The 56,995-nt window shown below is 65.9% G+C and carries 51 protein-coding genes (2 of these 51 running past the window's edge); 14 read left to right on the top strand and 37 right to left on the bottom strand.

The genetic code is table 11. The features are described from left to right. Both VCS63_RS20295 and VCS63_RS20290 read right to left on the bottom strand, forming a co-directional pair. Window positions 1-244, bottom strand: partial view of an NAD(P)/FAD-dependent oxidoreductase gene (locus VCS63_RS20295; RefSeq protein ID WP_323880862.1) — the 5' portion only. It extends 944 nt beyond the left edge of the window; 244 of the gene's 1,188 nt are visible here — the first part of the coding sequence; the start codon lies at window positions 242-244; its stop codon lies off the left edge, out of view. Window positions 245-307: 63 nt separating this feature from the next. Beyond that, window positions 308-1,075 carry an AraC family transcriptional regulator gene (locus tag VCS63_RS20290; RefSeq protein ID WP_042794329.1) on the bottom strand — a complete coding sequence of 256 codons (768 nt, stop codon included), beginning with the start codon at window positions 1,073-1,075 and terminating at the stop codon, window positions 308-310. A 129-nt stretch (window positions 1,076-1,204) separates the two neighbouring features. On the opposite strand from VCS63_RS20290, the gene VCS63_RS20285 reads away from it, so the two are divergent. Then, the gene (locus VCS63_RS20285) at window positions 1,205-2,017 is read left to right on the top strand and encodes a sulfite exporter TauE/SafE family protein (protein WP_323880860.1); all 813 of its coding nucleotides are present in this window, start codon (window positions 1,205-1,207) and stop codon (window positions 2,015-2,017) included. Between the two features lie 210 nt (window positions 2,018-2,227). Further along, window positions 2,228-2,635 carry a DUF4168 domain-containing protein gene (locus tag VCS63_RS20280; protein WP_063641227.1) on the top strand — a complete coding sequence of 136 codons (408 nt, stop codon included), beginning with the start codon at window positions 2,228-2,230 and terminating at the stop codon, window positions 2,633-2,635. A 57-nt stretch (window positions 2,636-2,692) separates the two neighbouring features. Here VCS63_RS20280 and VCS63_RS20275 read toward each other — a convergent pair whose 3' ends face one another. Then, window positions 2,693-3,151 (bottom strand): helix-turn-helix domain-containing protein, encoded by a 459-nt coding sequence (locus VCS63_RS20275; protein ID WP_063960487.1) that lies wholly within the window; start codon window positions 3,149-3,151, stop codon window positions 2,693-2,695. Window positions 3,152-3,242: 91 nt separating this feature from the next. Here VCS63_RS20275 and VCS63_RS20270 point away from each other — a divergent pair, with 91 nt between their 5' ends. Together VCS63_RS20270 and VCS63_RS20265 are read left to right on the top strand one after the other, a co-directional pair. Continuing rightward, a complete protein-coding gene (locus VCS63_RS20270; protein WP_042794332.1) occupies window positions 3,243-3,737 on the top strand; it encodes a DUF2938 domain-containing protein in 495 nt (164 codons plus the stop codon). A gap of 94 nt (window positions 3,738-3,831) precedes the next feature. Beyond that, window positions 3,832-4,533, top strand: a complete 702-nt coding sequence (locus VCS63_RS20265; RefSeq protein WP_063641225.1) for a glutathione S-transferase family protein — start codon at window positions 3,832-3,834, stop codon at window positions 4,531-4,533. A 32-nt stretch (window positions 4,534-4,565) separates the two neighbouring features. Here the strand turns inward: VCS63_RS20265 and VCS63_RS20260 are convergent, their stop codons facing one another. The 6 genes from VCS63_RS20260 to VCS63_RS20235 all read right to left on the bottom strand — a co-directional run bounded on the left by VCS63_RS20260 (window position 4,566) and on the right by VCS63_RS20235 (window position 10,516). Then, window positions 4,566-5,327 (bottom strand): ABC transporter permease, encoded by a 762-nt coding sequence (locus VCS63_RS20260; RefSeq protein ID WP_042794334.1) that lies wholly within the window; start codon window positions 5,325-5,327, stop codon window positions 4,566-4,568. Further along, on the bottom strand, window positions 5,324-6,247 hold the full coding sequence (locus tag VCS63_RS20255) for an ABC transporter ATP-binding protein (protein ID WP_042794335.1): 924 nt from the start codon (window positions 6,245-6,247) through the stop codon (window positions 5,324-5,326). Before VCS63_RS20255 ends, VCS63_RS20260 begins: the two co-directional genes overlap by 4 nt. A gap of 103 nt (window positions 6,248-6,350) precedes the next feature. Continuing rightward, window positions 6,351-7,280 (bottom strand): dihydrodipicolinate synthase family protein, encoded by a 930-nt coding sequence (locus VCS63_RS20250; RefSeq protein ID WP_323880857.1) that lies wholly within the window; start codon window positions 7,278-7,280, stop codon window positions 6,351-6,353. A 2-nt stretch (window positions 7,281-7,282) separates the two neighbouring features. After that, window positions 7,283-8,455, bottom strand: a complete 1,173-nt coding sequence (locus VCS63_RS20245; protein WP_323880855.1) for an L-rhamnonate dehydratase — start codon at window positions 8,453-8,455, stop codon at window positions 7,283-7,285. Between the two features lie 44 nt (window positions 8,456-8,499). After that, window positions 8,500-9,534: a 4-hydroxythreonine-4-phosphate dehydrogenase PdxA gene (locus VCS63_RS20240; protein WP_323880854.1), complete on the bottom strand. Its 1,035-nt coding sequence runs from the start codon at window positions 9,532-9,534 to the stop codon at window positions 8,500-8,502. Between the two features lie 7 nt (window positions 9,535-9,541). Then, window positions 9,542-10,516, bottom strand: coding sequence for a Bug family tripartite tricarboxylate transporter substrate binding protein (locus VCS63_RS20235; protein ID WP_042794339.1), 975 nt, complete (start codon window positions 10,514-10,516; stop codon window positions 9,542-9,544). Between the two features lie 128 nt (window positions 10,517-10,644). On the opposite strand from VCS63_RS20235, the gene VCS63_RS20230 reads away from it, so the two are divergent. Together VCS63_RS20230 and VCS63_RS20225 are read left to right on the top strand one after the other, a co-directional pair. Then, complete coding sequence (locus VCS63_RS20230) at window positions 10,645-11,577, top strand: LysR family transcriptional regulator (RefSeq protein WP_042794340.1); 933 nt, start codon at window positions 10,645-10,647, stop codon at window positions 11,575-11,577. Window positions 11,578-11,686: 109 nt separating this feature from the next. Then, window positions 11,687-12,028: a zinc ribbon domain-containing protein YjdM gene (locus VCS63_RS20225; protein WP_042794341.1), complete on the top strand. Its 342-nt coding sequence runs from the start codon at window positions 11,687-11,689 to the stop codon at window positions 12,026-12,028. Between the two features lie 40 nt (window positions 12,029-12,068). Here VCS63_RS20225 and VCS63_RS20220 read toward each other — a convergent pair whose 3' ends face one another. The 10 genes from VCS63_RS20220 to VCS63_RS20175 all read right to left on the bottom strand — a co-directional run bounded on the left by VCS63_RS20220 (window position 12,069) and on the right by VCS63_RS20175 (window position 20,148). Beyond that, window positions 12,069-12,305 (bottom strand): hypothetical protein, encoded by a 237-nt coding sequence (locus VCS63_RS20220; protein WP_042794342.1) that lies wholly within the window; start codon window positions 12,303-12,305, stop codon window positions 12,069-12,071. 16 nt (window positions 12,306-12,321) lie between these two features. Further along, on the bottom strand, window positions 12,322-12,531 hold the full coding sequence (locus VCS63_RS20215) for a FixH family protein (RefSeq protein ID WP_042794343.1): 210 nt from the start codon (window positions 12,529-12,531) through the stop codon (window positions 12,322-12,324). 20 nt (window positions 12,532-12,551) lie between these two features. Further along, window positions 12,552-14,042, bottom strand: a complete 1,491-nt coding sequence (ccoG, locus tag VCS63_RS20210; protein WP_063641221.1) for a cytochrome c oxidase accessory protein CcoG — start codon at window positions 14,040-14,042, stop codon at window positions 12,552-12,554. Between the two features lie 87 nt (window positions 14,043-14,129). Continuing rightward, window positions 14,130-15,095: a cytochrome-c oxidase, cbb3-type subunit III gene (ccoP, locus tag VCS63_RS20205; RefSeq protein WP_063641220.1), complete on the bottom strand. Its 966-nt coding sequence runs from the start codon at window positions 15,093-15,095 to the stop codon at window positions 14,130-14,132. Then, a complete protein-coding gene (locus VCS63_RS20200; protein ID WP_042794345.1) occupies window positions 15,092-15,268 on the bottom strand; it encodes a cbb3-type cytochrome oxidase subunit 3 in 177 nt (58 codons plus the stop codon). The genes ccoP and VCS63_RS20200 overlap by 4 nt, the downstream gene beginning before the upstream one ends. Window positions 15,269-15,270: 2 nt before the next feature. Next, on the bottom strand, window positions 15,271-15,990 hold the full coding sequence (gene ccoO / locus VCS63_RS20195; protein ID WP_042797201.1) for a cytochrome-c oxidase, cbb3-type subunit II: 720 nt from the start codon (window positions 15,988-15,990) through the stop codon (window positions 15,271-15,273). Window positions 15,991-16,000: 10 nt separating this feature from the next. Then, window positions 16,001-17,488 carry a cytochrome-c oxidase, cbb3-type subunit I gene (ccoN, locus tag VCS63_RS20190; RefSeq protein ID WP_042794346.1) on the bottom strand — a complete coding sequence of 496 codons (1,488 nt, stop codon included), beginning with the start codon at window positions 17,486-17,488 and terminating at the stop codon, window positions 16,001-16,003. 149 nt (window positions 17,489-17,637) lie between these two features. Further along, entirely contained in the window at window positions 17,638-17,799 is a 162-nt protein-coding gene (gene ccoS / locus VCS63_RS20185) for a cbb3-type cytochrome oxidase assembly protein CcoS (RefSeq protein WP_042794347.1), read from the bottom strand. Beyond that, window positions 17,796-18,770, bottom strand: coding sequence for a hypothetical protein (locus tag VCS63_RS20180; protein ID WP_063641299.1), 975 nt, complete (start codon window positions 18,768-18,770; stop codon window positions 17,796-17,798). Before VCS63_RS20180 ends, ccoS begins: the two co-directional genes overlap by 4 nt. A gap of 109 nt (window positions 18,771-18,879) precedes the next feature. Next, window positions 18,880-20,148, bottom strand: coding sequence for an adenosylmethionine--8-amino-7-oxononanoate transaminase (locus tag VCS63_RS20175; protein WP_323880850.1), 1,269 nt, complete (start codon window positions 20,146-20,148; stop codon window positions 18,880-18,882). A gap of 144 nt (window positions 20,149-20,292) precedes the next feature. On the opposite strand from VCS63_RS20175, the gene VCS63_RS20170 reads away from it, so the two are divergent. From VCS63_RS20170 to VCS63_RS20150, 5 genes are all read left to right on the top strand, one after another. Continuing rightward, the gene (locus tag VCS63_RS20170) at window positions 20,293-21,483 is read left to right on the top strand and encodes an aminotransferase class I/II-fold pyridoxal phosphate-dependent enzyme (RefSeq protein ID WP_063641217.1); all 1,191 of its coding nucleotides are present in this window, start codon (window positions 20,293-20,295) and stop codon (window positions 21,481-21,483) included. Between the two features lie 14 nt (window positions 21,484-21,497). Next, window positions 21,498-22,163, top strand: a complete 666-nt coding sequence (locus VCS63_RS20165) for an alpha/beta hydrolase (RefSeq protein WP_323880848.1) — start codon at window positions 21,498-21,500, stop codon at window positions 22,161-22,163. Further along, on the top strand, window positions 22,160-23,596 hold the full coding sequence (gene bioD, locus VCS63_RS20160) for a dethiobiotin synthase (protein ID WP_042794351.1): 1,437 nt from the start codon (window positions 22,160-22,162) through the stop codon (window positions 23,594-23,596). The genes VCS63_RS20165 and bioD overlap by 4 nt, the downstream gene beginning before the upstream one ends. 390 nt (window positions 23,597-23,986) lie before the next feature. Continuing rightward, a complete protein-coding gene (locus VCS63_RS20155; protein WP_323880846.1) occupies window positions 23,987-28,165 on the top strand; it encodes a hypothetical protein in 4,179 nt (1,392 codons plus the stop codon). 9 nt (window positions 28,166-28,174) lie between these two features. Then, on the top strand, window positions 28,175-32,818 hold the full coding sequence (locus tag VCS63_RS20150) for a hypothetical protein (protein ID WP_323880844.1): 4,644 nt from the start codon (window positions 28,175-28,177) through the stop codon (window positions 32,816-32,818). Between the two features lie 31 nt (window positions 32,819-32,849). Here VCS63_RS20150 and VCS63_RS20145 read toward each other — a convergent pair whose 3' ends face one another. From VCS63_RS20145 to VCS63_RS20135, 3 genes are read right to left on the bottom strand one after another with little or no spacing between them, the layout of a single operon-like run. Beyond that, window positions 32,850-34,049, bottom strand: coding sequence for a CoA transferase (locus VCS63_RS20145; RefSeq protein WP_323880842.1), 1,200 nt, complete (start codon window positions 34,047-34,049; stop codon window positions 32,850-32,852). Beyond that, complete coding sequence (locus VCS63_RS20140) at window positions 34,046-34,909, bottom strand: CoA ester lyase (protein WP_323880840.1); 864 nt, start codon at window positions 34,907-34,909, stop codon at window positions 34,046-34,048. The genes VCS63_RS20145 and VCS63_RS20140 overlap by 4 nt, the downstream gene beginning before the upstream one ends. Before the next feature lie 31 nt (window positions 34,910-34,940). Continuing rightward, window positions 34,941-35,909 carry a tripartite tricarboxylate transporter substrate binding protein gene (locus VCS63_RS20135; protein ID WP_063641211.1) on the bottom strand — a complete coding sequence of 323 codons (969 nt, stop codon included), beginning with the start codon at window positions 35,907-35,909 and terminating at the stop codon, window positions 34,941-34,943. Window positions 35,910-36,053: 144 nt separating this feature from the next. Here VCS63_RS20135 and VCS63_RS20130 point away from each other — a divergent pair, with 144 nt between their 5' ends. After that, window positions 36,054-36,911, top strand: a complete 858-nt coding sequence (locus VCS63_RS20130) for a LysR family transcriptional regulator (protein ID WP_063641210.1) — start codon at window positions 36,054-36,056, stop codon at window positions 36,909-36,911. A 93-nt stretch (window positions 36,912-37,004) separates the two neighbouring features. Here the strand turns inward: VCS63_RS20130 and aceA are convergent, their stop codons facing one another. Continuing rightward, entirely contained in the window at window positions 37,005-38,324 is a 1,320-nt protein-coding gene (gene aceA, locus VCS63_RS20125) for an isocitrate lyase (RefSeq protein ID WP_042794353.1), read from the bottom strand. 324 nt (window positions 38,325-38,648) lie between these two features. On the opposite strand from aceA, the gene queF reads away from it, so the two are divergent. Continuing rightward, entirely contained in the window at window positions 38,649-39,473 is an 825-nt protein-coding gene (queF, locus tag VCS63_RS20120) for an NADPH-dependent 7-cyano-7-deazaguanine reductase QueF (RefSeq protein ID WP_063641209.1), read from the top strand. A 9-nt stretch (window positions 39,474-39,482) separates the two neighbouring features. Here the strand turns inward: queF and VCS63_RS20115 are convergent, their stop codons facing one another. From VCS63_RS20115 to VCS63_RS20055, 13 genes are all read right to left on the bottom strand, one after another. After that, window positions 39,483-40,484, bottom strand: a complete 1,002-nt coding sequence (locus VCS63_RS20115) for a cytochrome-c peroxidase (protein ID WP_323880838.1) — start codon at window positions 40,482-40,484, stop codon at window positions 39,483-39,485. Window positions 40,485-40,593: 109 nt separating this feature from the next. Next, window positions 40,594-41,898, bottom strand: coding sequence for an MFS transporter (locus tag VCS63_RS20110; RefSeq protein ID WP_323880836.1), 1,305 nt, complete (start codon window positions 41,896-41,898; stop codon window positions 40,594-40,596). A 230-nt stretch (window positions 41,899-42,128) separates the two neighbouring features. Continuing rightward, window positions 42,129-42,701 (bottom strand): CDP-diacylglycerol--glycerol-3-phosphate 3-phosphatidyltransferase, encoded by a 573-nt coding sequence (gene pgsA, locus VCS63_RS20105; RefSeq protein ID WP_323880834.1) that lies wholly within the window; start codon window positions 42,699-42,701, stop codon window positions 42,129-42,131. A gap of 177 nt (window positions 42,702-42,878) precedes the next feature. Next, window positions 42,879-44,705, bottom strand: a complete 1,827-nt coding sequence (gene uvrC, locus VCS63_RS20100) for an excinuclease ABC subunit UvrC (protein ID WP_323880832.1) — start codon at window positions 44,703-44,705, stop codon at window positions 42,879-42,881. Beyond that, window positions 44,668-45,726: a beta-N-acetylhexosaminidase gene (gene nagZ / locus VCS63_RS20095; protein ID WP_063641206.1), complete on the bottom strand. Its 1,059-nt coding sequence runs from the start codon at window positions 45,724-45,726 to the stop codon at window positions 44,668-44,670. The genes uvrC and nagZ overlap by 38 nt, the downstream gene beginning before the upstream one ends. 60 nt (window positions 45,727-45,786) lie before the next feature. Continuing rightward, window positions 45,787-46,218 (bottom strand): holo-ACP synthase, encoded by a 432-nt coding sequence (acpS, locus tag VCS63_RS20090; RefSeq protein WP_042794358.1) that lies wholly within the window; start codon window positions 46,216-46,218, stop codon window positions 45,787-45,789. 48 nt (window positions 46,219-46,266) lie between these two features. Beyond that, complete coding sequence (gene pdxJ / locus VCS63_RS20085; protein ID WP_042794359.1) at window positions 46,267-47,007, bottom strand: pyridoxine 5'-phosphate synthase; 741 nt, start codon at window positions 47,005-47,007, stop codon at window positions 46,267-46,269. Beyond that, window positions 47,004-48,491 (bottom strand): efflux transporter outer membrane subunit, encoded by a 1,488-nt coding sequence (locus VCS63_RS20080; protein ID WP_042794360.1) that lies wholly within the window; start codon window positions 48,489-48,491, stop codon window positions 47,004-47,006. Before VCS63_RS20080 ends, pdxJ begins: the two co-directional genes overlap by 4 nt. Further along, the gene (locus VCS63_RS20075) at window positions 48,488-51,721 is read right to left on the bottom strand and encodes a multidrug efflux RND transporter permease subunit (RefSeq protein WP_063959744.1); all 3,234 of its coding nucleotides are present in this window, start codon (window positions 51,719-51,721) and stop codon (window positions 48,488-48,490) included. The genes VCS63_RS20080 and VCS63_RS20075 overlap by 4 nt, the downstream gene beginning before the upstream one ends. A gap of 62 nt (window positions 51,722-51,783) precedes the next feature. Then, window positions 51,784-53,049, bottom strand: a complete 1,266-nt coding sequence (locus VCS63_RS20070; protein ID WP_042794361.1) for an efflux RND transporter periplasmic adaptor subunit — start codon at window positions 53,047-53,049, stop codon at window positions 51,784-51,786. Window positions 53,050-53,249: 200 nt separating this feature from the next. After that, window positions 53,250-53,615 (bottom strand): helix-turn-helix domain-containing protein, encoded by a 366-nt coding sequence (locus VCS63_RS20065; protein WP_175199385.1) that lies wholly within the window; start codon window positions 53,613-53,615, stop codon window positions 53,250-53,252. Window positions 53,616-53,810: 195 nt separating this feature from the next. After that, entirely contained in the window at window positions 53,811-55,004 is a 1,194-nt protein-coding gene (locus VCS63_RS20060; RefSeq protein ID WP_063641203.1) for a patatin-like phospholipase family protein, read from the bottom strand. Window positions 55,005-55,037: 33 nt separating this feature from the next. Next, entirely contained in the window at window positions 55,038-55,631 is a 594-nt protein-coding gene (locus VCS63_RS20055; protein WP_063641202.1) for a DUF4136 domain-containing protein, read from the bottom strand. 166 nt (window positions 55,632-55,797) lie between these two features. On the opposite strand from VCS63_RS20055, the gene VCS63_RS20050 reads away from it, so the two are divergent. Next, window positions 55,798-56,592: a TOBE domain-containing protein gene (locus VCS63_RS20050; protein ID WP_104653654.1), complete on the top strand. Its 795-nt coding sequence runs from the start codon at window positions 55,798-55,800 to the stop codon at window positions 56,590-56,592. A 16-nt stretch (window positions 56,593-56,608) separates the two neighbouring features. Here the strand turns inward: VCS63_RS20050 and VCS63_RS20045 are convergent, their stop codons facing one another. Then, on the bottom strand, window positions 56,609-56,995 hold the 3' portion of the coding sequence (locus VCS63_RS20045) for an ATP-binding cassette domain-containing protein (protein ID WP_323880829.1). The gene runs 300 nt beyond the window's last position; 387 of the gene's 687 nt are visible here — the last part of the coding sequence; its start codon lies beyond the right edge, outside the window — the gene reads right to left on this strand; its stop codon occupies window positions 56,609-56,611.

Genomic DNA, 56,995 nt, shown 5'->3' with positions numbered 1-56,995 from the left:
ACAGGCCCAGCAGGCGGTCGATCGGCGCGCCCACATTCAACGCCGCGACGTCGACTCCCAGCGACTTGAGCGCGCGCACGCCGGGCGGCTGCAACAGCAGGCCAGCGCCGAGCGTGGTGAATTCCGGGTGCTTTTCGAAGACGCGCACCTGATGGCCGGCTTGCGCCAGCGCCAGCGCGGCGGCCAGGCCTGCGCTGCCGGCGCCGGCGATGCCTATGGATAGCGGCGGTTGCGTAGTAGTCATGGAATGGCGTAACCCGGCTGCCCGGAGGGGCTGCCGCGGGAGCCGGCATAGTACCAAGCGCCCTTAAGCCTCGCGCAGATACTCCGTGGGCGGGCGCCCCAGCACCCGCCGGAACATCGTGGAGAACGCCGCCGGGCTCAGGTAGCCGAAATCCAGCGCGATGGAAGTCACCGAGTCACCAGAGGCCAGGCGTGACAGGGCCAGCACCACGCAGGCTCGCTGGCGCCATTCCGAGAACGCCATGCCGGTCTGCTGGCGGAAATGGCGGCTGAACGTGCGCGGACTCATGTGCAGCCGCTCTGCCCAGGCTTGCGGCGCGGCGCGTGCATCCGGCGCCGCAATGAAGGCCTTGCATAAGGGCGCCAGGCGCTTGTCGCGGGGCAGCGGGATGTGCAGGGGCAGTACTGGCGCGCGCTCGACCTCGTGCAGCAACAGGGCGGCCAGCGCGCCGTCGCGCCCCGCCGGATCGTAGGCGGCGGGCATGTCCACGGCGTCGAGCAACAGCTGCCGCAAGAGCGGCGACACCTCGATCACCTCGCAGGCTTGCCGGTCCGCGCGCGCCGCGCCCGGCTCGATGTAGGCGCTGCGCGTGCTGACGCCCAGCATGCGGACCTGGTGCGCCACGCCTGCCGGAATCCACACCGCCCGCTGCGGCGGCACCACCCAGTTGCCGTCTCGCGTGACCACGTGCATGACGCCGGTCGCCCCATACAGCAATTGCGCGCGACGGTGCGCATGGGCGGGCAGCAGCCGGCCGGGAGGATAGTCGTTGCCGATGGCGACGACGGCGCGGTCCAGGTGATCGTAGTGGTCGATATGAGTATTGCGCATCGCGGGCTGCTACCGTGGCAACGTGCCGATTGGCCGAAATTCAAACATTATTGTCCCATCCTCGAAAGCGGGCCACACCCGGCGGCCGTATCGTGGCTGCTTTCCCTCTTTCCTTATGAGGATGCAGGCATGCTTTATCTGGTTCTGGCCCTGTTCGGCTGTTTGAGCGGCGTGACCACGGTGCTGTTCGGCTTCGGCGGCGGCTTCGTGGTAGTGCCCGTGCTGTATGCGGTGCTGACGGCCGCGCATGGCGCGCAGGATGCCATCGGCTCGGCGGCCATGCATATCGCGGTGGCCACATCCACCTGCGTCATGATCGTGAATTCGGTGGCGGCAACGCGTAAGCACCAGCGCGCCGGCAACATTCTGCGCGCCTATGTCTGGCCCCTGGCCGGCTTTATCGCCGCAGGCGCGGCGCTGGGCGCGCTCGCCGCCACTCGCGCAAGCGGCGACCTGATGCGCTACGCATTCATTGCCTATCTGGCCGTGACCATCCTGGATTGCCTGCTGCGCCAAGGCTTCATGGCGCAGCAGGACGAACGCCCCCGCCCGCTGGACCGCGGCGTCCTCGTGGGGGGAGGCGTGATCATTGGTGCGGTCGCGACCTTTCTCGGCGTAGGCGGCAGCGTCATGACCGTCCCCCTGCTGCGGCGCCGCGGCCTGCCCATGGCCAAGGCCGCGGCAATGGCCAATCCGCTGACCCTGCCCGTGGCGCTGGTGGGCACGCTGGCCTACATGGCAGCGGCGGCCAGCCTGCCCTCCCCGCTGGCGCCGTGGATCGTGGGCTATGTAGACCTGCTGGCGTTCGCGGCGCTTGCGCTGGGATCGCTGGCGGGCATCCGGCTGGCCGCGCCGCTGATCCCGCGAATTCCGGATCGCCTGCACGCTCGCGTCTACGTGCTGCTGCTTGCGCTGGTGATGCTGAGCATGCTGGCCGTCTAGAACCCGTCCCGCAAAAAATTAAAGAAACATCGCGGCCAGCAGCGACTACGAAATCGCGCAAAACGTTTCCGCCGCGCCCCCGGGCGCGCCCTCCCAGGGCGCGCCCGCATCCCGTGGCCTGCCGACACAGGAAAACACATCGCGAAACTTGCCCCCGCGCCTCCCGGCTCGGCATCATGGTCCGACATTCAACCGGAACAAGGAGGTTTCATGCAGCGTTCCACTTACGCATTCCTGTCCGCCGCCCTGCTGGCGACGGCGCTGTCCGGTGCCCCCGCCCTTGCGCAACAGGCCAGTCAGGGCCAGCCGCAGGCTCAGCAACGTATGGCGCCCCCGCCCGCGATCCAGCCGACCGATCAGCAATTGCAGCGCTTTGCCTCGGCATCGCAGAAGATTTCCGGCGTTGTCGACGAATACCGCCCCAAGGTCGACGCCGCCAAGACCGACGAGGCCAAGCAAAAGGTCGTGGAAGAAGCCGACGCCAAGATGGTGAAGCTGGTGCAGGCCGACGGCTTGAGCGTCGAGGAATTCAACGGCATCGGCCAGGCCGTGCAGCAGGACCCCCAGCTCAAGCAGCGCCTGATGAGCATGAGCAAGGGTGCGCCCGCCGGTAAGTAAAGCTCTCCGAGAGCCAGTGTCTGCCCCGTGGATGCGCCGGTGTCCGCGGGCCAGCCGCTAACCTTGGCGCCATCCCTCCTGTTCAGGACGGATGGCGTTTTTTTGTTTCGACCCGGCCGCCCTGCTCTGTTTCACCCTGCCTGCGGCCGCCTTCAGCAGCCGCTGGAAAGTCGGGCATTGTGCGTGGTTTGCCGCGGGGCACTCCGCGGCGTGGCGCAAGCCCTGGCTCATCGCCCGCAAGCGCTTGACGGTCGCGTCTATGCTGTCGGCCTTGGCCAACAACAGTTTTCGGTCGACCCGCAATGCTCCCTCCGGCGAGAGCATGGCCTGGATCTCGTCCAGCGACAGACCGCCGGCCTGCCCCAGCGCGATCAGGGCCAATTGATCTAGCACCCCGGGCGCAAATCGCCGGCGCTCGCCGGCGGCGCTGACCGCCTTGATCAAGCCTTTGCTTTCATAGAAACGCAGCGTCGAGGCCGGCAAGCCCGTGCGCCGCGCGACTTCCGAAATATCCATGCCGCGTCTCCTTCTTGACCCGTTGACTTAAAGTTGACTTGAACTTCTATCATGCCTGCGAACGATGGACTCATCAATCAAAGGACAGGAAATGGTATCGATGGAAGCAACGGCAAGAATCATCCTGATCGGGGCCGGGGCGACCGCCGTGATGGACCTGTGGGGCCTGGTCCAGAAAGGCTTGGGCATACCCACGCTGAACTACGGGCTGGTCGGGAGATGGGCTGGGCACCTGCGCCGGGGCAAGTTCGCGCATGCCAATATCGGCCGGGCCGAGCCGATCGCAGGCGAGGTGCCGCTGGGCTGGGCGATCCACTACACGGTGGGCATAGTGTTCGCCGCGCTGCTGGCCTGCGTCCAGGGCGAGGCATGGTTACGCAACCCGACGTGGCTGCCTGCCCTGGCCGTGGGCGTGGCGACCGTTGTCATCCCATTTTTCGTGATGCAGCCCGCGATGGGCCTGGGCCTGGCGGCGGCGCGCGCACCCTCGCCCCGGAAGGCCCGCGCGCGCAGCCTGGCGACACACGCGGTGTTCGGATGCGGCCTCTATCTGTCTGCGGTCTTGCTCCAGCAAGTGTGGGAATGATCGCCAAGTAAGGCAACCGTCAGCCGCCAGGCCTGCGCAAGCGGTTATCCTGTTTCCGGATTTCCTTACCGACACGCAGAAGGAGCGCAGTATCTTGACCACGGATCTCACTCTCTATGACCTGGCGGGCGCCGATGCATCGCTGCGTTTCAGCCCGCACTGCTGGAAGACCCATATGGCGCTGGCGCACAAAGGCCTGACGGCCACGACCGTGCCCTGGCGCTTCACGGAAAAAGAAGCGATAGATTTTTCCGGCCAGAAGCTCGTGCCTGTGCTGGTGCACGGCACCCATGTCGTCAGCGATTCCTGGCAGATCGCGTGCTACCTCGAAGACCACTTCCCCGAGCGGCCCTCGCTGTTCGGTGGCGCCACCGGCCGCGCGCTGAGCCTGTTCGCGAATTCATGGGCCGACACCACCCTGGTGCCGACGCTGGCGCGGCTGCTGCTGCCCAGCATCCATGGCCTGATCCATGAAAAAGACCGGGACTATTTCCGCGCCACGCGGGAAAAGCGCTTTGGCAAGCTGGAGGATCTGCCCGCAGGCTACGACGAACAGGTCGCAGCACTGCGCGCCGCATTGCTGCCGTTGCGGCAGATGCTGGGCAAACAGCCCTATCTGGCGGGCGAGCAGCCGGCCTATGCCGACTATGCAGTGTTCGGCATGTTCATGTGGGCGCGCTGCACCAGCACGTTGGAACTGCTGGCCGAGGACGATCCCGTCCATGCCTGGCGCGAACGGCTGCTGGACGCGCATGATGGCATGGCCCGCAGCGCGCCGACGGCCGCGCAACCCTGAAGCGCGGCCGCGCCTGCCGACACCGGCGGCGCTCAGGTCTTCAGCCGGTAGCCAGTCTTGAAGATCCAGCGCACGCCGATCAGGCAGGCCAGCAAGAACACCAGCGTCATGCCCACGCTGACGCCGACGCTGACGTCCGCCACGCCATAAAAGGCCCAGCGGAACCCGCTGACCAGATACACCACCGGATTGAACAAGGTGGCGGTCTGCCAGAACGGCGGCAGCATCTTGATGGAATAGAAGGTGCCGCCCAGGAAGGTCAGCGGGGTAATGATCATCAGCGGGATGATCTGCAGCTTCTCGAAGCCGTCGGCCCAGATGCCGATAATGAAGCCGAACAGGCTGAAGGTCACGGCGGTGAGCACCAGAAAGCCCAGCATCCAGAATGGATGCGCCACCTCGAACGACACGAAGAGGCGCGCCGTGGCCAGCATGATGAGTCCCAGGATGATGGACTTGCTGGCAGCGGCTCCGACATAGCCCATGACGATCTCCACATAGGAGATGGGCGCCGAGTGGATTTCATAGATGGTGCCCGAGAACCGCGGCATGTAGATGCCGAAGGACGCGTTAGCGATGCTCTGCGTCAACAGCGACAGCATGATCATGCCCGGCACGATGAATGCCCCGTAGCTCACGCCGTCGATTTCGACCATGTGCGAGCCGATGGCCGAACCGAACACCACGAAGTACAGCGAGGTGGAGATCACCGGCGACAGCACGCTCTGCATGAGCGTGCGCCATGCGCGGGCCATTTCAAACAGGTAGATAGCGCGGATGGCGTAGAAGTTCATGATTGACCGTGCACCAGGCTGACAAAGATATCCTCGAGCGAGCTTTCCGACGAATTCAGGTCCGTGAACTCGATCTCCAGCCTGGAAAGCTCATGCAGCAGCCGGGAGATTTCCCCGCCGCCCTGGTTATCGTACGTATAGACCAGCTTGTGGCCGTTGTCGGACAGTTCCAGCTGAAAGGCATCCAGCGCCGTGGGGATGCCCGGCAGCGGCGCCTTCAGCGTCAGCGTCAGCTGGCGCTTGCCCAGCTTGGCCATCAGCGCGTGCTTTTCCTCGACCAGGATGATCTCGCCCTTGCGGATGACGCCGACGCGGTCGGCCATTTCCTGGGCTTCCTCGATGTAGTGCGTGGTGAGGATGATGGTGACGCCGCTTTCACGCAGGCGCCGCACCATTTCCCACATGCCGCGCCGAAGCTCCACGTCCACCCCCGCGGTGGGTTCGTCCAGGAACAAGATGGCGGGTTCGTGCGACAAGGCCTTGGCGATCATGACGCGGCGCTTCATGCCGCCCGACAGCGCCATGATGCGGCTGTCCTTCTTGTCCCAGAGCGACAGGTCGCGCAGCACCTTCTCGATATAGGCGTGGTCTGTCGGCTTGCCGAACAGGCCGCGGCTGAAGTTGACGGTGTTCCAGACGCTTTCAAACGCGTCGGTGGAGATCTCTTGCGGCACCAGGCCGATCTTGGAGCGCGCCGCGCGAAAATCCGAAACGATGTCGTGGCCGTCGGCCAGCACGCGGCCGGCGGTGGGATTGACGATGCCGCAGATAATACTGATCAGCGTCGTCTTGCCCGCGCCGTTCGGACCGAGCAGCGCGAAGATCTCGCCCCGCTGGATGTCCAGGTTCACGCTCTTGAGCGCCTGGAACCCCGATGCGTACCGTTTGGATAGATCCTGGACTGAAATGACCGGCTGCACACGCGCCCCCGACTAGATGGATAGCCAGGGATTTTAACCGTCACGCCTGACAGGCTTGTTCGGCGTGACGGAACAGTGTGTTTGACCGCTGAGCAAGTTCTGCTCAGCGTCCCCAGCGCAGAACCAGCGGATCGAGCCGGCGGGCGGTCTCAAGCAGCCCCTGGCGGACCTCCTCCCGCATGGCGGGCAGCGGGTGCCGGGGCGCCTCGCAAGCGATCACGCCACCGGCTTTCATCAAGGCCTTGGCGCTGAGAATGCCACCCTGCCGGTTTTCGTAGTTGATCAGGGGCAGCCAGCGCTCGTACAGGCGGCAGGCCTCGTCGCGCTTGCCTGCGCGGTGGGCCTCGATGATGGGACGCAGGCCGTCGGCGAAGCCGCCGCCCGTCATCGAACCCGTGGCGCCGGCATCCAGGTCTGGCAGCAGGGTGATGGCTTCCTCGCCGTCCCAAGGCCCTTCCACCGCAGCGCCGCCCAAGGCGATCAGGTCACGCAGCTTGGACGCCGCGCCCGCGGTCTCGATCTTGAAGTACGCCACGTGTTCGATCTCGCGCGCCATCCGCGCCAAAGCCGCGGCCGACAATGGCGTGCCCGCCACTGGGGCGTCCTGGATCATGATGGGGATGTCCACCGCGTCGGACACGCGTTGGAAGAAGCCCGCCACCTGTTCTTCCGATACCCGAATCGTCGCGCCATGGTAAGGCGGCATGATCATCAGCATCGCGGCGCCCTGCTCCTGCGCCCGGCGGCTGCGCGCGGCGCAGACCTGGGTACTGAAATGCGTGGTGGTCACAATGACGGGCACGCGGCCGGCCACGTGTTCCAGGATGGTACGCGTCAGGATTTCGCGCTCGTCGTCCGACAGCACGAACTGCTCGGAGAAGTTGGCCAGGATGCAAAGGCCGTCCACGCCGGAGTCGATCATGAAGTCCACCGCCCGCTTCTGGCTGGGGAGGTCCAGTTCGCCCGATTCGGTGAAGGTGGTGGGAACGACAGGGAAGATGCCGCGGTAGCGCGGATTTTCGTAGGTTGCCATGTCTATTCGATGATGTTGAAGTTCTTGAGGTATTCCGTCTTGAGCGTCAGGCCCAGCCCGGGCTTGTCGTCCTCGAGGTCGATGAACCCCTCCTTGGCCACCGGCTCGCCGTCGAAGATGTAATAGAACAGCTCATTGCCGACTTCCACGTCGAACATCGGGAAGTATTCGCTCATGGGCGAGGCCAACGTGCTCATCGTCAGGTGGTAATTGTGCATCTGGCCTGCGTGCGGAACGACCGGCACACTGTAGGCCTCGCACAATGCGTTGATTTTGTGCGCCGCCGTGATGCCGCCCACGCGGTTGGTGTCGTACTGCACCACCGACACTGCCTTGCGGTCCAGCAGCTGCTTGAAGCCGTACAGCGAAAACTCGTGCTCGCCGCCGGAAATCGGGATCGAGGTCAGCTGGTTCAGCTCCGCATAGCCGTCGATATCGTCGGCGATGACGGGCTCCTCCAGCCACCGGGGTTCGAATTTCTCCAGCTTGGGCAGGATGCGTTTGGCGTATTCCAGGTTCCAACCCATGTAGCACTCGAGCATCAGATCGGTGTCGTAGCCGATCACTTCGCGCACCGCCTCCACCGACTTCAGGTTTTCCGACACGCCCTTTTGCAAGTGCGCCGGACCATAGCCAAAACGCATCTTGAAAGCCGTAAAGCCCTGGTCCAGATAGGTCTGCGCCTCTTCCTGCATGGCTTTCAGGTCGGTGCGATAAAGCTTGGAGTAGTAGACCGGGATTTTTTCCTTGGTGCGCCCGCCCAGGAGCTTGAAAACAGGCTTGTTCACGGACTTGCCCAGGATGTCCCAGATGGCCAGGTCCACGGCCGAAATCGCGGCCATGGTCACGCCTTTGCGGCCCCAGGCATGGGTAGCGCGGTACATGCGCTGCCACAGGTATTCGTAGTCCCAGGGATCCTGCTCGATCACGAGCGGAGCCAGGTACTGGTCGATGATGGCCTTGGCCACGCGCGGCGCCAGCGCCACGTTGCCCAGGCCCACGATACCGTCGTCCGTTTCCACCTCGACCACGGTCCAGCCGTGGAAGCGGAAGGTGCTCATGGTTTCCTGCCTGGAATACAGCAGGTCCATGGCATTGGAGCAGAAGTTGCCCTGCGGCGGCACGGTCTTGCCGGTCCATTCGTAGACGCGGGCGCGGACGGATTTGATCTTCATGTGGGTTTCCTGCTTGGAATCGAGGTAGGGAATGAAACGTCGCGTCAGCCGGCAGACGAACGCGATGCACGGTGCGAGAGGCCCATCCGGCAGGCTATGAGGAAGGCCTGCCAGGTCGCATCCAGGTTGGCCCGGCCCTGGCCGGCGATGTCGTAGGCGGTGCCGTGCGCGGGCGTAGTGATCGGGATGGGCAGGCCTCCCTGTACCGTCACGCCGCGCGAGAAGCCCAGAAGCTTGATCGCGATCTGGCCCTGGTCGTGATACATGGTGACGATGGCCTGGAATTCGCCGGCCTGCGCCTTGAGGAAGATCGTGTCCGCGGGGAATGGCCCTTGCACCGGCAGGCCCTCTTCGTTCAACTGCCGCACGGCCGGCGCGATGATGTCCACTTCTTCCCGGCCGCAAGTGCCACCGTCGCCGCCATGCGGGTTGAAAGCGGCCACTGCCACGCGCGGCTCGGCCACGCCGTTGGCCTGCAGCGAACGATAGATCAGGCGCGTGGCGTCCTTGATGCCGTCGACACTGAGCGCCGCCGCCGCATCCTTGAGCGGAATGTGCGAGGACACGCGCGAGGTCCACAAGTCCCCCAGCGTGTTGAACTCGCAGAAATAGCCGGTCACGCCCAGGTACTGCGCGAAGTGATGCAGCTCGTCGTCGTGCCCCAGGCCGCCCAGCTTCATCGCGTATTTGTTCAGGGGCGCGAAGCAGATGGCGTCGACGTGACCGTCACGCGCCGCGTCCATGCAGGCGTTGAGCACCCGCAGCACCGACGCCCCGCCCGCGGCCTCGGCCTGGCCCACGCGCACCTGGCCGGGTTCGATGGTTTCCATCCCCAGCCAGGCGGGCGCGCTGGTGTCCGGCCGGTCGCGCACCGCCTCGAAGCTGTCCACGGCTTGCGTGGCAACCTGCACGCCTGCCACCCGCTGGCCCTCGCGCCACAGCCACTCGTCGCCAACCAAAACGATGTTCGCGAGTTGCGTGGCTTGTGGCCTGGCCAGGAGGCGGGCGATCAGTTCGGCGCCGATGCCGGCGGGGTCGCCCAGCGTCAGGGCAATGACGGGTTTCTGCTGCGTGCTCATGTCTGGGTCATTCCACGGAGATGTTGTTCTTCTTGATGATGCCGGCGTAGCGCTGGTTCTCGGACTTGTGGAACTGCGCGAATTGCTCCTGGCTCATCGGGTTGATGTCGGCGCCGATCGCCTGCAGGCGGGCCTGCGTGTCGGGCAGCGCCAGAATGCCGTTGACGGCGTCATGGATGCGCTTCTGATTGGCGGCAGGCGCGGCGCCGGGCATGTAGATGCCATACCAGGCGCTCATTTCCACGCCGGGCACGCCGGCTTCGGCCATGGTGGGCACATCAGGCAACTGCGCATTGCGCTTGGCGCTCAGCACGGCCAGCGCGCGTACCTTGCCACTTTTGATATGAGGAATTACCGAAGACGCGGTTTCGAACGCGATCTGCACCTGTCCGCCCATCAGGTCCACCAGCGCCGGGCCACTGCCGCGGTAGGGAATGTGGATCATCTGCACGCCAGTGGCGTCCTTGAACAGTTCCGCAGCAATGTGCTGGGTACTGCCCGAGCCGCTGCTGGCGAAGTTGTAGGTGCCCGGCTTGCTCTTGAGCAAGGCGATCAGCTCCTGCACCGACTTGGCTGGCACATCGTTATTCACCACCAGGATGTTGGGCACCGCGCCCACGAACACGACCGGGACCAGATCGCGGTCGTTGTCATAACCCAGCTTCAACAGGTGCGGCGCGATGGCGTGGGCAGTGGATACCCCCATCACCATGGTGTGGCCGTCCGACGACTTGGCCGCCAGGTCCGCCGCCAGCGTATTGGATGCGCCCGGCTTGTTCTCGACCACCACGGTCTGCTTGAGTAGCGGGCCCAGCTTGTCGGCCACGGCACGCGCCATGGCATCGGTGCCGCCGCCCGGCGCGGACCCTACCAGCAGGCGCAGGGGCTTGTTGGGCCAGTCGGCGCCTTGCGCCTGGACGGGCGCCAGGGCAGACAGGCACAGGGCGCCGGCCGCGATCGCGGCCAATAGCCGAGTCTTCATGGTTGTCTCCTTGGTTGGTGTCTTCTTGCCCTATGGATGGGCAATCTCTTGTGGATGCATCTTAGAAAGAAGCTTAGTTTCCGTAAAATGAAACTTTTGCACCAACCGTTCACCTGAGGCGATCAATCATGGAACGCGCCATACACGTCCCTGCGCTGCTGGCCCGACTGCGGATGCGGCAGATCGTCCTGCTGCTGGCGATCGAAGAGCGCGGCACGCTGCGCGCCGCCGCCAACCAGCTCAATATGACCCAGTCCGCGGCCAGCAAGATGCTGCACGAACTGGAACTGGCCATCGGCCAGCCGCTATTCGGACGGGTGGGCCGAGGACTGGCGCTGACCGCGGCGGGCGAATGCGTGATGGGGTACTTCCGCGGCATGCGCGGCACGGTCTCGTCGCTGGCGCGCGAGCTGGATGAGTTGCGCCTGGGCAGCGCGGGCAAGCTGTTCATTGGCAGCATCATGGCGGCTTCGCCCGGCCATCTGACCGACGCCCTGCTGCGCCTGAAGCAAACCTATCCGCTGCTGGCGGTGGAGATTTCCACCGGCACCAGCGACCTGCTGATCGGCCGCATGAACGAAGGCAAGCTGGACGTGGTGATAGGCCGCATGCTGACCCTGTCGGACAGCCAGTACGTCTTTCGTCCGATCGGCGACGAGGCGTTGTCGGTGATCGCGGCAGTGGACCATCCGCTGGCCGGACGCAAACGCGTGAACTTCGACGCCATGCTGGCCTATCCGTGGGTCCTGCAACCGCACGGCAGTCCGATGCGCGACGTTATCGAGCAGGAGTTCCATGCGAACAATGCCAGCACGCCCAAAGGGCTGATCGAATCGGCATCCATCCTGACCACCACCAACCTGGCGATGAAATCAACGATGCTGGGCGTGATTCCCGAATCGGTGGCGAGCCGGTACGCGGCGCATGGCCTGCTGGCGATCCTGCCCTACCAGATTCGGCAGCGCCTGACGGCCTTTGGCAGCATCGTGCCCCGCGACCGGCCGCTGAGCGCGGCGGCGCGCCATTTCGTGGGATTACTGCATGGCGACGTCGCAGTTTGAGACCACGCAACGCAAGGCGGGATACCCCCCGTGCCAAGGGCGAAAACCAGCTGCTGCACAGTACAATCGCGTATTGCGCATCGCGCGTTTTTTATTTTGAGGTCCATCCGTGAGCGCATTGCCCGCCTGTCCAAAATGCCAGTCCGAATACACCTATGAAGACGGCGCCGCGTTTGTCTGCCCGGAATGCGCGCATGAATGGACGGCACAGGCCGCCGAAGCCACCGAGGACGCGGGCAAGGTCTACCGCGATTCGGCAGGCAACGTGTTGCAGGACGGCGATACCGTCACCGTCATCAAGGACCTGAAACTCAAGGGTTCCGGCGGCGTGATCAAAATGGGAACCAAGGTCAAGGGCATCCGACTGGTCGACGGCGACCATGACATCGACTGCAAGATCGACGGCTTCGGAGCGATGAGCCTGAAGTCGGAGTTCGTGAAGAAGGTCTAGCGCCGCCGTCCGCCCCGGGCCGCGGCAGCGCCGCGCCCGGCTACAGATCCTCGGGTTCCTCGGGCTTGGGCATCAGGTACGCCGTCAGCGTGCTGGACAGCCCCGCCATCACCCACAACACGAAGAAAGACACGGTATAGAAGCCCGTGCGTCCCGTCGGGACATGCCCGAAGATCGCCACGTCCAGGGGATCGATCAGGGCGAAGATCAGCGCGCTCCCCGCCGCGGCCGCCATGAAGGACGGCCACAGGATCCACATCAATGATCGCAAGCCCATCTGTTGTTCTCCCGGATTACGGATTGGCGCTGGGCGCAACCTGCTCGATGACCAGGCCGCGCTTGACCACGCCTTCCTGGATCGGCTGGTTGCTGAAGTTGGTGAAAGCGAAATAGATGGTGACGAAGCACCCTATCATGGCCGCAAACGGGCCGGCCATGAGGATCCAGGGCCAGGGTTCGCGGTACCAGGGCTTGGTAGCTTTGGCGGGTTGGACGGCGGTCATGGGTATGTCCTCTTCAATGCTCAATCAGGTACGTAGAAACTGGCGGCCTCGTCGGTCTCGACCGGTCGGTGCTCGCCATCCTGGCCGCGCGCGCGCAGCGTAATGGCATGGGCGCCCGGCTGCGTGCCAGCTGGCGCGCGGATGACCATGGGCACCAATTTGTTGGCCGCGGCCTCGACCTCGACGGTGTTGGAACCCTGCTGGCCAGCCAGCACGGCCAGGCCCGGCACGCCTTCAGCCGACAGGCGCAGCGTCAGGGGCGTATCCGACGTGTTGATCAGTTGCAGGCGGTACACGTTTTCGATCATGCCGCCGGCCACTTCGCGTCCCAGCGCGCCCCGATCACGGATCACATCCACCCGCAAGGGGTTGCGCATGGCCAGAGACACCACGAAAGCGACGGCCAGCGCCAGGATCAACGTGCCGTAGATCAACACGCGCGGACGCAGCAGGTGGGAGCGCGCGCTCTTGGCGGACAGGCCGTCCAGCATGGCGCGCTCGGAGGTGTAGCGAATCAGCCCCGGCTCGTACTGCATCTTGTCCATGACCTGTTCGCAGGCGTCGATACAGGCGCCGCAGCCTATGCACATGTATTGCAGGCCGTCGCGGATATCGATGCCCGTCGGACAGACCTGCACGCACAGGCTGCAATCGACGCAGTCGCCCAGGCCGGCCGCCTTGTGGTCCACCTTGCGCGAGCGGCCGCCGCGCGGATCGCCGCGGCGCTTGTCGTAGGTGACGACAAAGGTGTCGGGATCCACCATCACGCTCTGGAAGCGCGCGTAGGGGCACATGTACTTGCACACGGATTCGCGCATGAAGCCGGCGTTGCCCCAGGTGGCAAAGCCATAGAACAGCATCCAGAACCACTGCCAAGGGCCCAGCTGCAGGGCGAAAAGCTCATGCCCCAATTCGCGGATAGGCGCGAAATAGCCGATGAAAGTAGAGCCCGTCCACCAGGCCAGCGCGATCCACAGGAAATGCTTGGTGAACTTCAGGCGCGCCTTGCGCCAGGACCAGGGCGATTCATCCAGGCGAATGCGCGCCACCCGGTCGCCCTCGACCTTGCGCTCTATCCACATGAAGATTTCCGTGTAGACGGTCTGCGGACAGGCATAACCGCAGAACAGGCGCCCGGCCACCGCGGTGAAGAGGAACAGCGCCAACGCCGAGATCACCAGCAGCACCGCCAGGTAGACCACGTCCTGCGGCCACAGCACCAGGCCGAAGAGATAGAACTTGCGAGCGCCCAGATCGAACAGCACGGCCTGGCGGCCATTCCATTGCAGCCAAGGCAGCCCGTAGAAGATCAGCTGAGTGAGAAAGACAAACGCGATGCGCCAACGGGCGAAGATGCCGCTGACGGATCGCGGATAGATTTTGCTGCGCACGCCCGCCAACGTCTGCTCCAGGGTCTCCGTCCCGGGACGTGGCGGCCGAACATGCGGCCGCCAGGGCGGCGGGTCACCGTCAGGCGAAGTGCCGACCCTTGCGGCTGACCCATCTTCCATTTGCTGCTCCCTGCTGTAAGTCTGGTGACATGAGGGCAGCGCCAGCGCGGCCCTTATCCATGCGCTGTGCTGCCCGCTGCAATGCCTTTACTTCGTTGCCGTTGCCGGTGCGGCGCTTTCCGTCGCCACGCGGGCGGTAGCGTCAGGCTTGTTCGACAGGCCCCAGACCCATGCCGTCAGGATCTTGATCTGTTCGGGCGTCAGGATGTCCTGGTGCGCCGGCATGCGGTTGTCGCGACCGTCGAGGATCGTCTTGACGATGGTGGCTTCAGAGCTGCCGTAGAGCCAGACGTCGTCAGTCAGGTTCGGCGCGCCCAGCGCCTGGTTGCCCTTGCCGTCGACACCGTGACAGGCCACGCAATAGTTCGCGAATTCCCGCTTGCCGCGAAACACGCGGACCGGATCGGCCGTCAGGCCCGACAGCGAACGCACGTACTGCGCGATGTCGCCAGCGGTCTTGGCGTCGATTGCAGCCTTCCATGGCGGCATCACCCCGACGCGGCCTTGCGTGATGGTCTGCGTGATGGCTTCGGGCGAGCCGCCATGCAGCCAGTCGCCGTCGGTCAGGTTGGGAAAGCTGGGGCCGCCCTTGGCGTCCGAGCCATGGCATTGCGCGCAGGTGTTCAGGAACAGGCGCTGGCCGATTTCACGGGCACCCGGATCCTGGGCGATCTGCGGCACGTCCATGGTTTCGAAGCGCGCGTAGATCGGACGCACGGCCTCGGCCATCTTGGCCTGCTGCTGCGCAACTTCCTGCGTGCTGCTGTAACCCAGCTGGCCCTTGTACTCGCCCAGGCCCGGCATGAAGAACAGGTAGCCCAGGGCGAACGCGCAAGCCAGCAGGTACATCCAGGTCCACCAGCCGGGCACCGGGTTGTTCAACTCGGTCAGGTCGCCGTCCCAGACGTGGCCCGTGTCCTCGACCTTGCCGTTGGCCGGCTTGGTGCTGAGCCAGCGGCGCTGGGTGTACAGCAGCCAGACGCACCAGACCACGCCGCCGACGGCGACGATCGAGATGAAATACCCCCAGAAGCCATTGACGAAATCGCTCATGACCGATTCGCTCCATCTTGTTGTCCCTGCCCGAACTCATCGGGCAGTGCGAACGGCAGCATGGCCGATTCGCGGTTGGCGCTCTGGCGGCCGCGCGAGCAGGCCCACCAGACAATGCCGAAAAATGTTGCCATCGAGACCGCCGTGACGGCCGCGCTCAGGTAGCCCAGCATGATCAGCCTCCCGTGGCCGCTTGCGCGGCCGGCTGCGCGGCGGACTGAGCGGCCTTCTTGGCCGCTTCCGCCTGTTTGGCCTGCTCGGCCTGCTTGGCCTTGCGCACGCCCACGCCCAGCCCTTGCAGGTAGGCGACCAGCGCGTCTTCCTCGGTCTTGCCTTCGATCGCCTTGGGCGCCGCGGCGATTTCCTCGTCCGTGTAAGGCACGCCCAGCTTGCGCAGCGCGCTCATGCGCTCGCTCACGTTCTCGCCGGTGATGACCGTTTTCTCCAGCCAGGGATACGCGGGCATGTTGGACTCCGGCACTACCTTGCGCGGATCGCGCAGGTGAATGCGGTGCCAGTCGTCGGAGTAGCGTTCACCCACGCGCGCCAGGTCGGGACCGGTGCGCTTGGAGCCCCACAGGAAGGGATGATCGAAGACCGATTCCGCTGCCACCGAATAGGAACCGTAGCGCTGCACTTCGGCCGCCAGCACCCGCACCTGCTGCGAGTGGCAGCCGACGCAGCCTTCGCGGATATAGACGTCGCGGCCCATCAGGCGCAGCGGGCTATAGGGTTCCACCCCGGCGACGGGTTGCGTCGTGCTGTGCTGGAAGAACAGTGGCACGATCTGGACCAGGCCCGCGAAGGACACCACCAGGATGCTGGCGATGATCATCCAGCCAATGTTCTTCTCGAGCGTCTGGTGGGAAAAGAAACCAGATTTGTTGTTGGCCATGATGTCCTCGTCAAACAGTGGCCGGCACGGCGGTCGCGGGGACCGGCTGGCGTGCGGCATGGGGATCGTCTTGCGGAATGGCGGGGTTGACCGGGCGCGCGCCGCGCACCGTCATCCACACGTTCCACGCCATGACGAACACACCCGACAGGAACAGCGTGCCGCCGAGCAAGCGGATCAGGTAATACGGCACACGCGTCTTCAGTTCTTCGACGAAGCTGTAGACCAGCGTGCCGTCGCTGGCGGTGTCGCGCCACATCAGGCCTTGCTGCACGCCGGCGATCCACATGGCGGCGATGTACAGCACCACGCCGATGGTCGCGATCCAGAAATGCAGTTCGATGGCCTTGACGCTGAACATCTTCTCGCGGCCATACAGGCGCGGTATCAGGTAGTAGAGCGATCCGAAGGAGATCATGGCGACCCAGCCCAGCGCGCCCGAGTGCACGTGGCCGATGGTCCAGTCCGTGTAGTGCGACAGCGCGTTGACCGTGCGGATCGACATCATCGAACCTTCGAAGGTCGACATGCCGTAGAACGACAGCGCCGTGACCATGAACTTGAGGATAGGATCGGTGCGCAGCTTGTACCAGGCGCCCTGCAGGGTCATGATGCCGTTGATCATTCCGCCCCAGGACGGCGCGAGCAGGATCAGCGAAAACGTCATGCCCAGCGACTGCGTCCAGTCGGGCAGCGAGGTGTACAGCAGGTGGTGCGGGCCCGCCCACATGTAGGTGAACGCCAGCGCCCAAAAGTGGACGATGGACAGGCGGTACGAATAGATGGGACGGCCGGCCTGCTTGGGCACGAAGTAATACATCATGCCCAGGAAGCTGGTGGTCAGGAAGAAGCCCACCGCATTGTGGCCATACCACCATTGCACCATGGCGTCCTGCACGCCCGAGTAGGCGGAATAGGACTTCCACATCGACACCGGCATCTCGATGTTATTGAAGATGTGCAGGATGGCGATGGTCAGGATGTACGAGCCGAAGAACCAGTTGGCCACGTAGATGTGCTTGGTCCGGCGCTTGATGATGGTGCCGAAGAACACGATGGCGTAGGCAACCCAGACCAGGGTGATCAGGATGTCGATGGGCCATTCCAGTTCGGCGTATTCCTTGCTGCTGGTGAAACCCATGGGCAAGGTGATGGCGGCGGCGACAATGACGATCTGCCAGCCCCAGAACGTGAACGCGGCCAACGGGCCGCAGAACAGCCGCGCCTGACAGGTGCGCTGGACCACGTAGTAAGACGTTGCGAACAGCGCGCTGCCGCCGAACGCGAAAATCACGGCATTGGTGTGCAACGGACGCAGGCGGCCGTAGCTCAACCATGCAGTGTCAAAATTCAGCTGCGGCCAGATAAGCTGTGCAGCGAGAAAAACGCCCACAGCCATGCCGACAATACCCCACACTACCGTCATGAGCGCGAACTGCCTCACGATCTTGTAGTTGAAGGTGTCGGCCTTGCTTGCGATTGCGGCGCAATCGTTCATCGCCCTTCCCCTAAAGTAACAGATAGCTCCAGGCTGCAATGATGGGACTAGTCACTCAAGGCAGCGTTGATCTGGATCAAGCATCTCGTTACACGGTGGGGAACGCAGCGCCGGCGCAACGGGTCATGGCGCCGGGTCAAGCATCGCGCTCAGCCGCGGCTGGCCGGTCCGCTGTCGTCGTCGAGCAGGATGGCGCGGCCGGCATCGTCGGTGTCGTCGTACTGGCCGTTGAAGACGGCCCACCACAGCGACACGCCGATGGCCAGCACGAACAGCAGGGATAGAGGCAGGAGCAGATAGAGGATGGTCATTGCGCCGCTTCCAGCGCGGCGCCCGCCGCCAGGTCGCCCGACCAGTCGCGGCGGCACAGGCGCCACGAGTTGTAGGCGACAGCCAGCGAAGAGACCAGCATGGTGATTGCGGCCAGCCACGGCGTGACCCAGCCGACCAGTGCCAGCGGCGTCATCAGCAAATGCCAGATCAGCGAGCCGTACAGGTTCTGCCGCGCCTTGCGGCGCGCCTCGCCCAGCAACTCGTCCAGCGCCGCATCGGGCATGTACGGATGGGCGGCCAGCGCCGAATGCGCCGACGCCATGGCGGTCGGCACCGCCATCGACATGGCGCAGGGGCAGCTCATCACCAGGAGCGCCACCATCACGGGGATGCTGTGTGCCGGGTCGATGTAGGCCCAGGCAGCCGCGGCGGCCAACGCCAGCGCGACCTGGATCATGACAAAGCGCGACGCCAGCCGGTCGGCGCGCGCGCCCAGGTCCAGGCGCTGCGCTTCGACGCGTTCGTGGCGCAGCCCCGCGGCCGCGCCGCCGAACGACTGGCGGGCGCACAGTTCCAGGTAGCGCGCCGTCAGTAGAAAGGCCACGAACATCGTGACCGAATCGAAGTACACCTCGCCCCGCCCGGTATAGGTGGCGTGAACGCTGGGGATGAAGGCGGCGACGATGCCCAGGGCCACCGGCACGTCCATGCCGGCGCGCCCATGGCGCAGGTTGTCGCCCGCGTGGCGCCAGATTGGCCAGGCCGAATAGACCACCACCGGCACGGTCAGCGCAAAGCTGGCCCAGTTCATCAGCACGATGGCCCAGTCCAGCGTTTCCAGCGCGTCGGCGGGCATGCTTTCGTGGCGCAGGTAGCCGGGCCAGGCGAACATCATCACCTGCATCATCGCCAGCCACGCCAGCGACAGGCGCACCAAGGCATGGCGGCGCTGCTGGCGGTCAGCGGCGGACAGGCTGGCCGGGACGGCGAAAATCGATTTTGCTCGCATGCGCCGATGGTAATCAGCGCGCCGCAAGCACGCCTTGATCTGGATCAAGGCGGACCGGGCGGGTTTGCCTGGGCAACGTGCAGGACTGCCCCTCTCGCGGCCGGCCGGGTCAGGGGCGCCGTTGGCGCAGCACGTCCACCACTGCCCGCATCAAGCTGGCCAGTTCGTCTTCGGCGATGGTCAGGGCCGGGGTCAGGTAGACCACATTGCCGAACGGCCGGACCCAGACTCCTGCGTCGACCAGACGCCGCTTCAGCGCTTCGCGGTCGGTGATGCCATCCAGTTCGACCACGCCGATCGCGCCCAGCACGCGCACGTCGCGCACCCAGGGCAACTCGCGGCAAGGCTCCAGGCCGGCAGCCAGCGCCGTGGAAATCGCCTGCGCCTGCGCCAGCCGCGGCTCGCTCTCGAACAGGTCCAGCGAGGCGTTGGCCGCGGCGCAGGCCAGCGCGTTGCCCATGAAGGTAGGGCCATGCATCAAGGCATGAGACGGATCGTCGGACCAGAAGGCCTCGAACACCCGGCTGCTGGCCACCGTGGCGGCCAGCGGCAAGGTGCCGCCCGTCAGCGCCTTGGACAAGGTGACGATGTCGGGCCGGATGCCGGCCTGCTCGAATGCGAACAGCGTGCCGGTTCGGCCGAAACCGGTGAAGATCTCGTCAAAGATCAGCAACAGGCCGTGCCGGTCGGCCAGGCGGCGCAGGCGCCGCAGCACCTCCGGATCATGCAGCAGCATGCCGCCCGCGCCCTGCACCAGGGGCTCGACCAGGATGCCGGCCAGCCGCGCGCCATGGATTTCCAGGTGGACCTCCAGCGCTGCCAGTTCGCCCTCGGTGCGCGGCAGGTCAACGATGTCGTGCTCGGCCAGCATGCCCCGGTACAGGCTGTGCATGCCTTCGTCCGGATCGCATACCGCCATGGTGCCGAAGGTGTCGCCGTGATAGCCGCCACGGAATGCCAGGAAACGGCTGCGGCCCCGCTCTCCCTGGTTCAGCCAGAATTGCAGCGCCATTTTCATGGCGACTTCCACGGCCACCGAGCCGGAATCCGTGTAGAAGACCCGGTCCAGTCCCGGCCCGAGCATGCCGGCCAGCCGGCGCGCCAGGTTCAGCGCCGGCTCGTGGGTCAGTCCGCCGAACATGACATGCGGCATGGCGTCCAACTGCGCGCGCACCGCTTGCGCGATGTGCGGATGGTTGTACCCGTGGCATGCGGTCCACCAGGACGCCACGCCGTCGATCAGGCTGCGGCCGTCGGCCAGTTCCAGCCGGCTGCCGTGGCTGCGCACCACCGGCAGCGGCGGCGTCGCCGTCTTCATCTGCGCATAAGGGAGCCAGATATGGGGTTGGCCCCGGGCCATCCAGTCGGGCGTGTGCATGATTCACCTCTCGATACCTGCGCCGCGCCCAGGCCCGCCCTACGGATGCGGCCGGAACGGAAGCGGCGGCGCCTCCACTACAATGGCCCGCATTCTACGGCCTGGCGGGGATGTATCCCGGCCAGGCCGCTGCCGGAAAATTAGATGTCCAAGCTGGATCCGCTTTTCTCGTCCGAACTGGCGCGTGCCGAAACGCGCCGCGTGCGCCGCCGCCTGCGCACGGCCACCGCAGCCGCCCCGGGACGCCTCGTCCTCGAGGGCGAACCCGTCCTGAACTTCTCCAGCAATGACTACCTGGGCCTGTCCCGGCACCCGCTGCTGGTCGAGCGGTCGCGCGAATGGGCGGCCCGACACGGCGCAGGCGCCCAGGCCTCGCGCCTCGTAACCGGCAACCTGGACCTGCACGAGCAAGTGGAGGCCAAGCTTGCGCGGCTCAAGGGCACGGAGGCGGCGTTGCTGCTGGCCTCGGGCTGGCAGGCCAACGCCGCCGTGCTGCCCGCGCTCCTGCGCGCGGCTGCCGGCCAGGGCGAGGTCGAGGTGTACGCCGACAAGCTCAACCACGCCAGCCTGCACCACGGCTGCCAGGCCGCAGGGGTCAAACAGATCCGTTTCCGGCACAACGACCTGGACCATCTGGAAAGCCTGCTCGCGGCCCGGGCGCCCGCCGAAACCGGCGGCAAACCGGTGGCGCGGTTCATCGTCACCGAGAGCGTGTTCAGCATGGACGGCGACCGCTGCGACGTTGAGCGGCTTGCGGGCCTGGCGGACCGGTACCGCGCGTTCGTCTACCTGGACGAAGCCCACGCCACCGGCGTCCTGGGTCCGCGCGGCATGGGACTGGCTGGACTGGCGCCCGGCCGCATCGACCTGGCCATGGGCACATTCAGCAAGGCGCTGGGCGGATTCGGCGCGTATGTTGCCGGTTCTCGCGCCCTGTGCGACTACCTGGTAAACGCCTGCTCCGGTTTCATCTACACGACGGCGCTGCCGCCCGCGGTGCTGGGCGCCATGGACGCGGCGCTGGACCTGGTGCCTACGCTGGATGCCGAACGCGCCCGCCTCGCTGCCGCGGGCGACAATCTGCGCGCCGCGCTGCGTGGCATGGGACTGGACACCGGCGCGTCCTCCACCCAGATCGTGCCGGCCATCGTCGGTGACGAAGACCGCGCCCTGGCGCTGGCTTCCGCGCTGGAACAGCGCGGTCTCCTGGCCGTGGCCATCCGGCCGCCTACCGTCCCCGCCGGCACCAGCCGCTTGCGCGTCACGCTCAGCGCCGCGCACCGCGACGTGGACGTGGCGCGGCTGATCGATGGCTTCGCCGCCGCGCTGGCGTGATGGCGGCTGCCCCGATGCAAGCCGCCGTTACCCGCCCCACCCTGCTCTTCGTACATGGCTGGGCCTTCGACGCCTCGGTCTGGGCGCCGCTGCGCGCCGGCCTCCAGGACTGGCCGCAAGTTTTTTTTGACGCCGGCTACTTCGGGTCTGGCCAGGAGCCGGACATTGGCGGCCCGGTAATCGCCATCGGCCACTCGCTGGGTGTGCTGCGCCTGCTGCGCCAACTGCCGCCAGGCTGCCGGGGCCTGGTGTCCATCAACGGCTTCCCGCGCTTTGCCGCTGGTCCCGGCTACGAGGGCGTGGCGCTCCGCTTGCTGGACCGCATGTCCAAACGGCTGTCGACCGACCCCGTCCCGGTGCTGCGCGACTTCCGCCAGCGCTGCGGCGACGCGTCCGATTTCGACGCGCCGCGGCTCGCGCCGCTTGCGCGCGATCTGCTGGCCCTGCGCGAGGAAGACCGGCGCGACGCCCTGGCGGCATTGCCCGTGCCGCTGCTGGTTCTTGCCGGCATGGAGGATCCCATCGTTCCGGCACCCATGACACAGGCAGGCTTTGCCGGCTTGGCCAACGCGGAGATCCATGGCCGCGAAGGCGGCGGCCACCTGCTGCCCGTGTCGGACGCGCCCTGGTGCGCGGCACGGATCCGCGCCTTCATTGCCCGCCTGGCGGACGCCGCATGACGCTGGCCCCGCGCAACGCCAGGATCGGCGCACGCTTCAGCGCCGCCGCCCAGGCCTATGAAGACCACGCGTCCGTCCAGCGCCTGGCGGCCGAACGGCTGGCCAGCGATATCGCCCTGCTGCCGCTGCCCCGGCGCCCGCGCATCCTGGAGATAGGCTGCGGCACCGGCCTGCTGACGCAAGCGCTGGCGCGGCGCATCGGCCCGGCGGATTGGACAGTGACCGACATCGCGCCCGGCATGCTGGCGGTGGCGCATAGCGGCCCGCCCTTGCCCGGCCAGGCCCGCTACCAGTTGCTGGACGGCGAACATCCGGACGGGTTGCCGGGCGGCTACGACCTGATCTGCTCCAGCCTGGCGGTGCAATGGTTTTCCGACCTGAACAAAGGCCTGGGCCGGCTGGCCGCGCTGCTCGCGCCGGGCGGCTGCCTGGCCGTGGCAACGCTGGCGGAGGACACGTTCCACGAATGGCGCACCGCGCATGCCGCGGCCGGCCTGACTCCCGTCACGCCGCGCTATCCGCCTGCCGCCGCCATCCATCCGGACGGGGGCAAACTGGCTGGTGGCGTGCGCAGCGAACGGCTGATACAAAATCATCCTGACGGGCTGCGTTTCCTGCGCAGCCTGAAAGGCATCGGCGCCACCACGCCCGCTCCCGGCCGCCCGCCTCTTGGCGCTGCGCAGCTGCGGCGCGTGCTGGCGGCGTTTGACGAACAAGGAGCCGGGGCGACCTACCACCTGGCCTACGGTATGTGGAAAAAACCGAACAAGCACCCCACCGGGGTTTTCGTGACCGGCACCGACACCGGCATCGGCAAGACCCTGGTATCCGCGATCCTGGCGCGCGCCTGGAACGCCGACTACTGGAAACCCGTCCAGACGGGCGTGGCGGAAGAACCGGGCGACACGGAAACCGTGGCGCAACTGGCCGGGCTGCCGCCCGAACGCCTGCACCTGCCCGCGTACGTGTTGCAGGCGCCGCTATCGCCCTGGGCGGCCGCCACGCTTGAAGACACCATAGTCGATGCGACCAGCATCGTCCCGCCCGCCACGCCAGCGCCATTGATCGTCGAGGGCGCCGGTGGCCTCTACGTGCCGATCGACGATACCCACATGATGATCGACCTGATCGCGCGGCTGGACATGCCCGTGGTACTGGCCGCGCGCAGCGGGCTGGGCACCATCAACCACACCTTGCTCAGCCTGGAGGCGCTCAAGCGGCGCGGCATTCCCGTGCTGGGCGTCATCATGAGCGGACCGCTATCGGCGGGCAACAAGGAAGCCATCGAGCGCTTCGGCGAGGTGCGCGTGCTGGCCGAGATCCCGCCCCTGTCCAAGGTCGACGCGCAGACCGTCGATGCGCTGGCCAGCGGCATTCCGTCGCTGGCGGAATGCCTGCAGGCGCTGGGCGACGCGCCTGCCGTAACCAGCTAGCGGATAGCGCTGCTGCCACCCGCTCAGCTTCTGGCCCCGCTGTTTCCGGGGCCGGAGCCGTTACGCATTCGTACAAAATAAATTCCGATGGCGCACACCCGTCCCCCATGCGGATGGATACCGGCGCAACCGTTTTTCCGCCTACGGATGGCAACCAAAGTCTCATGCAACGCATGAACTTTCCGAGTGAAGGCGCTCGCTTTCTACACCTTTCAGCCACATCCAGATGGCGAAACCAAGGCCATGGCGGCCGCTTACTCCACGCGCCGGCACGTTGTTGACTACTAACGCAACACAACGATAATTTTCGCGACATTGGCAGTTCGATTCGCAGGTAGCTGGACGTGCAGGATTGAGTTCCTGGGTTTCCTTATTTGCAGGAGAACTGGCATGGTCACCAGAAGGCTGAACATTCCTGTCCTGGCCCCAAATCCCAACCGCAATTTCTTCGACGGCACCCGCCCCGGCCAAGCCGTGTTGCGGCCCGCCGATATGCTGGCCTTGCGGCTGGAACTGCGCAACCTGGCGGTAACGCCGGGCCAGCCGCCGCGACTGAAGAAAGCCGGCGACGGGGTCGCCACGCTGATCGTCCACTTCCCGCCGCAGTCGATCACCGAAGAGGCGTTCTTCGAAAGGCCGCCCCCCGCCACCGCCAATCAGCCCCCGCCCCGCCCTACGCCGGACAAACCCGAGCCCGTCGGCGGCGTGGAAACCCCAACAGGCCCGCCCGTGCGCGCGCGCATTGCCGGAGAATCCCGGCTGGCCTTTGCCATTCCCGACGGCTTTGACGTGCCGTACACGCTGGAAGGCGTGCTGGCGGCGATGGAGACCCTGCCCCTGACGGTCGCCGCCAACGCGCGCCCGCCCGGCCCCAGCGCACCGCGCCTGGACCTGCGCGACCTGTTCGACAAACGCATCGACAAACTCTCCCCAGTGCAACGCGCGGCGCTGTCGAGCTTCGCACTGCGCAATGTGCGCATCGCCACGCAGCAGAACGCGCCCGGCACCCTGTTGCTGCGCCAGGCCGGTGGCGCCGCCGGGCTGCGCGCACTGCGCCTGGGCGGCATGGCGCCCGCCCGCGAATTGCAGCGCACCAGCGCCCTGATCGAGATTCTCCGGCGCGGACCCAAGCCTGCGCTGCCCGCCGCGCAGCAGACCGCGATCGAACTGCCGTGGCGCCTGATCCTCAGTCCGCATGCGGATGAGCGCTGGCGCCACGCCAAGGCCCCTGCGACTTCCACCGCCACCCAACATACCGAGCTCTGGCACACCCAATTGCTGGCCGCGCCGCCACAGGACAGCGCGACGGCGCCACGGCCGGATGATGCCCGGCCCAACGTGCGCGCGGTGTGGGCGCTGGGAGGCGAAGGCACGACCAAGCCGATGCAATCGGCGTTTCCGGTGCCGACGCAAACCTATCTGCCCCAACCGAATACCTCGCCCTTCCGCATGCCGATGGACGACTTCGACCGCTACCAGATCGCGCACCTGTCGTCGAACTTTTCCGTCGCCAACTACACGCCGCAGCCGGTGGAGGCCAGGCTGTTGATGCTCTCGCCGCTGGGCGCATGGCTGGACTCGCGCGGCAACTGGGACGCGCCCGGCCTATCGCTGGAAGAATGGACGCATCGAGGCGCCATGGGCCGCGACCACTACGTCCGCGTCGTCTATAAAGGGCTGCTGTTTCCTTTCGGCCACCGCGCCGCGCTGGTGAAGGTCAGCGAACGCAAGTTCCACCGCGGCACGCCCGGCAATACTGCCTATCTGCGCCAGCGCCTGTTCATCATCGTGCGCCAGCGAGAACGCGTGTACGCGGACCCCGACCTGCAGGCACGCGACGACGCGGGCAATCTGATCTTTCTGCATCGCCAGATGCCGTTTTCCAGTGTGCGCATCCTCACCACCGTCACGCCCAGCCTGGATACGCCGACCTCCCCGGACAGCAATATCGACGGCCTGGGACAATTGCTGTTCTGGCCGTGCATAGAAAAAATTCCCTTCCGCTTCGCCTGTTCGGCCACCGACATCGACGGTCGCAACGTCCAGTTCGACCTGCCCATGATCTTCATGGACGGCGGCCGCGCCTGTCCGCGCAAGCTCAGCGGCCAATGGCTGACGCCGGATTACGGCAATGCCGAAGCATTCGCGAAGCAGACGCGGGATGCCTGGCGCAAACCCGAGGTAAGCGACCGCCGCACCGCGCAGTTCAAGCAACAGCGGGTCACGCTGGCGTCTCCGCTCAAGCCCGGCGACACCGCCGCGCAAGTCGAGACTGTCGAGTTCGACGGCCTCGTCGATCCGGGCAATACCCAGCTACGCGCGTACAGCGACTCCCTGAACGGCCCCTTGTTCTATCCAGGCATCAAGCGCGCGGAAATCCGCATCGCCGCGCTGGCCGAACTGACGGGCAGCGACGGCAATAGCGTGCTCAGCTGGAACGACCACTACCTGCGCTTCGGTTTCGATTCCGCCAACGTGGGCCAGGTCTTCGGCGACATAGACGCCAACCCGGTCTACCGCGGCGATGCCGTGCTGAACTTCTCGGCGCAGGGCGACCGCGCCGGCGGATTCGTCCAGCCGAATCTGCGTCCCTCGGCCCTGTCGCGCATGGCCGGGCCGGTCAGCGGCAAGGTGACGGACTTCGTGGCCGGCAAGATGAACGGGCCGGACATCTTTCCCAAGGTTCTGTCCTCGGACCTGCCCCTGCCGCTGCTGTTTGGCTGCATCCCGCTGGGCGACGTCATCGAAGCCGTGTCCAATGCGGCGGGCACGCCGGAGCAGGTGCCGCGCTTCATCTCGGAAGCCTGTTCCCAGCTCGAGAGCCTGGTCAACGAAATGGGCCGGCTGTATGGCTTGGTGGCGGACCTGGCGCAACAGCCAGGGCGTATCGCCGAGGCTGCCTTGCAGGTGCTGAAAGCCACGCTGGAAGATTTGCTCAGCCAGGCCCAGGCTTATGCGCAAGACCTGGTCCAGGACGCGCGCGCGCGCCTCAACGGGCTGATGGCCGCGCTGGACGCTGTGCGCGCGCAAGTCGCGCTGCTGGCCGGGCTGTCCTTCGACGCCGCGCCCGCCCTGCCCGGACTGCCCGCGGTGCTCACCGCCGCGCGCAATGCGGCCCAGGCGCTGCGCACTGCGGCCGACACGCAGGTCAATGGCGTGGGCTTGCCTGATGGCCTGCGGCAATCGTTGCGCCAGGCGGCCAACACCGCCTTGACGCTGCTGGATGGCGTGGGCGTGGTGCCAGTGCTGCTGGTGCAAGGCAAGGCCTTGTACGACGCGCTGGATGCCGTGGTGGGCCACCCCGACCAATTGGACGAACTGTTCGCCGACGCCGCGACACTCACGCCCCGCCTTCAGGCCATCAAGGACGCGGTGCAGCCGCTGTCCGACACCATCGGTACGGCGCGTTTGCTCGAAGGCGCGCCGCGCCAGATCGCGCAGACCGCCCTGCAAGCGGTCAAGCTGGCGGTGGGCGCCGTGCTGGCAAGCGCCGAGCTGCTCGACTTGCTGACCGGTGACGAGCTCACCGTCCGCTTCGATTGGAACCCGGTGATCAAAAGCTGGTCGATCAAGCCCGGCGACCCGCCCCTGTTCCGCGTCAACGATGCACGCGGCTTCCGGGTCGCCGTGGAGGCCCGCATCCGCAAGAACGGGCAAAGCGCGCCGAAGATATCGGTCGTCTGCTCCCTGAAGGACTTCGACCTGGTCCTGATCGCGCCCGCCAGCTTTCTGGAACTGAACTTCGAAAAGATCGAGTTCCGCATCGACACGGCCGCGAAGATGGACGTGGACGTGCTGCTGACCGACATCAAGTTCGTCGGTCCCTTGTCCTTCGTGGAGACATTGCGCGATCTGATTCCGCTGGATGGGTTCTCGGACCCGCCCTACCTGGACATCTCGGCCAAAGGCGTGGACGCGGGCTTCGACCTGGCCCTGCCGGCCGTGGCCATCGGCGTTTTCAACCTGTCCAACCTGAGCCTCGGCGCGGGCTTTACCGTACCTTTCATCGGCCAGCCCCTCGCAGTGCGCTTTAATTTCTGCACGCGCGAGCAGCCCTTCAACCTGTCGGTATGCATGTTCGGCGGCGGCGGGTTTTTCGGCATCACGCTGGATCCCAGCGGCATCCAGCTCATGGAGGCCGCCTTCGAGTTCGGCGCCAGCGTGTCGGTGAACCTGGGGGTGGCCTCCGGCGGCGTGCACGTCATGGCGGGCATCTATTTCCGCATGGAAAAGAATGCCTGCTCTCTGGCCGGCTACTTCCGCATGGGCGGCTGCGTCAGCGTGCTGGGCATCGTCAGCATTTCCATCGAAATCTACCTGGAACTGCGCTACGAGTTCGAAAGCGGCAAGTGCGCGGGACGCGCCACCATCACCGTCGAAATCGAAGTCTTCATGTTCTCGATGAGCGTGTCCCTGTCCTGCGAGCGCAAGTTCGCCGGGTCCAATGGCGATCCGGGCTTCCGCGACCTCATGGGACCGCGCCCCGACCTGCCGCTGGCGCAGGAACTGGCGCAGATCGATGACGACACCGCGTACGCCTGGCGCGAATACGCCGAAGCCTTTGCCTGAGGAGCGTCCATGGCCAAGCAAACGATAGTCTGGACCGTGATTCCCAACGGCCGCGTGCCTGCGGGCGCCGACGCCGGCCGGCTGCGCGTATCCATCGTGGCCTCGCCGCGCCTCACGCCGCAGGCCGTGAACGAACAGCAGCTGCACGCCTTCGCTGACTGGGTCAACTGGCCGCGCACGCTGGAACGGGTGCGCTTCCTGCTGAATACCGGTGTAGCGGAAATCGAGCTGGAGCCTCAGGCTCAGGCCGATGCCGCGCTATGGGAACGGCTGCTGCCCAAGACCACGCCCGTGGCGGGTTTCGTGTTCCGCGACATGAGCAAGGTCAATCTATTTTCGTATTCGGTGGCCGGCGTGCTGGGGCTGGCCCGCAAGCACTACGGCAGGCTGGCCGTGCAAGCCACGGGGACGCCGCCCACCCTGCTGCCGTGGCGCGACGCGCATCCCGGCCTGAAGGACATGCTGGGCGACTGCGGCACGCGCACGACTTTCATTTCGCTGGGCGACCGGCGTGTCGAGATGCCGCTACCCGGCTTCGACCGATTCTTCGACGACGGCGGGGACGGCCCCGAGCGCGTGCTGCGCAGCCAGGTCTATGGTCCCCACAGCATCTATGAAGGCCGCGCAGCGGCGCCGGGGGTCAACGCCGAGGGCAATCCGCAGCCCGCCGTCAGCTTTCCGCTGCGCGCTTTGCCCACTCGCTGGAATGACGGCGGGCTAGCCAACGCCGACCAGAATCTGATGAAGCAATGGAACTCGCAGGCCGAGTACACCCTGTTTCAGGCCAACCGTTTCTACCGCCGCGCCCCCCCCACCGCGCAGCAGCAGGGCATGCGCCGGCCAAGCGGCGAGAACGTGCCCGCCCCGCCCGCCATCCCGGAGATGGATTTCCACGCCATCGTCGCGTCCTATGGCGACTATCCGGCGCTGCTGCGCCAATTGGGGCTGGTCATCGACTGCCTCTTGCCCGCGGACTCGCCGCTGGACCAGCAACTGGCGGCGGCGCCTGCCGCGCAGGGCCGCTTCTTCCTGACCCTGCGCTGGGAAGACGGGCACGACGCCGGCGACGACGCTTGTCCCGCTACCGCGTGGGCCGGCGACCATGAACGCTTTACCACGCGCCCACGCAACCCTTCCGATCACGAACGCGGCATGCTCAAGCTGCGCCGCGCCGACGACAGCTGGAACCTGCTGGAGCCGCGAACCCCCTTCGACGTCTACCAGGTCGATCCCGACGGCGCGGCCCTGAAAACCGTGGACTTCGTACTGACTGCCCAGAACCTGATCGCCAAGAGCCTGGCGCTGGGCGCCGACGGTGCGGTGACGTACACCACGGGCGACAAACAGGGCGTGGCAGCGCTGCGTTCCGGCGGCCTGGGCGTGGCGCGGCGCGGCCGCGCTTGGGAAGTCGCGCAGAACGCGGCAGCCGCTGCCCTGAAGAATGCCGCCCTGTCGGGCGCGCCCGGCAGCATCGTGCTCTACGCCGAAGACCTGTTGCGCGGCTATCGCGTGGACGCGCAGCCGCAGGTGCCCGGCGACCCGCAACGATGGCGTTCGCTATGCCAGCGCTCCGGCACCTACCGGTGCACGGATGGCGGAGCTCCCTTGCAGCTTCCCGATGACGAGGGCTATGTCAAAGGCGCGTCCACCAGCGGCGGTGCGCAACCCGACGACCACTACCTGCACGAATCCCTGTTCCGCTGGACCGGCTGGAGCCTGGTGGCGCCGCGCCCGGGACGCACCTTGCGCGACCGCGTCGACCCGGCCAGCGGCGTGCAGGGTGAAGTGCCGGAGGATGTGCAGGACGTGGCCACGGAAAAAGGCAATGGCCTGGCGGTGAGCTTCGCCGCGGCCAAGGGCAGCCTGCCGCGCCTGCGCTTCGGCATGCCTTACCGCTTCCGCGCGCGCCTGGTGGACCTGGCCGGGAACAGTCTCGCGCATGATGACCCGTCGCTGGAACGGGACGACAACGCCACGCAGCCGGTCGTCTACTGGCGTTTCGAACCGGTGGATCCGCCGGCGCTGGTGCAGCGAGCCCGCTTGAGCGAAGGCGAATCGCTGGAACGCATGGTGATCCGCAGCAACACCGGCCTGGACCCCACGGCGTATCGCGACAGCCCGGACTTCAAGCATGCCCGTCAGCAGCCAGCCTCCAAGGACTTCGAGTATCCCGTGGTCAATGAACGCCACGTAGTGCCGCCCAAGGCGTCGCAGCTGCAATGCGAAACGCATGGCCTGTTCGACGCGATGATGGGCAGCCCCGCCGGCATCAAGCAGGCCTATGAGATAGCGGCCCGCGATGCGGCCACGCTGTACGACGAGGGACCGGGCTCAGAGATAGAACTGGTGACGCCACAGGCGCTGAAGGAGGTGGCCACTACCGAGCGCGTGCCTCCACAATTGCCCAACCCCGAGCATCCCACGGGCGAACGACTGGCCGCCGGGCAGTATGTGATCCACCGGGAGGCCCAGGTACTCACGCCCTATCTGCCGGATCCTGCCGCAGGCGGTATCGCCCTGCGCGCCCAGCCCGGTCACGCCTTGCCCGGTGTCAGCGGACCCAAGGTGCTGGGCCCCAGCGCCGTCATCGCGCAGACTCCCGCACAGGAACTGGTGCTGCTGGTGGCGCACGCGGCGAAATGGCCGGACAGCCTGGGCTTGCGCATTGTGCTGGAAGAGCGCCGCGCCACCCTGACCGACCCACCCTGCTCGGAGAGTTACCCCGACGACGGCACGCCGGCCTGGGACGAGGCCAAGCGGATCCTGACCTTCTTTCTGCCCAAGGGCCGCATCGCCCGCCTGCGCTACTCCAGCTTCGTGAACCCCGGGCTGGCCAACACCTTCGGCATCCCCGCCTGGGCCAGCAATGAAGGCGAACGTGCCACGCTGCGTCTGTCGTCGGTGCTGGGCGGCTGCTGGATGGTCACCCCCTACCGGCCGCTGGTGCTGGTTCACGCGACGCAGCAGCCGATATGCGACCCCGTGCTGATGATGGCCGAAGAACCCCAACGCCAGCCGGGCGACGCTCATGCGGACCTGTACGCCCGCGTGCGCCTGCACGGTCCCACTACCGGCAAGATTGAAATAGAGGCGGATTGGAACGAATGGGTGGACGACTTGCTCAAGCCGCGCCCCGAACGGCATGCCGGCCACGGCGTGCTCGCCGAGATTCCCCTGTCGGAAAACTACGCCAACCTTTTCAGCCTGAGCAACGCGGTAAAGGAACAGTTGAACGCGGACGGGAAGCTGCGCGCGCGAGGAGATCGCCACGAGTTCGGCGACACCCGTTTTCGCCTCATCCGCTACCGTCTTCGCGCTACCACCCGGTTCCGCGAATACCTGCCGCCACCGCTCTACGAACAGGTGGATATGGTCACGCGGGTGGGGCCGGTCGCCGACGGGCCCCAGGTCGAAGTGGGTGCGGACGACGATCCTGGCGCGCCGGTGCTCAGACGCGACGGCACGGCGCAAAACACCGTCGTGCGCGCCAGCGCGCCGCCGGACGCCCCCGTTCTCACTTATGTCATGCCGACCTTCCGCTGGCAGGAAACGGCAGGCGCCGGGAAACTGGACGTGACACGGCTGGGCAACGGTTTGCGGGTCTGGCTGGAACGGCCCTGGTTCTCCTCCGGCGACGGCGAACTGCTGGGCGTGGTGATCTATGGCGACGGCCAGAATTTCACCGACATCCCCGACCGTCTGACGCCGCTGGTCACGCAGTGGGGCATGGACCCGCTATGGGAGACGCCCCAGCCCAAACACAAGACACGCGTGTCGGACTTCTCCGCGCGCGTCGCGGACGAACAGGTCTATCTGCAGGAAATCCCGGCCCAACCGGTCCACGTGGTCGGACACCGCGTCCGCTGGAGCGAGGAACGCGCGCGCTGGTACTGCGATATCGAACTCGACCCGGGTCGCACCTACATGCCTTTCGTGCGCCTGGCGCTTGCGCGCTACCAGCCCAACGCCATCGCGTCGGCCAAGCTGTCGCGAGTCGTGCTGGCCGAGTTTTCCCAAGTGCTGCCGCGCCGCCGCGCGGTGTTCGAGCAAAAACGCGGCAGGCTGACATTCAGCCTGCGCGGCGTCGTCCCCGCGCACGGGCCGATGAAGTTCCCCCTGGATTCCGAATACCTGAATATTTCCTTCATTCCCGGCATCGGCCAGACCGCCGAGAGCGGCCGCAATCGCGTGGAGCTGGTGCTGCAGACGCGAGACCCGGCCTTGGACAGCGACCTGGCCTGGAGCGATGCCGCGGTGCTGGCATCGGGCCTACTGGATCCTTCCGGACCGGCGCCCCAGCCCGCCGGCCCGGGCCCCATTCTCATAGACCGCATGCGCGAGCTGCCGATTCTTGAGACCGCCACGCCCACGACGCTTGCCGACCTGTCGCGCCTGGGCGGCGTGGTCGTCGGGCCGGTAGTGCGTTTTCCCCCGGTGCTGGAAGGCCCCATCCTGGGCGAGCTGCTGGATCCCGTCATCTGGACCGCCAGCGTCGCGCTTCCCGACAGCGGCGGCAAGCCGGCGCGCGTCGCGGTGCGCGAGTACGAGCGCTACTACACCGACAACACCGTGCCCGAACGGCGCGCCGGCGCCACGCAGCAGCGCCGTGTGGTGGAGGAGCGGCTGGTGTACACGGCGTTCTTTGCGCTCTAAAGGCCCCTTGCGCCGCGTGCGGAGGGGCGCCCTAGCCCAGCGCGCCGCTTGCTCGCAGGCGCGTGGCCTGTCCGGCATCGATGCCCGCCTCGGCGAGCACGTCCTCACTATGCTCGCCGAAGGCCGGCGCCGCCCGCGGCGCCGACGCCCCGCTGCGGCCATACTTGATCGCGTGTGCAAAACCCTGGTAGCTGCCCACCACCGGATGCGTGAAAGTCGAGATCATCCCTTCCGCCTGGACCTGCGGGAAATCGAACATGTCTTCCACGCCGCGCGCCGCGGCGCAGGGCACGTCCTCGCCGAACAGAGCTTCCCATTGCAGCGCGGTCCTGCCGCGCAACGCCTCGCGCAGCAAGGGCACGATTTCATCACGATGCTCGGCGCGCTTGCGCACGGAGTCATAACGCTCGCTGGCCGCCAGCGCATGCAACCCGGTCTTGGCGCACAATGCCTGCCAGAAGTGCGGCGTATTCGCGGAAATGTACAGGTAGCCCTCCCCGGTGGGATGGATGCCCGTGATACCGCCGGAGCGCATGTCGCGGCCAATATTCCGAGGCTCGCCCTCGGCCCATACCAGGCGTGCCGATTGCAGGGCCAGCGCGCTGCGCAGCAAGGACACGCCCACGTATTGGCCCCGCCCGCTGCGCTCGCGTTCATACAAAGCGGATGCCACGCCCGCCGCCACCAAGGCGGATGCATAGTAGTCGACGACCGAACCGTATAGCACTTCCGGCGGCCCATCCGAACTGCCTTGCAGCGCGCACATCCCGGTCATGGTCTGGAGCACCTGGTCGTAGCCCGCCTTGTCTTTCAGCGGCCCGGTCTCTCCGTAGCCGCTGACCGCACAATAGATCAGCCGCGGATTGATCTCCACCAGCTGCTCGTAGGCAATTCCCAGGCGCGGCGGCACTCCGGGCCTGAAGTTATGCACCAACACATCGGCGCGCTCGACGAGTTCGCGCAATACGGCCCGGGCGTCGTCCTGCTTCAGGTCCAGCACAATCCCGCGCTTGCCCCGGTTCACGCCCAGGAAGGCGCGGCTTTCAGCCTCCAGCGTCGAAGGATATTTGCGCAGGTTATCGCCCGCGGGCGGCTCCACTTTGATCACGTCCGCCCCCTGGTCCGCCAGCAATGCACAGCCGTAGGGGCCCGCGATGTAGGCGCTCAGGTCCAGGACCCGCACGCCTTCCAGCGGGCCGGCTCCACCTTGCGTCGACGCGGCGGCTCTCATCGTGCCTCCCCGGCCGCGGCCATGCGCAGCACCGCCTCGGCGCGGCGCAGAAACGGGCCGTCGATCATCCGGCCGTCCACAACGAAAGCGGCAACGCCCCTGGCGTCGGCCTCGCCGGCGGCTTGCACCACGCGCTGTGCGTGAGCGATTTCTTCTTCGGTCGGCCGGAAGGCGGCATTGGCCAAGGCTACCTGGCTGGGATGGATGCAACTTTTGCCCATGAACCCCAGCCGGCGCGCCAATTCGGCCTCGGCTTGAAATCCCGCTGTATCCGCGATATCGGCAAAGGCAGAGTCATACGCGAATACCCCCGCTTCCGCGGCCGCCAAGCGCACTGCCAGCATCGCCTGGCGCACCGCGCCCGGTTCGCGCCGGTCGATGCCCGCCGGCTCGAACAGGTCTCCCAGCCCTAGCTGCAGCCCTGCCACGCAGGGATGCGCGGCCGCCAGCGCGGCCGCCCGGCGCAATGCCCTCGGCGATTCGATATTAAGCAGCAACCCCACGGGATGCTCCACGCCGTTGGCCTGCCGCGCCTGATCGAGCGCGCCCGCTGCCGCCTGCACATCCGCCACGCATTCCACCTTGGGCAGGTTCACCAGGCTCAAGCCCTTGCGCACCACGGCGCGCAGGTCCGCGTGGAAATGATTCGAGTCCAGTGCATTGACGCGCACGATCAAGGTCTTGCCAGCCGCGCCGGCCTCGGCGGAGGACAGCAAACCCGCCAGATGCCCGCGGGCTTCTTCCTTGCGCGCGGGCGCCACGGCGTCTTCCAGATCGAACGACAGGGCATCGGCCGGGCCGGCCAGCGCCTTGGCGAACAACTCGGGACGCGATCCCGGAACGAATAGTTTGCTTCTCATGCGTAGGCTCTCGAATAGCGGCGATTTCCGCTCATTGGATGGATATGTTGCGATCGGCCGCCACCTGTTTCCACTTGGTGGCATCCGCCTGCACGAGCGCCGCGAATTGCGACGCGGTCAGCTCGGCCGGAACCGCGCTTTCCTCGGCGAACATGGCTCGCATCTTTGGATCGTTGACGATGCCCCGTATCTCCGCGTTGAGGCGCTCGACCAATGGCGCGGGCGTGCCCGCGGGGGCAAGCACGCCCCACCAGAGTTCGACCGAGTACCCTGGCTGCCCTTCGCCGATGGTGGGAAGGTCGGGGTAGAACTGCGAGCGCTCCGGCGATGTCACTGCCAGCACACGCAGCTTGCCCCCCTTGAGCAGGGAGGCCGTCGAGGCAAAACTGCCAATCACGAAATCCACGCGGCCGCCGGCGAGATCGTTCAGCGCGTGCGACATGCCCTTGTAGGGAACGTGCGTGAAGGTCGTCTTCTCGCCGCCGGCCAGGATCTCGCTGGCCATCTGGTTCACGGACCCCAGTCCCGCGCTGCCATAGGTCAGCTTGCCCGGCTCCTTGCGGCCAGCGGCCAGCAGGTCAGACATCGACCGGTACGCGGACTCCTGTCCGACCACCAGTGCCATCGGACTGCGCGCCAACATGGCGACCGGCGCGAAGCTGCGCACCACGTCGTACTTCAGGTTGGTCTGCACGGCCGCGTTGGTCGTGAGCGTGGATGACGACAGCATCAGCACCGAGCCGTCCTTGGGAGCCCGCGCCACATATTCCGCCCCGATGGCGCCCCCGGCGCCCGGGCGGTTCTCGACGATGACGGTGGACGCGATCCGGGCTCCCAGCTTTTCCGCCAGTACGCGCGCAAACACGTCGTTGCTGCCGCCGGGAGGAAACGGCACCACCATGGTTATGGTTGGCGGCAAGGCGGGCGGCGCCGCGGCCGCGCCGGCGGCCAAGCCGGCGGCCAGGCACGTGGCCGCGAAGCCCGCGAGAATTCTGTTCATGGCATGTCTCCCTGTCTGCGGTCCGGCGCGCATGCGGTGCATGCCTTGAAGACGCCAGCCGTTCTTGTCTTGTCGCAGGGATACTAGGCCTGCCGGCTGGTGATATAAAGCGAGGATTCTTAAATCACTACGTGAGGATTTCTGATGAAGATCGAATCTTTCCGTACCCTTAACGCCGTCCTGCGCGGCGGCAGCTTCGCGGCGGGCGCCGCCGACATGAACCTGTCGCCCAGCGCGGTCAGCCTGCAGATGAAGCAGATGGAGGCGTACTTCGGACAACCGTTGTTCGACCGTTCCGCACTGCAGGTCAAACCCAACGCCTTCGCCGCCGAAGTGGACGCGGTGCTCCAGGAAGCGCTATCGAGATTGGACGAATTGCGCCGGCGCAGCACGCCGGAGGTCGAGGGACGCGTCCGGCTGGGCACGATAGAGCCCCTGCAAGTCACTTTGCTGCCGCCGCTGCTGCGCGTGCTGCGCGAACGCTATCCGCGGCTGGACGTTCGGCTGGTGCGCGGCCGCGCCACCGAATTGACCGAAAAGCTGAAGACGGGCGAAATCGACGCCGCGATCATTGCGCGGCCCGAAACCGGCGGTTCCAGCCGTTTGTCCTGGACGCCCCTGTTCCGCGAAAAGCTGGTCCTCATCGCCCCGCCCCATTCCCGCGAGAAGACGGTCGCGGAACTGTTCCAGCAATACGAATGGATCCGCTTCGACAAGACTACCGTGGGCGGCCGCCTTGCCGCGCGCTATGTGGCGCGCCACGCCCCCTATGCGCGATGCCGCATCGACTTGCAGTCGCTGGCGGCCCTTACCGCCCTGGTCTCCGAGGGCCTGGGCGTCTGCGTCCTGCCCGAACCCGGTCCCAATCTCCTGGACGTGCATCCGGTCCGCGTGTTGCAACTGGGCAAGGATGCGCCCTACCGCCAAATCGCATTCGTATGCCGTCAGTCGGACCAGGACAACCGGCTCGTGCAGGCCTTGCTGGATGGCGCGCAGCGCTGACCGACTGCGCGCCAGCGCAAAAAAAAGGGTGCCCGGAGGCACCCAAATCCACCCTACAACAGCAACTACAACTGCATAACTCTCCTGCGATGCTTACGCGGCCTTCTGCTCCTTGCCGTGTTCGAACTGCGCTTCTTCCGTGGAGCCCGTCAGCGCGGTGGTCGAGGACTGGCCGCCTTCGATCGTCTGCGTGACGGCGTCGAAGTAGCCGGTGCCGACTTCGCGCTGGTGCTTCACGGCGGTGAAGCCCATTTCAGCGGCGGCGAATTCCTTCTGCTGCAACTCCACGAAAGCGCTCATCTGGCGGCGAGCGTAACCGTGGGCCAGTTCGAACATGCCGTAGTTCAGCGCATGGAAGCCGGCCAGCGTGATGAATTGGAACTTGTAGCCCATGGCGCCGAGTTCGCGCTGGAACTTGGCGATCGTGCCGTCATCCAGGTTCTTCTTCCAGTTGAACGAAGGCGAGCAGTTGTACGCCAGCAGCTTGCCAGGGAATTGGCGATGGATGGCTTCAGCGAACTTGCGGGCGTATTCCAGGTTGGGCGTGGACGTTTCGCACCAGATCAGGTCGGCGTAGGGCGCGTAGGCCAGGCCGCGCGAGATTGCCTGGTCGATGCCGGCCTTGGTGCGGAAGAAGCCTTCCACCGTGCGTTCGCCGGTGATGAAGGGACGGTCGTTCTCGTCGACGTCGCTCGTCACCAGATCGGCCGCGTCGGCGTCGGTGCGGGCCAGCAGCACGGTGGGCGTGCCCATCGTGTCGGCCGCCAGACGCGCCGACACCAGCTTGGCCACGGCCTCGCGGGTCGGGACCAGCACCTTGCCGCCCATATGGCCGCACTTCTTGACCGAAGCCAACTGGTCCTCGAAGTGCACGCCCGAAGCGCCCGCCTCGATCATGGCCTTCATCAGCTCGAATGCGTTGAGCACGCCGCCAAAGCCGGCCTCGGCGTCCGCCACGATGGGCGCGAAGAAGTCGATATAGCCTTCGTCACCCGGGTTCTTGCCTTCCATCCACTGGATCTGGTCGCAGCGGGTCAGAGAATTGTTGATGCGGCGGACCACTTGCGGCACCGAGTTGGCGGGGTACAGCGACTGGTCGGGATACATTTCGCCGGCCAGGTTGGCGTCGCCGGCGACTTGCCAGCCCGACAGGTAGATCGCCTTCAAGCCCGCCTTGACCTGCTGCATGGCCTGGTTGCCGGTCAGGGCGCCCAGCGAATTCACGAAAGGCTCGCTATGCAGCAGTTCCCACAAGCGGGTTGCGCCGCGGCGCGCCAGCGTGTGTTCCACGCCGATGGAGCCGCGCAGGCGGATGACATCTTCCGCGCTGTAGTCGCGCTTGATGCCTTGCCAGCGGGCGTTCTCGGCCCAGTCCTTCTGCAGATTGCGGATTTCGGTTTCGCGATTGCTCATGGTGATGCTCCTGGTCAGTGATGGGAAGACTTCAAAAGATTCGCGTCCTGCGTTGCGTGAATCGTTGGACAAAGTCTATGCCTCTGCTGCGGAGCAATGCGGGCTTATGTCTTATACAAGACGAAAAATATTATTCTTATAAATCATGCGGTTATAAAATCAATTTCGTATTGCGAAACGCAATTATCATCTGTGAAATGGGCTCCCGCTGCCGCGCAGCAACGGCTTTCACATGACGAAGGTTACATTTCACCATGCGGAAAATCAGGCAATTTGGCGACCGCCTACAATGCGCTCATTCTTCAAGTTTCCGATGACTCCGCTATGACGCTGTCTCACGGCCCGCTGGGCCAGAACGTGGCCTACGCCTCGCAGTACGATCCCTCGCTGCTCTTCCCCATCGCGCGCTCGCACAATCGCGCGGCCCTGAACCTGGAAGCGGGCAAGCTGCCCTTCACCGGCGTGGACCTATGGAACGCCTATGAATTGTCCTGGCTGGACGCCAAGGGCAAGCCGCGCGTGGCCATGGCGACCTTCTCGGTGCCCGCAGACAGCCCGAACATCATCGAGTCCAAATCCTTCAAGCTTTACCTGAACTCGTTCAACCAGACCCGCCTGGTCAATTCGGCCGCTTTGCGCGGCCGCCTGGAGCGGGACCTGAGCGCCGCCGCCGGCGCACCCGTGGGCCTGGATTTCTTCCTGCCGCAGCGATTCTCCGAGTTGCAGATGGGCGAGATGGACGGCATCTATATAGACAAGCTGGACATCGAGATCGACACCTACGAGCCCGCGCCCGAAGTGCTGCGCACGCGGCCGGGCGACGTGGTCGAGGAAACGCTGGCTTCGCGCCTGTTGAAATCGAACTGCCCCGTCACGGGTCAGCCCGATTGGGCCAGCGTGCAGATCCGCTATCGCGGCGCGCCGATAGACCGTGAGTCGCTGCTGCGCTATGTCGTGTCGTTCCGCCAGCACGCGGAATTCCACGAGCATTGCGTGGAACGCATCTTCAGCGACATCATGCAGGCCTGCCGGCCAGAGCAGTTGACGGTCTATGCGCGCTATACGCGGCGCGGCGGATTGGACATCAATCCCTGGCGCAGCAACTTCGAAGCCGGGCCGCCAGCGGACGTGCGTACCGTCCGCCAGTAGCGCATCCGGCTACTTCACAAAGGGCGCGGGCCGGGGGGTGTCGTCCGCCGACGGCGGCAGCACCGGGTACTGAATCGCGGGTTGGTCGCCCGTCAGGGTCTTCAGGAACGCCACGATCTGCGCATTCTCGTCCGCCGAGAAGGTCCGGCCCAGCTGCAGCCGGCCCATCACATCCACGGCCTGCGTCAGGGTGGCCGCCTCGCCGTCATGGAAGTACGGATAGGTCAGCGCAACGTTGCGCAGCGTAGGCACCTTGAAGTTGAAGCGGTCGGCATCCTTGCCCGTCACCGCCGCCCGCCCCTCGGCCTTGTTCTCGGTGACGTACGGCGTGACCAGGCCCATTTTCTGGAACGAATTGCCGCCTACCGCCACCCCGTTGTGGCAGGCCACGCAGCCGCTGTTCTTGAATAGTTCGTAGCCCGCCAGCTCTCGCACGGTAAGCGCTTTCTGGTCGCCGCGCAGCCATTGGTCGAAGCGCGAATTCGGCGTCACGAGCGTTTCCTCGAACGCGGCCAAGGCGCCGGTGACCTCATCGATGCCGATCTCGTCCTGGCCAAAGACCTGCTTGAACTCCGCCCGGTAGCCGGGGATGGAGTTCAACACCTGCACGGCCAGTTCATGGGTGGAGGCCATTTCCATGGGGTTGGCGATGGGCCCGCCAGCCTGCTCACGCAGGTCCTTGGCGCGGCCGTCCCAGAACTGGGCGATGTTCAGGCTGGAATTGAGCACCGTCGGCGAGTTGATCGAGCCCTGCTGCCACTTGTGGCCGATGGAGGCTTTGAGATTGTCCGAGCCGCCCATGCCCAGGTTATGGCAGGAATTACAGGAAATCGCGCCTGAGCGCGACAGGCGTGGGTCGAAGAACAGCTTCTTGCCCAGCTCCACCTTGGCCGGTTCCTTGATCACCGCAGGCTCGATCGGCTGTATCGGTTCCTGCGAGGCCGCCATGGTCGAATGCGTCCAACTGCCCAAGGCGATCCCTGCCGCCAGCAACGCGCTTGCCCTTCTCATTGGCTTCTCCTGAGTAATAACCACTTCAATTCCATGGTTATTACATCAGAGCGCCGCCCCTTTCACCTTGCGCGGGGTCAAACCCGCCGGGACACAAGTCCCGGCCGGTTCAGGAACGCGCGGCCGCCGAGGCAGTAGCCGCGGGTTCCGCGCGCCGCGCCTGCACCGCGATCCACTGAGCCAGGAAGGCCGCGGCGGCGAAGGCCACGCCTGCGCCCACCCAGGGCCCCTGCCGCAAGCCGGCATCAAGCAGCAGGCCGAACGCGAGCGGTCCCAAGGCCGAGCCCACATCCATGCCGGAGTACACCAGCCCGTAGACGGAGCCGGTCGATCCCTTGGGCGTGACGCGGCGGATCAGCATGTCGCGCGACGGCGCCGCCACCCCGGAGCAAAAGCCCGCCAGGGCAACGACTGGCGCCGCCAGGACCGAGGGCACCAGGCCCAGCGCCAGCACCACCAGGGTCACGCCCGCCAGGATCAGCGCCACCATCACGGTGCGCTCGGTGCGCGGATTGGCCGACACCAGAAAGCCGCCTGCAGCCATGCCCACGGCCGAGGCCACCATGTAGCCGGACAGCGCCGAGCTGGCGGCGACCTTGGACAGGTCATAAAGCTGCCCCAGCAAGGGAATGGTGTAGTTCTGCACCGAAGACAGCGCGATGGAGGTGCAGGCAAAGAACAGGAATGCGCCCCACAGCGCCGGCTTGGACAAAAGCGTGGCCAGCGTGGTCAGCACGCTTTCCTGCGGCTTCGCCACTGGCTTGGCGGCGGGCTTGCCGGTATCGGCATCCGCATGGCCGTCCAGCGGCGACGGACCGCCGATCAGATCCCGACCCAGCACGGTCAGCAGCAAGACCAGCGCGACCAGGGCGGCCGCGCTATAGGCGGCCACCCGCCAATCCGCCAGCAGGGTGATGCTGGTCATGAACACGGGCGTCAGCGCCCAGCCCAGGTTGCCCGTGAGGCCGTGCGTGGAGAAAGCGTGCCCCAGGCGCGGCGCGGAAATACGGTGGTTGATGATGGAATAGTCGGCGGGATGGAAGACGGAGTTGCCAATACCGCCCACCACCGCTGCCGCGATCAGCATGGCGTAGCCATTGGCGGATCCGATCAGGACCCCGGACAACACAAAGCAGGCCAGCCCGAACCACAGCACCGGCCGCGCACCGATCCGATCCACCACGAAACCCGACGACGCCTGGCCGATGCCCGACACCACGTAGAAGGTGGACACGAGCAGCCCCAGCCGGGCGAAGTCCAGGCCGAACTCGTTGCCCAGGGAAACATAGAGCGAAGGCAGGACCAGTTGGAAAAAGTGCGAGGAAGCGTGGGCCACCCCAATCAGCAGGATGATCTTCCAGTCGCGCCGGCGGGCGGCGGCATCCAGGGCCAGGGTATTCGCAGCGGTGTTCATTGCAGGCGGCCGCGGTCAGCGGCAGGTAGCGCGACGCCTCGGGCGGCGCGGGTTGTCTCCGGCAACGTCCGGGTGTGCCGGGCGTTGGACTCTGAGGCGCCATGCCGGCCACGCCGGCTGGTCGCTCTTTGTAGGTAACGGCGGCCGCCTTGCGCGAGCCGGACCGCCGTTGTGCAAACCAATATATATGTACTACGAGGACAGACTGCAGGGACGGACTACAAGGACGACTACAGGGTCTTTTCGCGGATTGCGGGCCAGGCGCGTTGCAGGTAGTACAGCATCGACCATACCGTCAGCACCGCCGCCACGATGATCAGCACATCGCCCAGCAGGCGGGAGCTGACGCCGTAGATCGGCTGGTTGTACAGCAGGCAGGGAATCGCCACCATCTGCGCGGCCGTCTTGAACTTGCCCAACCGGTGCACCGCCACGCTGGCGCTGGCGCCGATCTTGGCCATCCATTCGCGCAGCGCGGAAATCGTGATTTCACGGCCGATGATGATCAGTGAAATGAAGGCGTCGACGCGGCTGAGGTCCAACAGGACGATCAGGGCGGCGCAGACCATCAGTTTGTCGGCAACCGGATCCAGGAAGGCGCCAAACGCCGATGTCTGGTTCCAGCGACGGGCCAGCCAGCCGTCGAACCAGTCGGTCAGCGCCGCAATGATGAAAGCCCACGCGGCGAAGGTGTCGCGAACAGGGACCGACATCCAGCTTTCGGGCAGATAGAACAGCCCGACCACCAGCGGAATCATGGCGATGCGCAGCCATGTCAGGATAATGGGTACGTTAATTGGCATAGTGTACGTATGCTAACAGTAAGACGCCCCCCCGAAGCGCCGGAGGCGCTTCCCCCCCAGGGGGGCGCCGCTGCGGACCGGCGGAGCCGGATCCGCGCGGCCCGGCTGGCGCTACGCCGGTTGCTGCGTCTGTAACCGAACAGAGGGTGAGTAACCGCCGGCATTTATGCATGGCGGCTACCGCAGGGCTTCATAGATGCGGATCGCCAGGTCTTGGGAGATGCCGTCGACCGACGCCAGGTCTTCGATGCTGGCCGAGGCCACGCCGGAGAAGCCGCCGAAGCGGGCCAGCAGGCGCTGGCGGCGGCGGGCGCCGATACCTTCGATTTCCTCCAGCCGCGAAACATTGCGCGCCTTGGCGCGGCGCGCCCGCATGCCGGTGATCGCGAAGCGGTGCGCCTCGTCGCGCACCTGGGCGATCAGCATCAGCGCGGCGGACTCCCCGCCCAGGGCCACCGGCGGCCGGGCGTCCGCGAACACCAGCGTTTCCAGGCCGACCTTGCGCCCTTCCCCCTTGGCTACGCCCACCAGCGTCTGGATATCCAGGCCCAGTTCCACGAACACCTGGCGGGCAACTTCGACTTGGCCCTTGCCGCCGTCGATCAGCACCAGGCCAGGCATGGGCGCCTCGCCGTCCGCGACCTTGGCGAAACGGCGGCTCAACACCTGGCGCATCGCGGCGTAGTCGTCGCCCGGCGTAATGCCAGCGATGTTGTAGCGCCGGTACAGCGATGGCTGCATGTCGTGGTGTTCGAAGACCACGCAGGATGCCTGCGTGGCCTCGCCCGCCGTGTGACTGATATCGAAACACTCGATGCGCAGCGCGTCCAGCGCGGCCTCGTCCGTGTCCAGATCCAGCGCCTCGGCCAGCGCCAGCGTGCGCGCGGCGCGGGCGCCAGACTCCGTCAAGGCGCGGGCCAGGGCCATCTCGGCGTTCTTGGTCGCCTGTTCCAGCCAGGCCCGGCGCGCGCCCTGAGGGCGGGTCAATACGCGCGACGGGCGTCCGCCGGCCTGCTCCACCAGCAGCCCGATCAGGTCGGGATCCGGCAAGGCATGCGAACAGACCAGCACCGGCGGCATGGCGTTGTCCGTGTAATGCTGCGCGACAAAGGCTTCCAGCACCTGGGGCGCCGCCTCGCCTTCGGCATGCGCGGGAAAGAATGGCTTATCGCCCAGATGGCGGCCGCCACGCACCATCGCGAGGTTGACGCACACCTTGCCGCCCGCGATCGCCGCGGCGATGATGTCGGTGTCTTCGCCGCTGACGTTCTCCATGGTCTGCTGGTGCAGCACGCGCGCCAGCGAACCCATCTGATCGCGCAACGCCGCGGCCTCCTCGAAGCGCAGTTCGCTGGCGGCCTGCTGCATCCGGCTTTCGATCTCGCCCATCACTTCCTTGGCCTCGCCATTCAGGAAGCGCACGGCGCGCTCGACGTCACGCTCGTAGCCGGCAGCGTCGATCGCGCCGACACAGGGTGCCGAACATCGCCCGATCTGATGCAGCAGACAGGGCCGTGAACGGTTGGCGAAAACGGAGTCCTCGCAGGTACGCAGGCGGAAGACCTTCTGCAGGATCTGGATGGTCTCGCGCACGGCCCAGGCGTTGGGAAACGGCCCGAAATACTGGCCGCGCTTGTTCGTCGCGCCGCGGTAATACGCAATGCGCGGCCACTCATGGCCGGTGATCAGCAGGTAAGGATAAGACTTGTCGTCGCGAAACAGGATGTTGTAGCGCGGCTTGAGCGTCTTGATGAGGTTGTTTTCGAGGATCAGCGCTTCTGCTTCGGAACGCGTCACCGTCACTTCCAGCCGCGCCACCTTCGCCACCATCTGGGCGATGCGGGGGCTGGCCAGGTTCTTCTGGAAATACGACGAGACGCGCTTCTTCAGGTCGCGCGCCTTGCCGACATACATGACCTCGCCGGCCGCATCCAGATGCCGGTATACGCCCGGCAGATGCGGCAGGTCAGCCAGGAACGATTTGAGATTGAAGTCGTCGGGCATTCTGATAACGGCTTTCGGCCTGCAAGGTGTCCCAGTCCGGCGCGGCAAAACGCGGCATCAGGCGGCGGATGCGGGCCACGGACTCGGGCGCGTGCTTGAATTCCAGGCGCTCCAGCAACTCGTCGGCCAGGTCCGGGCGGTTGCATACCAGCACCATATCGCAGCCGGCGCCCAGCGCGGCATTGGCCCGGTCCAGGATGTCGCCGGCCACCGATGCGCCTTCCATGGTCAGGTCGTCCGAGAACACCACGCCGTCGTAGCCGAGGCGGGTCCGCAGGATGTCCTGGACCCAGCGCCTGGAGAAGCCGGCCGGATGCTTGTCGACCTTGGGGTAGATCACGTGCGCGGGCATCACCGATGGCAGCACCGCGTCGCCCAGCCAGGCATAAGGCGCGGCGTCGTCCTTCAGGATACGCTCCAGCGGGCGCGGATCAACCGGAATCTCGTGATGCGAGTCAGCCTCGACGTAGCCATGGCCGGGAAAGTGTTTGCCGCAGGCAGACATGCCCGCCAGCTGCAGGCCCTGGATCAGGGCGCGCGACAGCATGGTGACCACGCGTGGATCCTGGTGGAAGGCACGCGTGCCGATCACCTTGCTGACACCGTAGTCCAGGTCCAGCACGGGCGTAAAGCTCATGTCCACGCCGCAAGCGCGCAACTCGGCGGCCAGCACGTAGCCCGCTTCGGTCGCAAGACGCATGGCCTGCAGCGGATCGCGGTCCCACAGCGCGCCCAGGTCACGCATGGCGGGCAGCGGCGTGAAGCCATCCTCGCGGAAGCGCTGCACGCGGCCGCCTTCATGGTCCACCAGGATCAGCAATGGCTCCTTGCGGGCCTTGTGGATCTGGCGGGTCAATTCGGTCAGTTGCTTGCGGCTTTCGAAATTGCGCGCAAACAGAATCACGCCGCCCACCAGCGGGTGGCGCAAACGCTTCTTTTCCGCCTTGGTCAGGGTATATCCCGCCACATCGACCATCACGGGGCCGGGCGGCAGGACCGCCCTGGATTTTTTCTTGGCCATGTCAGGCTGTCCTTGTGTCTATGACTTGCAAGCCGGCAGCGCACCACGGGAGGTCCGCGTTCAAGGCTTGCGTTCGACCACCACGTAGGCGGCGGCCATGTCGGATTCGTCGGTAATGGAAACATGCGCCGCGCCGAAGCGCTGCTCATACCATTGCAGCAATTCTGGCGCGATCACCAGCACGGGACGCCCGCCAGGCGCGTTCAGCGTCTGCACGCGACGCCAGGTCATGGGCATGCGCATGCCCAGGCCGATGGCCTTGGAAAACGCCTCCTTGGCCGCGAACCGCGTGGCCAGGAAGCGCAGGCCGCGCACCGGATCGCGGGCGCGGCGCGCGTGGAACTTCTGGAGTTCCTCGGCGCCGAGGATCTTTTCCGCAAAACGGTCGCCATGGCGCGCCAGCGCGCGTTCGATGCGGTCGATACGCAGCAGGTCCATGCCGATGCCGGCAATGGCGCCCGCGGGCGCGGCGGGGCGTGAGGCGTCAGACATGGAGATGAGCGCGCGGCCAGCGGCAAGAAGCGGTCATCGGGTCGGCGCTCAAAGGCCGCGCAGCGCCTGCAGGCGAGCCTGCACCATCAGCGCCTTCATGTCGCGCACCGCCTTTTCCCAGCCGTCGAACACCGCCTGAGCCACGATGGCGTGGCCGATGTTGAGTTCGGAAATGCCGTCCAGCGCGGCGACGGGCTTGACGTTGCCGTAATGCAGGCCGTGGCCCGCATTCACGCGCAGGCCATGGCGCAACCCTTCGGCCACGGCGAGACGCAGCCGCTGGAGTTCGGCCTCGGCGGCCTCCCCTTCGGCCTCGGCATAGGCGCCCGTGTGCAATTCGATCACCGGCGCACCAGCCTTGGCCGCCGCCGCGATCTGTACCGGATCCGGATCGATGAAGAGCGACACGCGGATACCGGCTTCGGCCAGCAGGCCGACGGCATCCGACACCGGCCCCATGGCGCCCGCGACCTCCAGTCCGCCCTCGGTCGTGAGCTCGGTGCGCTTTTCCGGTACCAGGCAGACGTCGTTCGGCTTGACCGCGCAGGCGATCTCCAGCATTTCGGCCGTCACCGCGCACTCCAGGTTCATGCGCGTGCGCAACTGCGGACGCATGGCGTAGACGTCCTTATCCTGGATGTGGCGCCTGTCTTCGCGCAGATGCAGCGTGATGAGGTCGGCGCCGGCGTCCTCCGCGCGCAGCGCGGCGGCAACCGGATCCGGATAGGTCGTGTGGCGTTGTTGCCGCAGCGTGGCAACGTGATCGATGTTTACACCAAGTTCTATCATTGCACTTTCGTTGTTTCTTCCCAGCCGCCGCCCAGGGCCTTGTACAGTTCCACGCGGTTGATCAGCGCGGCCAGGCCAGTCTGGACCAGGGCGAGCTGGGCATTGAAAAAGTCCACCTGCGCGGTCTGCACCTGCAGGTAGCTGTCGATACCATTGGTATAGCGCAAATTGGACAGTTCCAGCGTGCGTCCCGAAGCGTCCTGCAGGGCACGCTGGGCGTCCAGCTGGGCCCCGTAGGTCGCTTCGCCCGCCAGCGCGTCCGACACTTCGCGGAACGCCTGCTGGATGGACTGTTCGTACTGCGCCACGGCGATATTGTCGCGCGCCTTGGCCAGGTTCAGGCCTTCGCGGATGCTGCCGCCAGCAAACAATGGCGTGGTGATGGAAGGCGAAAAGCTCCAGTAGCCCTGACCCCCCTTGAACAGGTCGCCCAATGACGGGCTGGCCACGCCCAAGAGGCCGGTCAGCGAAATGGTCGGGAAAAACGCAGCGCGCGCCGCGCCAATATTGGCGTTGGCGGACTTCAGCTGGTTTTCCGCGGCCATGATGTCCGGACGGCGCTCCAGCAGGTCGGACGGGAGGCCCGCAGGCACCGTAGCCAGCAACTGGTCGCGGCCGAACACGGCAGGCGCCGGCAGATCCGGCGGCAACGGCGTGCCGACCAGCAGCACCAGGGCGTTCATGGCCTGCGCCTGGGCGCGGGCCAATTGCGCCAGATCGGACGAGGCCGAGTCCAGCAACGTCTTCGCCTGGTTCAGGTCCAGTTCGGAGGCCACGCCGCCATCGAAGCGACGCTTGACCAGGTTATAGGATTCCTGGCGCGACGCCAGGGTGCGCTGCGTCAGGTCGAGCTGGACCTCGGCGGCGCGCAGGTTGAAATATGACTGCGCGACCGCGCCCACCAGCGTGATGTGCACGCTCTTTTGCGCCTGCTCGGTGGACAGGTACTGCTGGTACGCCGCCTCGGAAAGGCTGCGCAGGCGGCCGAACAGATCGATCTCGAAGGTGGTCAGGCCGATGCCCGCCTGGTAGGAGCTGCTGATGGAGCCTGCGCCGGGCTGCCGCATATTGGCAGGCAGGTGCTGGCGCTGGCCCTGGATGCCGGCGCCGATGCTGGGCCATTGCGCGCCACGCTGGATGCCGTATTGGGCGCGGGCCTCTTCCACGCGCTGCACCGCCACGCGCAGGTCGCGGTTGTTCACCAGCGCCAGTTCGATCAGGCTTTGCAGGCGCGGATCGCGGAAGAACTCGCGCCAGCCCAGGTCGGCCGCGGGCGTGCCTTCCTGCGGCATGACCGAGGTAGACGGCTGGGTGCCCAGCGAAGTGGGCTTGGCGTAGCCGCCGTATTGCACCTTGGGCTGGTCGGGCCACGCGCCCGCCACTGGCGCGTCGGGACGCTTGTAATCAGGCGCCAGCGAGCAGCCGGCCAACGCCACCGCCACGAAAGCGGACAAGGCGGTCTGTTTGAACTTCAGGGCTTTCATTCCTTGCCCTCCTGGCCACCGTTGGGTTGTGCGGGATGTTGCGCGGCAGCGTCCGGCGCAGCCTGTCCGGCCGCGGCCTTCTTGGCCGCCTGCTCTTCTTCGAAGGCGCGCAGCTCGGCGCCCAGCAGGCGCGGCCGGGTCTTGAACAGGCCCAGCACCACCACGAAGAAGGTCGGCACGAAAATCACCGCGAACGGCGTGGCGGCCAACATGCCGCCCAGCACGCCCAGGCCCACGGCGCGCTGGCTGGCGGCGCCGGCCCCCGTCGCCATGGCCAGGGGCACCACGCCCAGGATGAACGCCAGCGAAGTCATCAGGATCGGACGGAACCGCAGCCTCGCGGCCTCCACCGCGGACTCGTACAGTCCCATGCCGCGGGCGTACTGGTCCTTCGCGAACTCCACGATAAGAATGGCGTTCTTGGCCGCCAGGCCGATCACGGTCACCATGCCCACCTGGAAGTACACATCGTTGGACATGCCCAGCGCGCTGATCAGCGCCACGGCGCCCAGCATGCCCAGCGGCACCACCAGCATCACCGAAATCGGGATGGCCCAGCTTTCATACAGGGCGGCCAGCACCAGGAACACCACCAGCAGCGACAGGCCCATCAGGATCGGCGCCTGGTTGCCCGCCTGGCGTTCCTGGTAGGAAAGGCCGTTCCACTCGTAGCCGAAGCCCTGCGGCAGCTGGCCCACCAGGCGTTCCATCTCGGCCATCGCCTCGCCCGTGGTGTATCCCGGCGCGGCGTCGCCGCTGATGCGCATGGATTCATAGCTGTTGTAGCGCACCACCTGCACCGGGCCCTGCTTCCATTCGGCCTTGACGAAGGTGGACAGCGGCACCATGCCGCCCTGGCTGTTGCGCGCGTTCAGTTGCAGCACGTCATTGAGCTGCATGCGGTACGGCGCGTCGGCCTGCACCCAGATGTTCTGCATCCGGCCCAGGTTGGGGAACTTGCTCAGGTAAGCGGAACCGACCGCGGTGGAAATCAGCGAGGCGGCCTCGTTGAAATCCACGCCCAGCGCGGCCGCCTTGTCACGGTCGATGGTCAGGCTCAACTGCGCGCCCGGTCCGAGGCCGGTGATACGCACTTGCGACAGCACCGGGCTCTTCATGACCAGGCCCATCAGCTCGCCCGTCGCCGCAGCCAGGGCGGCGGAACCCGCCGCGCCGCGGTCCTGCAGGCGGAAGTCGAAGCCGGTGGCGTTGCCCAGGGACGAAATGGCGGGCGGCACCAGGGTGAACACCTGCGCGTCATGGATGCCCATCAGCTGCTTCTCGAAGGCCCGGAAGGCGATCGCGCCCGCGGAATCCTTGCGCTCCTTGCGCTCGCTGAAGTCCTTCAGCGTGACGAAGGCGATAGCGGCGTTCAGGCCGTTGCCGTTGAAGCTGTAGCCCTGCACGGCGATGACGTTCTCGACCGCCGGCACCTCCGAAAAGTACTTCTCGACCTGCTCGATGACCTCGACCGTCCGGTTGGCCGTCGCGCCCGTGGGCAGTTCGATGTTGCTGACCACGTAGCCCTGGTCTTCCTCGGGCAGGAAGGACGAAGGCAGGCGCAGGTACAGCCAGCCCAGCAGCAGGACCAGCACCAGGAATGCCAGCATCATGCGGCCGCCCTTGTGCAGGATGCGCGACACCCAATTCTGGTAGTTGTGGGTGGTGGCGTCGAACTTGCGGTTGAACCAGCCGAAGAAGCCCTTCTTGTCCTCGTGGTGACCCTTGGGCACCGGCTTGAGGATGGTGGCGCACAACGCCGGCGTGAAGGTCAGCGCCAGCAGCGCGGAGAAGAAGATGGACACGGCCATCGCGATCGAGAACTGGCGATAGATCACGCCCACCGAACCGCTCATGAAGGCCAGGGGCAGGAACACCGTCACCAGCACCAGCGTAATACCGATGATGGCGCCGCTGATCTGCGGCATGGCCTTCTTGGTGGCCTCCTTGGGTGGCAGGCCCTCCGTGGACATGATCCGCTCGACGTTCTCCACCACCACAATGGCGTCGTCCACCAGAATCCCGATGGCAAGCACCATGGCGAACATGGTCAGCACGTTGATGGAGAACCCGAGCGCCAGCATCACGGCGAACGCCCCCAGCATGGCCACCGGCACCACCAGGGCCGGGATCAGGGTATAGCGTACGTTCTGCAGGAACAGATACATCACCAGGAACACCAGCACCATGGCTTCCGCCAGGGTGTGCACCACCTGCTCGATGGACACCTTCACGTAAGGCGCCGTGTCGTAGGGGATGGAATAGGTGATGTTGCCCGGGAAGTACTTGGACAATTCCTGCATCTGCTGGCGCACGCCCTGCGCGGTGGCCAGCGCGTTGGCGTTAGGCGACAGCACGATGGCGAACGCCGCCGTCGGCTTGCCGTTCAGGCGAGCGCCGAACTGGTAGTTGTCAGCACCGACCTCGATGCGCGCGACGTCGCGCAGCAGCACCTTGGAGCCGTCGGTATTGGCGCGCAGCACGATGCCGCCAAAGCCCTCGACCGTGCTCAATTGGCCGTTGGCCGTGACCGTGGCCGTGATGCGCTGCGACTCGGGGTTGGGCGGCGCACCGATGCTGCCGCCGGAGATCACGACGTTCTGCTGCGCGATGGCCTGGTTGACCTGCGACATGCTCAGGTTGAAACCCACCAGCTTGGCGGGATCGACCCAAACGCGCATGGCGCGCGGCGCCGCGAACAACTGGAACTGGCCCACGCCAGGCACGCGCGATACCGGGTTCTTGATGTTGCGCGTAATGTAGTCCGCCAGCGCGGTCTGGTCCAGCGAGCCGTCGGTCGACGAGACCGCCGCCACCATCAGGAAGCCGGTACTGGTCTGCTCGTATTGCAGGCCCTGCTGCTGCACGGCGGTGGGCAACTGCGCAACCACGTTGGACACGCGGTTCTGGACGTCCACCTGCGCAAGGTCCGGGTTGGTCCCGGGCGCGAAGGTCGCGGTGATGGTCGAGGTGCCGTAGGAATCGCTGACCGACTCGTAGTAGATCAGGCCCTTGGCGCCGTTGAGCTGGTCTTCGATGATACTGGTGACCTGCTCGGCCACTTCATTGGCCGACGCCCCCGGGTAAGTCGCCGTGATCGTGATCGCTGGCGGCGCCACGTCCGGGTACTGCGAGATTGGCATGTTCGGGATCGCCAACACCCCGGCCAGCAGGATGAACAGGGCGACTACCCAAGCGAAAATCGGTCTATCAATAAAAAATTGCGGCATGTGGGCTGACTCTGAAAGCGATGCTCACCAAAGAGGAACGCGGCGCTTGCGCCGCGTGCCGCTTAAGATTTCTGGCCTGCGGCCTTGTCCTGCTGCGCGGGCTCGGCCGGCTTGGCGCCAGGCTGCGGGGCGGATTCCGCCGGCTTGGCGCCGGGTTGCGCAGGAGCCTGGCCGCCCGGCGCGGCTGCGCCGTTCTTCTTCCATTCGCTGGCTTGAACCGGAGCGCCGGGGCGGACTTTCTGGAACCCTTCCACCACGACCACGTCGCCGGCCTTCAAACCGCTGGTGACGATCCAATTGCTCTGGAGGGCGCCACCCGTGGTGACCGGGATCTGCTCGATCTTGTTGTCCTTGACCAGCATCAGGCTTTGCAGGCCGTCCGCGGTGCGCTGCAGCGCCTGCTGCGGCACCATCAGCGCCTTGTCATCCACGCCTTGCTCCAGGCGCACGCGCACGTACATGCCGGGCAGCAGGATGCCGTCGGGGTTGGGGACCTCGGCGCGCAGATTCACCTGGCCGGTGCTCGGGTCCACCGTGATGCCGGTGAACAGCAGCTTGCCCGGCTGACCGTATTCGGAGCCGTCTTCCAGCACGATGGTGGCGCGCGCGGTGTCCTTGCCGACCTGCTGCAATTGGCCGCTGGCGAAAGCGCGGCGCAGGGACGCAAGTTCCGCGGTGGATTGGGTGAAGTCGACGTAGATCGGATCCAGCTGCTGCACCGTGGCCATCTGCGTGGCCGAGGTGGCCTCGACCAGCGCGCCCTCGGTGACCAGCGGCTTGCCGATGCGGCCCGTGATGGGCGAGGTCACGTCGGTATAGCCGAGGTTGATCGCGGCATTGTCCTGGGCCGCCTTGGCGGCGGCGACGGCGGCGTCCGCCTGGCGGTACGACGCCACCGCATTGTCATATTCCTGCTTGCTGACGGCATTGGCCTTGACCAGCGGCGCGTAGCGGTCGGCCAGCAGCTTGGCGCTGAACAGATTGGCCTGCGCCTGCTTCAGCTGCGCTGCCGCCTGATCGTACGCGGCCTTGTACGGCGCCGGATCGATCTTGAAGAGCAGCTGGTTTTCCTTGACGTCTCCGCCCTGCTCGAAGGCAATCTTCTGCACGATGCCGGTGACCCGCGAGCGGATCTGCGCATCCCGCACGGCGTCCACGCGGCCAGGCAGTTCGGATACGATCGGCGCGCGCTGCGGCTGGATCGTAATGACGCTGACCTGCGGCATGCCAGGGTTCATCTGCGGCTTTTCACCGCAACCCGCCAATATCAGCGCGAGGACTCCACCGGAAAAAGCCAGCCCAGAAATACGTTTAGGCGAAAACCGCATTGAAACCCCCGCGTAGCGTAGTAAACCGTAATCGCGTCAAGTAACCGCAGTATTTAACCGCGGCTTCTGGCCACGATCAAAAACAAGAAGCATGCGTCATCAAGGCACGTAATTAGCCCAGTAATGTAACTCAGTTATTGGGGAAATCACTGATTTTTAGTGCTTCAAAGGCCGCGTACGGGGGGCTTTCGTACAACAAATCAGGTATCGGAAAGCTCCATGAGGTTACCCAGGAACACATAACCCATGCCATGCACCGTGTGTAGCGGCAGCCTTGCGCCGGCCCGCAGGACCTTGCCCCGCAGGCGGCAAATGGCCACGTTCAGCGTGCGCATCGTGGTGCGCCGGCGCACGGCGATGAACTCTTCACGCCGCAATTCCCTGCCGGGATTGGCAGCAAGGCTCAACAGGCAGGCGCGCTCCAGGGCACTCAGTCCGATGCGGGCGCCATGCGGCGTCAGCAGGGTCCAGCCCTGGTAGAGCAGCGTCCACCAACCGTCCGTGGGAAAAGAGGAATTGGCCGCGCGGACGGACGCGGACGGAACATGGCGAGCGGGGGCTTTCACGATGGGTCTCCGCCGGGACGGTCCGCGCCGCGCAGCACGGCGGGCCGCTCCCGGAACAAGGTTGCAGGTTGTCCTGGGAGACTACCGGCGGGAGCTCGCCTGCGGCGGCATCCGCACGCACCTATCAGACCGATCCGATCCCTTGCCTGACCCGTACCGATCTGTACGGGTCATGAGCGACCAGCGTCCGGCGATTCAGGTGCGTTTGCCGTTGCGGTGGATATCGTGGGTGACGAAGCAGCTGTCCTGCGTAGGACGAGCGAGGATGCCCGGCTTGGCCAACGTGGCGCGGATGTCGGCCAGGCCGGACTCCCAGTGCTCACGCATGGCCTCGGTGCCGAATTCGTAGTCCTTGGAGTAACGCTCCCGGTGCTTGGATTCGTAGATGAGGTTGATGATGTTGGTGGCCGGCGTATGGGACAGCTTGCGGATTTCCGCGAATTCGGCCGCGTTGCGCTCGGCTTCCGGCAGCTTCTCCAGCAGGCGCTGCAAGCCATGCCGCAGCTTGAGCACGCGCCTCAACTGATCGGTGACCAGTCGGGTCCGGCTGGAATACTGGATGTCCTTCTGGCGCTCGGCCACTTCCTCCAGCGTGGTGGGCAAGCCGCCGCGCGCCGGCCACAGGTCGACCTGGAACGCCAGCGTATCCCGCATGTTGTCGGTGGTGAGCACCTGGGCCAGCGGCGTGTTGGATACCACGCCGCCGTCCCAGTAGTGCTCGCCGTCGATCTCGACGGAGGGAAAGCCGGGCGGCAAGGCCCCTGAGGCCATGATGTGCTCGGGGGCCAGGGTGTCCTTCAGGCTATCGAAATAGGCGAAGTTGCCGGTCCGCACGTTCACCACGCCGAAACTGGCGCGCACTGTTCCGCTGTTGAGCAGGTCGAAATCCACGAACTCCCGCAAGGTCGCGGCCAGCGGCGTGGTGTCATAGAAGCTGGTGGATGCGGCGCCCTTGCCATGCACGAGGTAAGGCGGAGGAAAACGCGGTTTGAAAAAACCCGGTTGCCCCGAGAACAAGGCCTGGAACGCCGACAGCCGCCCATTCATGACGGGTGAGCCGAAGCCGAACGGCAAGCCTTCGAACATGGGGCTCAGCGTTTCGCCCCAGGGCACCGAGGCGAAGCCGGCTGGTCGGCAGATGCGTTCCCAGAACCCGCGCAGGCGCTCCACGCGCTCGTCTTCGCGGGAGCCGGCGATGATCGCCGCGTTGATCGACCCGATCGAGATGCCGGAAATCCAGTTGGGACGGATGCCCGCCTCGTGCAGCCCCTCGTACACCCCGGCCTGGTAGGCTCCCAGCGCTCCCCCGCCCTGCAGCACCAGGGCAACGACTTCATAGGGCGGCGTGTCGCCGGTATCTTGGGTTGGGGCCTTGCGACGAGTGCTCATGCAGCATCCTCCAGGCAGGGCTGGCAGGCTGCCCTACGGTTTGCTTTTATCCGGCAATTGCGGCGCGGCCACACCCGCGCGGAACGGATACTTCGAGAAAATCTGCGCAACCACCTTGTCCGTGTTTTCGGCCGAGGCGGACGCGTCGGGCTGGACCTCGCCCACCGCCACGCCTTCCCACACCAGTTGCCTGCGGCGCGCGTCGACGAGGTCGATGTTCAAAGTGCCCTCAGTATATTGGTAGACGTCATCGCCCCAGCCGTAACCGGGCCAACCGCCATAAAAGCCCGCGCGATAGCCGTAATACGGGCCCATGGGTGGCGCGGCAGGCGTGACCTGCACCTTCTGCTGCAGCTTGGCGCTGAAGTTGACCAGCAGGTCGGGATTGGCCGCGCTATAGGTATAGCCGCGCATTTCCATCTGGCCGCGCGTGGCGTCCTTGAGGCGCTCGGTCAACAGCGTGCTGTAGCCAGCCCTGTCCGTGCCCAGCGGCGACATATAGCCGAACGTCCGGTACTGCGCGAAATTTGCTTGGTGGTCGTAGTCGCTCTTGACCGTGGGGCCGGAGGCGCAGGCCGCCAGCAGAGCCGTCATGGAACCCGCAGCCAGCAATTTGAACGCTTTCATGTCGTTTTCTCCGTGAGCCCGAGGCGTACACATAGTGCCGCGAAGCCCGCAAAATTTCAACAGAATCTCATTCTCATCGCACGAATTGCCGACCGCCAGCGCAACCCTCCGTCCATTACACTTTCAGGTTGTCCCATACCTTGGCCCGAGCACGGGCACGACACAGATGCTGGAACTCGATGGCTCGATTTGGTTTCGCTCCGGCGCCCAGACCTGGGGCGGAAAAAACCGTATAGACCTGCTGGCGCAGATCGACGCCACGGGGTCGATCACGGCTGCCGCGCGCGCGGTGGGCATGAGCTACAAGGGCGCCTGGGATGCCATCGACGCCATGAACAACCTGGCAGGAGAACCGCTGGTGATCCGGGCCGCCGGCGGCAAGGGCGGCGGCGGCACACGCCTGACGGACCGTGCGCGCGGCCTCATCGCCACCTTCCGCGCCCTGGAGGCCGAACACCGCAAGTTCATGGAAAACCTGACCCGCGCTGGCGTGAACGCCAGTGGCGATATCGACCTCATGAGGCGTTTCATGCTCAAGACCAGCGCGCGCAACAAACTGTTGGGCACCGTCATCCAGATTCGCGCCGGCGCCGTCAATGACGAGATCGTCCTGCGCATCGCGGGCGGCCAGACCATCACGGCCACCATTACCCGCGAAAGCACCCAGGAATTGGGATTGGCCGTGGGCAAAGAGGCGATCGCGCTGGTCAAGGCCTCGTCCGTCATCGTGGGCGCGCCCGGCCCCGGCCTGCGCCTGTCGGCCCGCAACCAACTACCGGGCAAGATCACCGCATTGCGCCCGGGCGCCATCAACAGCGAAATCCTGATCGGCCTGGAAGGCGGCGTGACGCTGGCAGCCATCGTCACCAACGAAAGCGCGCAGGACCTGGGGCTGGACGCAGGCGCCGACGCCGTGGCGATCTTCAAGGCATCGAGCGTGATTCTGGGCGTGCTGGACTGAGGCCTAGACCGGGCCCTCAAACGCCCACGTCGTCGTCGTGGCGCCGCACCCTGCCCTCGCGCACCTCGAACACTTCATCGGCCAGCGCATCGACGTCAGCCGGGTCGTGCGTGATCAATAGCATCGGCACGTCCAGCTGACGCTGCAAGGCGTCCAGTTCCAATCGCATCTTCCCCCGCAACTGCGAATCCAGCGCGGAAAAGGGTTCATCGAGCAGCAGGATGTCCGGGCGCAGCATCAGCGCTCGCGCCAACGCCACCCGCTGCTTCTGTCCGCCCGAGATTTCACTGGGGTAGCTGCCCACGATAGAACCCAGCTCGAACGCATCGACCCAGCGCTGCGCCTCCGGCCCGACTTCGCGCCTCGGCGGATTGCGCCAGCCCCGCCGCAGCCCGAAGGCGAT

Source organism: Achromobacter sp. D10 (assembly GCF_035282245.1).
In the GTDB taxonomy this organism is placed as follows: Bacteria; Pseudomonadota; Gammaproteobacteria; order Burkholderiales; family Burkholderiaceae_B; genus Achromobacter; species Achromobacter insolitus.
This window is presented reverse-complemented; position numbering and strand designations above follow the sequence as displayed.

Coding starts and splice junctions, on each gene's coding strand:
- VCS63_RS20290 (WP_042794329.1), bottom strand. CDS start 1,075: ATGCGCAATACTCATATCGACCACTACGATCACCTGGACCGCGCCGTC.
- VCS63_RS20285 (WP_323880860.1), top strand. CDS start 1,205: ATGCTTTATCTGGTTCTGGCCCTGTTCGGCTGTTTGAGCGGCGTGACC.
- VCS63_RS20280 (WP_063641227.1), top strand. CDS start 2,228: ATGCAGCGTTCCACTTACGCATTCCTGTCCGCCGCCCTGCTGGCGACG.
- VCS63_RS20275 (WP_063960487.1), bottom strand. CDS start 3,151: ATGGATATTTCGGAAGTCGCGCGGCGCACGGGCTTGCCGGCCTCGACG.
- VCS63_RS20270 (WP_042794332.1), top strand. CDS start 3,243: ATGGTATCGATGGAAGCAACGGCAAGAATCATCCTGATCGGGGCCGGG.
- VCS63_RS20260 (WP_042794334.1), bottom strand. CDS start 5,327: ATGAACTTCTACGCCATCCGCGCTATCTACCTGTTTGAAATGGCCCGC.
- VCS63_RS20250 (WP_323880857.1), bottom strand. CDS start 7,280: ATGGCAACCTACGAAAATCCGCGCTACCGCGGCATCTTCCCTGTCGTT.
- VCS63_RS20245 (WP_323880855.1), bottom strand. CDS start 8,455: ATGAAGATCAAATCCGTCCGCGCCCGCGTCTACGAATGGACCGGCAAG.
- VCS63_RS20240 (WP_323880854.1), bottom strand. CDS start 9,534: ATGAGCACGCAGCAGAAACCCGTCATTGCCCTGACGCTGGGCGACCCC.
- VCS63_RS20235 (WP_042794339.1), bottom strand. CDS start 10,516: ATGAAGACTCGGCTATTGGCCGCGATCGCGGCCGGCGCCCTGTGCCTG.
- VCS63_RS20230 (WP_042794340.1), top strand. CDS start 10,645: ATGGAACGCGCCATACACGTCCCTGCGCTGCTGGCCCGACTGCGGATG.
- VCS63_RS20220 (WP_042794342.1), bottom strand. CDS start 12,305: ATGGGCTTGCGATCATTGATGTGGATCCTGTGGCCGTCCTTCATGGCG.
- VCS63_RS20215 (WP_042794343.1), bottom strand. CDS start 12,531: ATGACCGCCGTCCAACCCGCCAAAGCTACCAAGCCCTGGTACCGCGAA.
- ccoG (WP_063641221.1), bottom strand. CDS start 14,042: ATGGAAGATGGGTCAGCCGCAAGGGTCGGCACTTCGCCTGACGGTGAC.
- ccoP (WP_063641220.1), bottom strand. CDS start 15,095: ATGAGCGATTTCGTCAATGGCTTCTGGGGGTATTTCATCTCGATCGTC.
- VCS63_RS20200 (WP_042794345.1), bottom strand. CDS start 15,268: ATGCTGGGCTACCTGAGCGCGGCCGTCACGGCGGTCTCGATGGCAACA.
- ccoO (WP_042797201.1), bottom strand. CDS start 15,990: ATGGCCAACAACAAATCTGGTTTCTTTTCCCACCAGACGCTCGAGAAG.
- ccoN (WP_042794346.1), bottom strand. CDS start 17,488: ATGAACGATTGCGCCGCAATCGCAAGCAAGGCCGACACCTTCAACTAC.
- ccoS (WP_042794347.1), bottom strand. CDS start 17,799: ATGACCATCCTCTATCTGCTCCTGCCTCTATCCCTGCTGTTCGTGCTG.
- VCS63_RS20180 (WP_063641299.1), bottom strand. CDS start 18,770: ATGCGAGCAAAATCGATTTTCGCCGTCCCGGCCAGCCTGTCCGCCGCT.
- VCS63_RS20175 (WP_323880850.1), bottom strand. CDS start 20,148: ATGCACACGCCCGACTGGATGGCCCGGGGCCAACCCCATATCTGGCTC.
- VCS63_RS20170 (WP_063641217.1), top strand. CDS start 20,293: ATGTCCAAGCTGGATCCGCTTTTCTCGTCCGAACTGGCGCGTGCCGAA.
- VCS63_RS20165 (WP_323880848.1), top strand. CDS start 21,498: ATGCAAGCCGCCGTTACCCGCCCCACCCTGCTCTTCGTACATGGCTGG.
- bioD (WP_042794351.1), top strand. CDS start 22,160: ATGACGCTGGCCCCGCGCAACGCCAGGATCGGCGCACGCTTCAGCGCC.
- VCS63_RS20155 (WP_323880846.1), top strand. CDS start 23,987: ATGGTCACCAGAAGGCTGAACATTCCTGTCCTGGCCCCAAATCCCAAC.
- VCS63_RS20150 (WP_323880844.1), top strand. CDS start 28,175: ATGGCCAAGCAAACGATAGTCTGGACCGTGATTCCCAACGGCCGCGTG.
- VCS63_RS20145 (WP_323880842.1), bottom strand. CDS start 34,049: ATGAGAGCCGCCGCGTCGACGCAAGGTGGAGCCGGCCCGCTGGAAGGC.
- VCS63_RS20140 (WP_323880840.1), bottom strand. CDS start 34,909: ATGAGAAGCAAACTATTCGTTCCGGGATCGCGTCCCGAGTTGTTCGCC.
- VCS63_RS20135 (WP_063641211.1), bottom strand. CDS start 35,909: ATGAACAGAATTCTCGCGGGCTTCGCGGCCACGTGCCTGGCCGCCGGC.
- VCS63_RS20130 (WP_063641210.1), top strand. CDS start 36,054: ATGAAGATCGAATCTTTCCGTACCCTTAACGCCGTCCTGCGCGGCGGC.
- aceA (WP_042794353.1), bottom strand. CDS start 38,324: ATGAGCAATCGCGAAACCGAAATCCGCAATCTGCAGAAGGACTGGGCC.
- queF (WP_063641209.1), top strand. CDS start 38,649: ATGACGCTGTCTCACGGCCCGCTGGGCCAGAACGTGGCCTACGCCTCG.
- VCS63_RS20115 (WP_323880838.1), bottom strand. CDS start 40,484: ATGAGAAGGGCAAGCGCGTTGCTGGCGGCAGGGATCGCCTTGGGCAGT.
- VCS63_RS20110 (WP_323880836.1), bottom strand. CDS start 41,898: ATGAACACCGCTGCGAATACCCTGGCCCTGGATGCCGCCGCCCGCCGG.
- pgsA (WP_323880834.1), bottom strand. CDS start 42,701: ATGCCAATTAACGTACCCATTATCCTGACATGGCTGCGCATCGCCATG.
- uvrC (WP_323880832.1), bottom strand. CDS start 44,705: ATGCCCGACGACTTCAATCTCAAATCGTTCCTGGCTGACCTGCCGCAT.
- nagZ (WP_063641206.1), bottom strand. CDS start 45,726: ATGGCCAAGAAAAAATCCAGGGCGGTCCTGCCGCCCGGCCCCGTGATG.
- acpS (WP_042794358.1), bottom strand. CDS start 46,218: ATGTCTGACGCCTCACGCCCCGCCGCGCCCGCGGGCGCCATTGCCGGC.
- pdxJ (WP_042794359.1), bottom strand. CDS start 47,007: ATGATAGAACTTGGTGTAAACATCGATCACGTTGCCACGCTGCGGCAA.
- VCS63_RS20080 (WP_042794360.1), bottom strand. CDS start 48,491: ATGAAAGCCCTGAAGTTCAAACAGACCGCCTTGTCCGCTTTCGTGGCG.
- VCS63_RS20075 (WP_063959744.1), bottom strand. CDS start 51,721: ATGCCGCAATTTTTTATTGATAGACCGATTTTCGCTTGGGTAGTCGCC.
- VCS63_RS20070 (WP_042794361.1), bottom strand. CDS start 53,049: ATGCGGTTTTCGCCTAAACGTATTTCTGGGCTGGCTTTTTCCGGTGGA.
- VCS63_RS20060 (WP_063641203.1), bottom strand. CDS start 55,004: ATGAGCACTCGTCGCAAGGCCCCAACCCAAGATACCGGCGACACGCCG.
- VCS63_RS20055 (WP_063641202.1), bottom strand. CDS start 55,631: ATGAAAGCGTTCAAATTGCTGGCTGCGGGTTCCATGACGGCTCTGCTG.
- VCS63_RS20050 (WP_104653654.1), top strand. CDS start 55,798: ATGCTGGAACTCGATGGCTCGATTTGGTTTCGCTCCGGCGCCCAGACC.